Below are 55235 nucleotides of genomic sequence, written 5' to 3'. Positions count from 1 at the left end.
TCTGTGGGCTGGGCTATGCTACCTTGACTATCTATATGACTTAAACGCAGCAAAGGAGCACCGAGAGAGCGAGTATGGCAAAAAACACCGCAAACTATGGTAACGACAGTATCCGCCAGCTCAAGGACGAGGAGCGCGTACGCCTGCGCCCTGCCGTCATCTTCGGCTCGGACGGACTCGATGGCTGCGCGCATGCCGCCTTCGAGATTCTGTCCAACGCCGTTGACGAGGCGCGCCAGGGCTACGGCAAGCTCATCACCCTTACCGCCTTTCGCGATGGCTCCATTCAGGTAGAGGACAACGGCCGTGGCTGCCCGCTCGACTGGAACCCCTCCGAGAAGCGCTTTAACTGGGAACTCGTCTTTTGCGAGCTCTACGCCGGCGGCAAATACAATAACAACCAGGGCGGCGACTACGACTTCTCGCTCGGTACCAACGGCCTGGGCTCGTGCGCGACCCAGTACGCCTCCGAGTACATGGACGTCACGGTTTGGCGCGATGGCAACAAGTACTCCCTGCACTTTAAGAAGGGCAAGGTTGTCGGCGCCAAGAAGAAGGCACTCGAGATTGAGCCCAGCGACGAGAACCGCACCGGCACCACCATCAAGTGGCGCCCCGATCTTGAGGTCTTTACCTCCATCAGCATCCCCCACGATTGGTATCGCGAAACCATGCGCCGCCAGGCCGTGGTCAACGCCAACGTGACCTTCCGCCTGCGCATCGAAGGTGACGATGGCGAGTTTTCCGAAGAGGACTTCTGCTACCCCAAGGGCATCGAGGACTACGTGCTCGAGAAGGTCGGTACCGACTACCTCACCGAGCCCTTCTTTATCGAGGCCGACCGTCGCGGTCGAGATCGCGAGGACCTGCCCGACTACAACGTCAAGATTACCGCGTGCATGTGCTTCTCGCGCACCTTCATGATGCAGGAGTACTACCACAACTCATCGTGGCTCGAGAATGGCGGCTCGCCCGAGAAGGCCGCCCGCAGCGCTCTGACCAGTGCCATCGATGCTTACATTAAGCAACAGGGCAAGTACAACAAAAACGAGAGCGGCATCAAATGGCAGGACGTCCAGGACTGCCTGGTGCTGGTGACCAACTGTTTCTCCACCCAAACGTCCTATGAAAACCAGACTAAGAAGGCCATCAACAACCGCTTTATCCAGCAGGCCATGACGGCCTTCTTTAAGGAACGCCTCTCGACCTACCTGATCGAGAACAAAGACGCCGCCAACAAGATCATGGAGCAGGTGCTCATCAACAAGCGTTCGCGCGAGAACGCCGAGAAGACGCGTCAAAGCATCAAGACCAACCTGCAGCAGAAGACCGACATGGCCAACCGCGTGCAGAAGTTCATCGACTGCCGCTCCAAGGACAAGAACCGTCGCGAGATCTACATCGTAGAGGGCGACTCGGCAGCAGGCGCCATTCGCACCTCGCGCGATGCCGAGTTCCAAGGCGTTATGCCCGTCCGCGGTAAGATCCTCAACTGCCTGAAAGAGGACTACCCGCGCATCTTTAAGTCCGACATCATCATGGACCTCATGCGCGTGCTGGGCTGCGGCGTGGAGATCAAAGACAAGCGCATCAAGAACCTTGGTGCCTTTGACCTGGACAACCTCAACTGGAACAAGGTCATCATCTGTACGGACGCCGACGTCGACGGTTACCACATCCGCACGCTCGTGCTCACCATGCTTTACCGCCTGGTGCCCACACTTATCGACGAGGGTTACGTGTATATCGCCGAGTCGCCGCTCTACGAGATCAACTGCAAAGAGAAGACCTACTTTGCCTACACCGAGCTCGAGAAGAACGGCATCCTCAAGGAGATTGGCGACCAAAAGTGCTCCATCAACCGCTCCAAGGGTCTTGGCGAGAACGACCCGGACATGATGTGGCTCACCACCATGAACCCCGAGACGCGTCGCCTGATCAAGGTGGAGCCCGAGGACGTCACCAAGATGGAGACCATGTTTAACCTGTTGCTGGGCAACGACGAAGCGGGCCGCAAGCGCCATATCTCCGAGCACGGCAAGGAATATCTGGACCAGCTGGACCTGCAATAGCAGCAAATCGATAACGACGGCCCATAAGAAGTTCAAGAGGAAATCGTGGCAAAGAAGAAGACGAAGAACCAGCCAAAGAAAAAGCAGGTCAACGCCGAGAACGTCATCGGCCTGCACTCCGAGGTCACCGACCAGCCGATCACGCAGACGCTCGAGGTCAACTACATGCCCTACGCCATGAGCGTCAACGTCTCGCGTGCATTCCCCGAGATCGACGGCTTTAAGCCCTCGCACCGCAAGCTGCTCTACACCATGTACAAGATGGGTCTGCTCAAGGGCGAGCGCCAGAAGAGCGCCAACATCGTGGGCCAGACCATGAAGCTCAATCCGCACGGCGACGCCGCGATCTACGAGACGATGGTGCGTCTGGCCACCGGCAACGAGGCACTGCTCGCCCCCTTCGTGGAGTCGAAGGGCAACTTTGGCAAGTACTATTCGGGCGACCTGAGCTACGCCGCCTCGCGTTATACCGAGGCCAAGCTCTCCCCCATCAGCGCCGAGATCTTTAAGGACATCGACAAGGACCCGGTCGACTTCGTTGACAGCTACGACGGCGCCATGAAGGAGCCGCGCCTGCTGCCCACCACGTTCCCCAATATTCTGGTTTCGGCCAACAAAGGCATCGGCGTCGCCATGGCGTCCGACATCTGCGGTTTCAACCTCAACGAGGTCTGCACCGCCACCATGCATTACCTGCAGGATCCCGACTGCGACCTGCTCGAGTATATGCCCATGCCCGACTTCTCGACCGGCGGCGAGATCATCTACCGCCGCGAGGAGATGGAGAAGATCATCGAGACCGGTCTTGGCAGCTTCCAGATCCGTTCCCGCTGGCGCTGGATTCCCGAAGAGCGCATCATCGAGGTCTACGAGATCCCCTACACCACCAAGACCGATGTCATCATCGAGCGCATCGTCAAGCTCTCCAAGGAGGGCAAGGTCAAGGAGATTGCCGACATCCGCGACGAGACCGATCTTTCGGGCCTGCGCATCGCCATCGACCTTAAGCGCGGCGTCGACCCCGACAAGCTCATGGCCAAGCTCTATCGCTCGACCACGCTGCAGGATTCGTTCTCGTGCAACTTCAACGTGCTCGTCGACGGCTATCCCCGTGTTATGGGCGTGCGCCAGATTCTGCACGAGTGGGTCAAATGGCGTATTGAGTCCACGCGTCGCCGCATTAACTTTGACCTGGGCAAAAAGTCCGAGCGCCTGCACCTGCTGCACGGCCTCGAGGCAATCTTGCTCGACATCGACAAGGCCATCGCCATCATCCGTGGCACCAAGCTTGAAGCCGAGGTCGTGCCCAACCTTATGAAGGGTTTCGACATCGACGAGACCCAGGCCGAGTTTGTTGCCGAGCTCAAGCTCCGCAACATTAACGAAGAGTACATCCTCAACCGCACCAAGGACATCGCCAAGCTTGAGAGCGAGATTGCCGAGCTTGAGGAGATCCTCTCCAGCGAGGAGAACATCAAGAAGGTCATCAGCGACGAGCTGGCCGCGGTCAACAAGAAATATGTGATGCCGCGTCGCACGGGCAGGATCGAGCCCCATGAGGTTATCGAGGTAAGCTTGGAGCCCGAGGTCGAGGAGTACCCGGTGACCATCATGCTCTCGCGCGATGGCTACCTTAAGAAGATGACGGACCGCGTGCTCAAGAAGGCGACCACGCTCAAGTACAAGGACGGCGACAAACCCTTTATCGAGTTCCCGTCCTCCAACACCCACGAGCTGCTGGTCTTTACCAACAAGAGCCAGGTGTACAAATGCAAGGTTGCGGCGTTTGAGGACACCAAGTCGGCCCAGCTGGGCTCGTACCTGCCGACCGATCTTGAGATGGAACCCGACGAGAGCGTCATCTGGGTCATCGACCCCGAGGACTATAAGGCCGACGTGCTGTTTGTCTTTGAGAACGGCCGCGTGGTGCGTGTCGCACTTTCTGGATACGTCACCAAGACCAACCGCAAGCGCCTCAAGAACGCTATCTACGGCGGCAGCAAGCTGCTGTATGCCCAGGTGCTCAAGGAAGACCGCGACATCGCACTGGTCTCGAGCGACTATCGTTTGATGAACTTCAACACGTCGTTGCTCAAGACCAAGACGACCACCAACACGCAGGGCGTCCAGGCCTTTACGGCCAAGAAGGGCCGCTCGGTCACCACCGTCGGCACGACCGAGGAGATCCTTGGCGCCGGTGTCTCGGCCGAAAAGTTCACCGCACAGAGCCTCCCCTCCGCCGGTGCCCTTATGAAAGAAAACGACATGCCGAGCCTGTTTGACTAGGACGACGGCATACGAGATCGTTAGATACTTCGCAAAGCGACGAGGCCCGGAACGCAACGTCATTGCGCCCGGGACTCGTCGTTTTTCTTCTCAACTATTTTTTAACGCAGATAAATTGATTTCTGCTTATTTTTCTGCGTAAAAAATGTCAGCGCCACTGCTTCGATGCCCTTTGGTCAGTCGTTAGCAAAACTTGCAAAAGTTAGCAAAACTTGCAAAAATTAGCAAAACTTGCAAAGGAGCCACCATGGAGTACAGCAAGAACCCCTTTACCCCGACGTTCGGAAGCGTCCCTCCCTTTCTAGCGGGTCGCGAGCATATTCTGCGTGACATCAACCGTGGCTTTATCAACGGCCCGGGAGATCCCAACCTGTCGACCATTTTTACGGGCGCAAGGGGAACGGGCAAGACGGCGCTTCTCTCGCTCCTTTCAGAAACGGCGCTTGAACACGGTTGGATCGCAGCAAACGTCTCCGCCATGCCAGGCATGCTCGAAGATATTATCGAGCGAACCAAAGAAGCCGCAGATAGCTACCTCTCACAGCCTCATGCGCGCATAAACGGCGTTCAAATTGGTCCAGTGGGCATCGATTGGACATATGCTCAAGAGGTCCAGGGCAACTGGCGCACACGCATGAATGGCATCTTTAAGCAACTCGAAAAACATGACATCGGACTTCTCATTACCATCGATGAAGTCACCGTCGATCTCGAAGAAATGCTTCAATTTGCCTCTGTTTACCAGCACTTTGTACGCGAAGGTAAAAAAGTTGCCCTACTCATGGCAGGACTGCCCTACAAAGTATCGGCGTTGCTGCGTAACGATTCCGTCTCGTTCCTCAGGCGTTCCCAATATCATCAGTTAGGACGAATCACTGACGTTGAAATTGCAAACGCGTTTCGCAAAACCGTTGAGGCCGGAGGACGTTCAATCACACCAGAAGCGCTCGAGAATGCTGTGAAGGCCGTCGACGGATTCCCCTACATGATGCAGCTCGTCGGATATCGCACTTGGGATGTTTCGGAGAACTCGCCCCAAATCAGTGCATCCGATGTCCAGCAGGGTTCCCTACTCGCACGCATGGAGCTGCGTGATCGCATTCTCGAAACGACCTATCGAGAGCTTTCCGATAAAGACATTGAGTTTTTACTCGCGATGCTGCCCGATTCTGGCCCCAGCAGGGTCTCGGAGATAGCCAAACGCATGGGCGTCGCCAGCAACTACGCAAGCCAATACAAACGCCGCCTTCTCGAGGACGGCGTCATCGGGGAACGTGGGCGTGATCTCGTTGGCTTTGACATCCCCGCATTCAGGGAGTTCCTGAGCGAGAAAGTCTCCTAGCACGCGGAGATTGTCCATAAGGACATCAACGCATGGCAATCAGTAATCCTCTTGGTAAGGACAGCAAGCATTTCCGCCAACGCTTATTGCCATGCGTTCTTCTTGTCCTTAGGCGAGCTTGCGAGCGAGCTCTCGCACCTCTTTCAACTTGGGCGACGATGCCATGCTGTCGCGCTCGGTCATACCGCTGATGGCGACAATGCCCTGGTCCTCCCACTTGCAGTACGCACAGGTCGACTTGTACATAGCGATCGCCGCATCATAGACGCCCTCGCTGTGGCTATTGAGTAAAAGGGCCGTCTTGGTGAACGGGAAGCCCGTAGCACCGAAGGCGTATAGGCGATCGATGGCGGCCTTCTCCTGCGCAGTGATATCAAACCAGTAGATAGGCGAAGCGAAGACAACCATGTCGGCGTCTTTCAGCGACTCGATCACGTTGGCCATGTCATCCTTCTGCACGCAAGTGCCCTCGTGGGCGAAGCAATACTGGCACCCCAGACAACCAGCGATCTTCTTGCTGGCAACGCGAATGACCTCGACCGTATTGCCGGCCTCGCGCGCGGTCTCGGCAAAGGCCTCGACCATAGTGTCGGTATTGGCGCCCTTGCGCGGGCTACCGCTCAATACAACGATATTCATAAGAATCTCCCTTCTTCATGCCGCAGGCGCGCGGCACACATTTCGTTGTAACCAAAACAGATGGAGCTATTCAGTCGTCTGTAGATCGCATCTCTCGTTCGCGCTCTCTAGACACAATCTCATTGCCTGATAACTCCTCGACCGTCTTGATTCTCTCTCCGAAAATTGAACAGCAAATCGTTGCTCACAAAGTATCGACTGTGGGAAAATTAGCTTGAGCTTTCTCCCTGCTCGCGTAAGCGTTCGCGTGAAAGAGCCTAGCCGCATCGGCCAGGCGCAATATAGATCCGCGAAACCGGCCTACGAACAAGGAGCGTCTTATGTATGAACAGCATGTTGCACCGCAGACCCATAACAAACGGACTGGCCTGTCTATCCGCGACGTCAAGCGTCATGCAGACGCCAGAATCGCCGCCTTCGGAGTAAGCATTCTTGTGGCAGGACTGCTTTTGCTACCCTGCGCAGCACTGGCGACAGAAATGCCCGAAACCGATGTCGCAGCACCCATTACCTGCAACGAAGCCAACGCAGAAGGCAGCCTCACAGCTACCACCGTTGTCGACCATAACTATGACCTGGAGCTCCCTCCTGCCTTCATGTTGGTCCAGAATGAGGCGTTTGTATACGATTTCCCCGACAAACCCGAGGACTTCATCTACGGGCTTAACGACACCGTCCATCTCTTCAAGATCGACACCGATACCGAAGGCCTTATAAAAACCGAGAACCCCAAAGAGGCCAGCGTCTCTATTGCCCTGACCATGATCGACAATCACGTTAGAGCAACCGCTGTCTTTACAGGCGGCTACGCCGACGACCAAATCCCTTACAGACTGAACCTCACCAGCTCAACCCGCCTCGGCACACACGTTGACCGCGACTTCGACAGCGGGCAGGGGATTACGCACGAGACGCGGCACGATTACTACATCCGCTACGTCTTCGACAGCGACGTGCACTTGATTGCAACCGATACGAGCGGTTCCAAACCCGATCCAAGTGTTAAACCGAGCCCAGAGGTCAAACCCGAACCGGAAACCAAGCCCGAGCCCACACCGCAGCCCAAGGCAGAAAAGCCCGCGGCAAATCCCGTTTCCACTAAGGCAGTAGCGGCGGTTAAACCAGCCAGGACCACCCTACCCGCTACGGGCGACAACGGCGCGATAGCAGTCGCCCTGAGTGTTGCCGGTGGCGTAGTTGCATCAGTTAGCATTTCCGCAACAAGGCGTCGCAACCGCTAGCTAAAACAAATACGCCATTCACACAGGCAAACAACCAAGCTCCAACGAAAACGGTCCAGTCATCCGACTGTGCCGCACTCCAGTAGTTCGCAGAGGATATCAAGGAGGTGACCCAGGCTTCCCTTGTCGCCCTCGAGCTGTGCGACAGGCAGATCAGGTTTGGGAAGTAGAACGGCCCTTGCGCGAGGCGTGAATCGGCAAGTCTGACGTTTATTCCCGGGGCCAAGCAGGGCCGGAGGTTTTATTGGCGGCTCTTACGGGCGGCGCGAGTTTTGGCGAGGACGTAGGCATCGGGGTCGTCTTTGAACCAGGGGCAACGGCGCACGCCGGAGACCATATGGCGGTGGGGGCAGCCGCCCATGCACATGGGCAGAATGTGGTGCACGGATGATTGGGCGTCCACAGGCCGAGTGAAGCCATAACAACACTTCGCGCATCGAGCAGTTTGAGCCGGCGTGCGCATGTCGGCGCCATACCGGGAAGGGAGGGCCTTCTTGTGGGGCGGACGACCCCATTGCAGTCTCCTTCCGCTCTATAACTACGGAATCAACGGCAGCCGCAGGAGAATCGCTATCGTACTCGTAGCGGTTCTCCGCCCCCTAAGCAGCGTGTCCGCTACGAAACGACCGTCTTGTAATAGGCGCCGAAGTCTGCGAGCGAGTCCATGACGGGTATCATCTGGCGGCCGAGTTCTGTGAGACCATACTCGACGCGGGGAGGATTCTCGCCATAGTCATGGCGAAAGACCAGCCCGTCATCCTCCATCTGCCGCAGGCTGTCGGTAAGCACCTTCTGAGAGATTCCCTCAAGGCTGCGGCGCAACTCGTTGAAACGCCAGGGGCGTACGCGCAAGTTACGGATAATGAGCAGCTTCCACTTGCCGCCAATGAGCGCTACCGCCGTTGCGACCGGACACTCCGGAAGCTCCTCTTTCGCCATCACGGGAGACCCAACCTCCTTGACCATACCGGTTTCACAAAAAAGTACGCAGTTACAAATATGTGCGTACTCGTATTTGCATGCGCCTTCGCGTTGAATATAACTCACGCAGGAGATGCCTGCAAGGTAAATCAACCCAAAGAGAGGAACCATTATGGCTAATTTTGCAAAGACCCACATCGGTAATGAGAGCCGTGTCGAGCTACACGAAGTGCTCGGGCTTACCGGGGCAGAGGTGAGTGTCAACAATCTTCCCGCCGGCGCTGGCGTTCCGTTCGTCCATGTGCACAAGGAAAACGAGGAGATTTATGGCGTGCTCGAAGGCACCGGCTCGGTCACGATCGACGGTGAGGATATAGAGCTTGGAGCCGGCGACTGGCTGCGCATTTCCCCCGCCGCACACCGCCAGTTCCGCGCCGCATCCGACTCGGGCATCACATACGTCTGCATTCAGGTCAAGCAGGGGTCCCTTAATGCCTTCACGGCCGACGACGCTATCATGTTCTAATTCGCAATCGATGCGCAAGGGGCCAATGAAGCCCCGTCCGTTGGCCCCTTGCGCAAATCTGCTGACGCAAAACTACCCCACATCCCGGCCGGCTTCACGCAAAAGAGGCGGAGGCACGCTTTGTCGGTTCCGGAAATAAAAGCCAAGACAGTTACAATATAATCACTTCAGACTCAGGACGTTGAGCTTTCGTTTTGTCCCAAATCCTTGCCAGCTCTGTGGCGGATACCGAAAGCTGCAGATCGATTATCTGACGCTCCTATTTGGCAAGGTGTTTTTTAGAATCCATTTTGCGCTCGGCCTCGAAGGTGAACTGCGTCCCGAATCTTGGCCTTCTTTTATTAGAAGCGAACACTAGGACGCTTTCAATAGCCGTTTCCGAAACTCCACCGGGGTGAGGCCGCCGAGCGCCACCTGGCGACGCCTCGTGTTCCAATGCACGACGTAGGCGTCGAGGTCCCTCTTGAAGGACTCGAAGTCGGCCCACTCGACGCCCCTGAAGAACTCGTCCTTGAGATGCCCGAACACCTGCTCCGTCGCCCCGTTGTCTAGGCAGTTGCCCTTTCTCGACATGCTCTGCCTGGCGCCGTGCCTCCTGAGCTCGCCGGTCCACCTAGGGTGCTGGTACTGCCAGCCCATGTCGCTGTGGACGATCGGCGAGGCCCCGGCCGGCATTCTCGCGAACAGGCGCCTGAGCACCTCCTCCTGCTGGGCCATGTCCGGGCTCGTCGACACCGACCAGGAGACGATCTCCTTCGTGCAGAAGTCGTAGACCGGGGCGAAGTACGCCTTGCCCCAGGGCTGCCTGAATTCCGTGACGTCGGTCCCGAGCTTCTCCCACGGGGCGCCCGCGCGAAAGTCACGCGCTATCAGGTTGTCGAATCTCTCGCCGACCGGGCCGCGGTAGGAGTTGTAGCGATGGTAGTCGGTCTCCCGGCGGATGCCGAGCTCCCGCATCATCTTGAGGACCGTCTTGTCCGCTATCCTCGCGCCCAGCTCGGCCCTCAGGCACATCGCTATCTGGCGGTGGCCGCACCCGTTCGCCGTCCTCGAGAAGATCTCGCGCACGGCCTCCCGGAGCTCTGGCCGGGTCGCTCTCGGCGGGTGCGCTACGGCATAGTGGTAGCTCGACGGCGCGAGCCGCGCGGCCGCGAGCAGGTCGCATAGGCGGTGGTGCCCTGAAAGGGAGGCTACGACCTGGGCTTTCTCCCAGTTTGAGAGCTCTTCTCCGCTTTCAGGGCTATCGATTTTTTTAGATACGCCACCTGGGCCTCGAGTTTGCGCACGCGCTCCTCGAGCTCCCGCTCGCGCGTCCGCCCCCCGGGGCCCTCCGGCCTGCCGCGGCGTCCCGGCTCGAGCGCCTCCGGCCCGCCCTCGCGGTACAGCCTGCACCAGCGGTCGAGCGATGTGGCGGCGGCGATGCCGAAGCGGGCCATCGCCTCCGACCGCGGCATCCCCTCGTCCACGACGGCCCTCGCGACGGCGAGCTTGGTCTCCATGTCGTAGGTCCTGCGGCTCTCGCCCATCCCGATCAGCCCCTTCCTCCCGGTTGCCCGGTACGCGTAGAGCCATTTTCTCACCGCCGGGGCGGGAACGTCGAGCTTCTTGGCCGCGAGTTCGAAGCCGAGGCCGGCCTCGAACAGGTCGGCGGCGCGTGTCCTCATCTCGCGACCGTATCTTGCCTTCTTCCTGCGGGGCATTTCCGATGCCTCCCTTTTCTCGAACCTTAATTTCAAAGTCCAAGAAATGGGATGCAGTTCAAGGCTTGCCTGTCCCAATCGAGCGGAAGTCCGGCCTCGACCCATGCCTCGTAGGCCCTCCTTATGGGCTTGAGCTCCCTTTGGCCCCTCTCCAGCATCGAGATGTACTTCTCGCTGGTGCCCAGTATGGACGCCGCCCTCACCTGGCTGACCTTCGCCGCGCGCCTGGCCGCCACGAGCTCCGAGGCGTCCTCGGGCCTCCTGATCTCGTGCGGGCGCATCAGCGCCCGGTACGCCTCCCTGGCCACGTAGCGCTTGAGGCACCTCATGACCTCCCTGTCGCTCTTTCCCCGCCCCCTGGCCCTCTCGGCGTACTCGGCGGTCTCGGGGTCGCGCATGACCCTCTGCCTCGCGATCTCGTGCAGCGCGCTGTTCGCCTGCCGGTCGCCGCCCCTGTTGAGCCTGTGCCTCACGGTCTTGCCGCTCGAGGCGGGGATGGGGCAGGCCCCGCATATCGCCGCGAACGACGCCTCGGAGCGCAGCCTGCCCGGGTTGTCCCCGGCCGCGACCGCGAGCTTGGCCGCGCTCACGGGCCCGCACCCGTACATCGCCAGCAGCGCGGGGCAGTTCTCCTCCAGGGACGCCTCGATCGCGAGCTCCATGTCGAGCGCCGCGTCGCGCGCCGCCGCCCACAGGTCCGCCAGCGCGCCGAGCGCGGCGCCCAGCGCGCCCTCGGCGCGCACGGAGGGGAGCTCCTCCATCAGCCTCGGCCCTCCCATGCCGCGGAACCTCGACCTGAGCCCCTCCGGCGCGGTGGTGAGCAGCGACCTCGCGGTGTTGATCGCCGAGGTCCGCGCCTTCACCGCCCCGGAGCGCGCCGCGAGCATGCAGCGCACCCCGTCGACCCACCCGTCCTGGCTCTTGGGGGTCCCGAGCCTTGAGCCGGACATCGCCGCGCGGGCGGCCCTCTCCGCGTCCGCCTCGTCGCACTTTCCCTGCCCCGGGCGCCTCCTCTGCATCCTCGCCGGGGAGAGCGCCTCGCGCACGGGCATCCCCAGCGACGCGAGGTGCCTGGTGAGGCCCGCCCCGTAGGACGACGTCCCCTCCATCGCGACGCAGGCCGGCTCCCCGGCCGCGGCGATCGCCCCGGCGAGCGCCTCGTAGCCCGCCGCGTCGGCGGGGAACTGGCGGGACAGGACCTTGCGGCCCCTCCAGTCCAGGACGTACAGCCAGTGCGAGTCGGCGTGGGTGTCGACCCCGCAGAAGACCGGCCCGCGGGCGCCGGGTGCCGATTCGTTTTGCATGTCTCGCTCCGTTCTTTCCGTGCTCGCCTGGACCGGGCAGACGGCACACTGACGGGGCGCGATAGAATGCGGTTGTTCGGGTCCGCGGTATCGCTCCATGCTCCTATTAGGTCATGCGGCGGTCTCGGCTCGCCGCGGCCCGCGCGGGACATGTCAGGAAACGAGGGCAGCCCTGTGGGCGCCAGCGGAATGTGGGGTCACCGCGCGGTCCGCATCTGATGGTGTCGACGTCAATGGTATACGGGTGCATCATCGACGTCTTCAATACAGAAAATATCAGTGCGGATTGTATTAATCCATGCCTGAATATCTTTCTCAGAAGTACGGAGCATGGATTCATCGAACTGCACATCGAGGCCCGGCTTCACGATTGCGCCCTTGCAGGCTTCCTCAAAGTCCTTCAGCGCGTGTCCCAGCCAGCCGCCATTGGTGGCAAACGGATACACGATCTTCCCGGTCAGGTCAGCCCGCTCCAGGAAACTGCGCATGGCGGGCGCAAAGGTGTACCACCAGACAGGAGAACCCAGGATGATGGTGTCGTAATCTCTCCAGCCAATGTGCAGCGGCTTCAGTTCCGGGCAATAACCCTCGGCAATCTCACGCTGCCCCTGATTGACGACTTCATCATAATCGCCATCGTAGGGAACAACCGTATCCATACGAGCAATATCCCCGCCGATTTCCCTCTGGATCATCTCGGCGATGCGCTTCGTGTTGCCTCCGTAGGAGTAGTACAGAATCAAGGTTTTCATTTCACGCTTTCTCCTCATGCAAGAGGCTTTCCGCTGAACACGGGAAATGCGCTGAATTCACCATAGTTGGCGATGCGCTCCATGTTCTTGAGAGTTTCCATGTCTTCCTCGGAGATTGCGAAATCCACGCCCGCGTTGCTTTCCATGTGGGCGGGATCTGCCGTCTTGGGAAGCGCGACGGCTCCAAGCTGAAGGACGTAGCGGATGCAGAGCTGGGCGGCAGATACGCCGTACTTCTCTGCCATCTTAACAATCGCCGGATTCTTCAGCGCCTCGCCGTGGGCGATGGGAGAGTATGCCTCCACCTGAATGCCCTGCGCCTTGCAGAAGTCCACCAATGCCGAATCGGTGTTGGTGATGTGCAGGAGGATCTGATTGACCATGGGCATCACGCGGCAAGAACCCAGGAGGTTCTCAAGGTCATCTTGCAGGAAGTTGGACACGCCGATTACCTTGACCTTGCCCGCCGCCCGCGCGTCCTCCAGCGCACGCCAGACCTCCTTGTTCTCCTCGAAATAGCGCTTCTCCACACGGAACTCGCCCCACGGCTGGGGAGAGTGGATGATCATCTGGTCGAGGTAGCCGAGCCCCATCCTCTCCAGCGTCTCATCGATGGACTTCGCCGCATCCTCGTAGGTCTTCAGCTCTGCCGCGATCTTGCTGGCGACGAAAAGCTCTTCCCGGCGAACGCCGCAGGTGTGCACGCCCTCGCCGACGCCGCGTTCGTTTCCGTAGGCCTGCGCGGTGTCGATCAGGCGATAGCCCAGCTTTACCGCCTCGCGAACGGCTTCCGCCGCCTCGGCATCGTCGATGAATCAGGTGCCCAGTCCCAGCTTGGGAACCTGAACTCCGTTTGCCAACGGGTAGGCTTCATTCAAGATCATCGTTCTACTCCTCGCCCCAGATATCCTTTGCCATGCGGAAAACCGCCCACGCCTTGGGCCAGCCGCAGTAGAAGGCTGCATGGGTCACGACCTCCGCGATTTCTTCTTTTGTAATACCGTTCTTCTTTGCCGTCGTCAGGTGATAGCGGAAGCTCTCATCGGTAAGCCCCTGAGCCATCAGCGCGACGACGGTCACGAGGGAGCGGTCACGGAGGCTGAGCTGCCCCTCTCGGCTCCAGACCTCTCCGAAGAGCACGTCATCGTTCAGTTCCGCGAATTTCGGGGCGAATTCGCCCAGGGCATCTCTGCCTGCCGTCTGCTTGACTGCCATGTTTCGTTCCTCCCTACAGCCTTGCGTACTCTTCATGGGATACCGGCCCGCACCACTCGTTCTCGCAATTCTCGCCGGGAACCTCCACGGCGATATGGCTGAACCAGCTGTCCTTCTTCGCTCCGTGCCAGTGCTTGACGTTGGCGGGGATCATCACGACGCTGCCCTCGTGCAGGCTGACGGCGGCCTTGCCTTCTTCCTGGTACCAGCCCTCGCCAGCCGTGCAGAGCAGGAGCTGACCGCCCCCTTTGTCCGCGTGGTGGATATGCCAGTTGTTCCGGCATCCCGGCTCGAAGGTCACGTTGGCGGCGAACAAGCCGCCTTCCGGATCGGTCAGCGGATTCAGGAACGAATCGCCGGTGAAGTACTGGGCGTAGGCGGTGTTCGCCGTTCCCGTGCCGAATGCGTTGACCTTCTCGAACTGCTCTTTTCGTTCATACCTCATAATTGAAACCTCCTGCTAAGGATCATCGATTCACGCCATAGCGCAGCCAGACCGCCCCGCCGTCCATGGCCTTCGCCTCTTTCAGCGTAAAGCCAAGGGCCTTGCTCTCCGAAATGCCTTCTGCGGCTCGGAAAACCGGAGGCGTATCCGGGCTCCCGTCTGCCGCCGCCGCCAACACGATGCTGATCTCATCGCACATCCCCGCTTGCAGGAACGACCAGTTCAGCACGCCGCCACCGCCTAGCATCAGGGTCTCGATATTGAATTCTTCTTTCAGCTTGGAAAGGGCCAGGCCGTGATCAAGCTCCGTTTCTCCCGCGATGATGTACGAGATTCCCAGCTTTCTCAAAAATGCCCTGTAGGCGTTGCCGACCTGTTCGGTCAGCACCTCGACGACATGGGCGGTGGTGTCCACATAGCGCAGGGTGCTGCTTTCCCACCCCAGCTTGCCGTGGGGGTCCACGGAGACATAGAACATTCCGAAGTCCGGTTGCGCGATGAAATCACCTGCCGGAACGGCCGGCGCATCTTCGTCCAGGTCCGGCTTCCTGTAGAAGGTGAAGTTATCGTCCGTCGTCACCCTGCCGGACAGCCAGCCCTGGTGATGGTAAAAGGGCTCTTTCCCGAAGGCGATGTCGTAGAACGCATCGCCCGCCGCTCTGCCCTGCGGCGTTCCCATGTAACCGCCCATGATCTTTCCGTCCAAAGCGCACATCATGTGGCAGAAAACATACGGCCTGTTCACGTTCGATTCCCCTCCTTATGATTGACAAACATTCTGTTTGGAAGCATGCTTCCTTTGAACTTCATGTGCATCCTAGAACTTGAAGTTAACTTTAAGTCAAGGGGATTCTGGAATAATTCGGAGGGGTTTTCAGATGGTCTATACGGTGGGAGAGATGGCGAAGCTGCTGGGGGTTGCGGCGTCCACCTTGCGCTACTACGACAAGGAGGGGCTGCTGCCCTTCGTGGAGCGCTCCTCCGGTGGCATTCGCATGTTCCGGGAATCGGATATCGAATGGCTGCAGGTGATCGGCTGCATGAAGAAAGCTGGGATGTCCATCAAGGACATCCGGCAGTACATCGAGATGGCGCTGCAAGGAGACGACACCATCGATTTGCGCCTTGCCATGTTCCGGCGCCAACAAGAAGTTCTGAAACAGCAGATGGCGGAATTGCAGCACACCATGGAGATGGTGGATTATAAGTGCTGGTATTACGAAACGGCGAAGGAAGCGGGTACGGTCGATGCCCCGCAGAAGATGGAGCTTGCCGAAGTCCCGGAACGCTTTCGGAAGATTCGGCAGGAGCTGCGCACTGCGCCGGGGACTGCGGCAACGATATAACAAGACTGCTTAGGCAACGGCAGTCAACCGCTTGATAATCACGGTAACTTTACCGTTCAAAAAAGTACTACCAACAAACGACCACCCCGGCTATCCGCTGTTCGCGGAAGAGCAGGGGAGCTCTTGTCGCCGGGATGGAACCTTTTCAACTCGCAGGATAGCAGAATCGCCTCGCAAGCCAGAATCAGCACGGGACGACAGCGGGCAGAACCGCCACCGCTAAATTACCCTCACGCTGCCACTGGCAGCCCTGATTAAATATGCTAGGTATCTCGGGATAATGCTTTCGGTCGCATACGCGCAAGAGTGTCCGCTGATTGCAGCCGGTTGTTCCCCTTCCCACGCCAATGGTGTGCAGACATCTTCGATATTCTTGCTCGTTATGGCGAAAATCGCGTCTCCAGGGTTTGCCTTTTTCGATTTAGCGTATTGCTCTTCAGATCATCGTGGTGTGCTCGTAGCCGCGCTCCACGAGGAGCCGCTCGGCAACGTCGAGAATCTTCTCGACCGTCTCCTCCGGGTACTTATTGCGTGCCACGGGCACCTCCGTCCTTGTTATCGCGATAAACATACCATGAGTGGCGTACGGGTCGAAAAGGGCTGGCGCCAAAAGAGCCCAACGGCCGTTACAGCTTCGTTAGAAACGCGCCCCACCATGGATGGTGAACCCGAAAGGTAAGGCGCACGGGCACGGCGACTCGGCCCGCGCACCCGGAAGAGAAAGGACGAACCCATGGGTTACATGCTCGAGACGCGCGGGCTCACCAAGCGCTTCGGCAGTGGCGACCAGGCGCAGGACGCCGTAGCCGACGTGAGCCTTCATATCCGCGAGGGCGAGGTGTACGGGCTGCTCGGCCCCAACGGCGCCGGCAAGTCGACAACGCTCAAGATGATCTGCGGGATGCTGCGGCCGACGGTCGGGGAGATCCTCTTTGCCGGGCACGCCTGGCGCCGCGAGGACCTCTACGCAATCGGCAGCCTCATCGAGGAGGCGCCGCTCTACCCCAACCTCACCGCGCGCGAGAACCTGCGCGTGCGCACCACGCTGCTGGGCCTTCCCGAGAGCCGCGTAGATGAGGTGCTCGCCGCCGTGGACCTCGCGGACACCGGGAAGAAGCGCGCCGGGCGCTTCTCGATGGGCATGCGGCAGCGCCTGGGGCTCGCGCTGGCGCTGATCGCCCGGCCACGTCTGCTCGTGCTCGACGAGTCTACCAACGGCCTCGACCCCATCGGCATCGAGGAGCTGCGCGACCAGATCCGCGGCTTCGCGGCGGCGGGCACGACGGTGATCGTCTCGAGCCACATCCTCTCCGAGGTGCAGCAGATGGCGGACACCATCGGCATCATCTACGGGGGGCGCCTCGCCTACGAGGATGCGCTTCGGCCCGGGCAGGACCTCGAGGAACTCTTCATGAGCGTCTGCCGGGAGGGGCGTCGAGCGCGCGGGGAGGTGGCGGCATGACGGGCGAGAAAGGCGGCCTGCTCGCGGGCCTGCGCGCCGAGGCCCTGAAGTCGCGCCACGCGGCACCGGTTCGCCTGGCCGTGCTCATGGCGCTGCCGATGCCGCTGCTCGGCGCGATGCCCTACCGGGGCGTGCAGATCTTCAGCGCGTGGAACTACTGGTACGCGCTCTTCCTGCCCGTGGCTCTCTCGCTCGTGGTGGCGTGCGTCGCGCGGGCGGACGCGCGGACGCGGATGCGGGGGCTTCTGGGCCTGGGCTTCCCGCTCGGGCGCGCCTGGTGGGCCAAGGCGCTCTGGTGCCTCGCGCTTTGCACGCTCTCGAACCTCGTGGTCTTCGGCATCTACCTCGCGGGCTCGGCGTTCTCCTCGCAGGGCCTCACGGCCGCGGGCACGCTCACGATGCTCCTCTGCGCGCTCGCCAACACGGTGACCGCGGCGTGGATGATCCCCGCAGGGCTCTTCCTCACGGCGCGGCTCGGCATGCTCGCGGGCATCTTCTGCCCGCTCGCCGCGCAGCTCGTGGGTGGGTTCGCCTGGTCGCTGGTGCCGCTGCCGCAGCTCTTTCCGCCGTCGGCGAGCATGGTCATCCCCACGAGCTTCATCCCCGTGCTGCCGAGCGGCGAGCCACTCGCGGCGGACATGGCGCTCGGCGGGGCGCTCGCGGCGGACGGCATGCTCACACTGGCGGGCCTTGCGGTCTGTGTGCTCGCGTTCGCCGCGCTCACGGCGGCGGGCGCGGCCTGGTTCGCGCGCTCCGAGGAGAGGTGATGGCCATGACACGACTCCCCGACCCGACGCCGCGCATGACTCTCCCGCGGGCCCTGCTCTCCGAGGCCCTGCGCCTGGCGCGCTCCCCGCTCGCAGCTGTGCACCTCGTCTGCGGCCTGGCAGCCGGTCTTGCCTGCGGCGAGTACTTCTCCGTAACCCGATGGGACCCGGCGCTGGGCGCGGACGCCTACGCCCAGTTCCTCGGCGCCCTCATGCCGCTCATGTCCGCCATCGTCTGCGGGCTCGCCGTGGACGAGGAGCGCGCTGCCGGGCGCCTCGCCAACCTCACGGCGGTCCCCTCGCGCGGGCGCGCCGTCGCGGCGAAGCTGCTCGCCCTTGCGGTGCTCGGCGCGGGCGCGCTGGCCGTGGCGCTCGGCGTGTTCGGGGCCGTGCTCGCCGTCGCCGGGCGCCTGCCGCTCGGGCCCGCTCCGCTTGCGGCCGCCTGGGCGGGCATCGTGCTGGGCAGCCTGCCCCTCTACGCGCTGGGGCTCGGCGTGGCCCTGCGCCTCGGCCGCAACGCCGCTATCGGCGCCGGCGCGGCGGGGATGCTCCTCGCGTTCTTCTCAGTGGGCGGACTTGCGCACGGCCTCATGACCGGCGAGCTCACCGGTGCCCTGGCGACGCCCCTGAGCTGGGTGCCGCTCGCCTGGCCCGCGCGCCTGGGGTCGCTCGGGGTAGAGGCCTTCATCGACGCCGCACGCGCGGCGGGCCCTCTCCTCACGACTGCGCTCGCTGGCCTCGTGCTCACCCTGGCAGCCGCCGCCGTCCTTCTCGCCTGGTTCTGCCGCTTCGAGGACGGGAGGGCAGATGCGTAGGAAGCCGCTCGCCGCCGTGCTCGCCCTCCTCTCCGCAGCGCTCGTCCTGGGCGGGAATGCCCTGCTCGACGCCGGCTGGGGGTCGGCGCCGCGCTCGATCGCCGACCGCGTGCTGCCCAACCCTGAGATCGCCATGTGGGCGCCCGCGCCCGCGGCTGCGCGCGGGGCTCTGGACCGCTGAGCGCGGCGCAAGTACAATGCCGACGGGAGTTTCAGGAGGTCGAACATGGCGAGGATACTGGCAGTGGATGATGAGCGGGCGATCCTCGACGCGCTCGCGCGCGTCCTCGGCCGCGACGGCCACGAGGTCGTCAAGGCAGCGGACCCGACGGCGGTCCCGGGGACGGACCTCTCGCGCTTCGACCTCGTGCTCTGCGACGTCATGATGCCGGGGCTCGACGGCTTCGAGCTCGTGCGGCAGATCCGCCCGGACTTCGACGGGCCCATCATCTTCCTGACCGCGCGCGTGGCCGAGGAGGACGCCGTGGCCGGCTACGGCCTGGGCGCCGACGACTACGTCCGCAAGCCCTTCGGGGCCGCGGAGCTGCGCGCCAAGGTCGCGGCCCATCTACGCCGTGAGCGCCGGCCGCGCTCGCACGCCCTCTCCTTCGGGGAGGTGCGGATCGACCTCGGGGCGCGCGGCCTCGCCGTGGGCGACGAGGCCGTGCCGCTCACGCCCACCGAGTACGCCATCTGCGAGTACCTCGCCCGCCACCCCGGGCAGGTCATGAGCCGCGCACAGATACGCGAGGCGGTGCTCGGCTGGGAGAGCGACGCCGACGACGCGGCCATATCCATGCAGGTCAGCCGCGCCCGGAGGAAACTCTCCGAGGCCGGCGCCGATCCGATCGCGACCGTCTGGGGGATGGGGTACAAGTGGCAGCTCTGAGGACCGGGGCGCGAGGTCGCGGGGGCATGCCGCTCTCCTTCGTCATCGCGCGCTACTTCGCCTACGCGTTCGCGGCGGTCGCCACGGCGTGGCTCGCCGCGTTCATGGCGCTCTCCGCGGCGATCGACGCGGGCTTCGTCTACGAGGCAAGCTGGGGGCCGGCCAATGCGCGCGAGGTCGCGGAGGGCCTGGCACGCGACGGCGTCTGCGGGCAGCAGGACGTGCCGACGGCGTACCGCTACCTCATCCTGAATAAGGACGGATACGTGCTGATGACAGACCTCGAGGGCACGCGGCTCGAGGACGCGACGGAAATGGCCCGTGCGGCACTCGCCGCGGATCCGGGCACAGTGGAGATCGAGGGCGGGGGCTCGGGCCTCACCTACGCCGCGTTCCCGCTCAAGGGCGGCGGGGCCTGCGCACTCGTCAGCGAGTACCTGCCGCAGTGGGTCTCGCGCGACCTCGCCGGCCTGCTTCCCAACCCGCAGAACCTCATGCTCGTCGGCGCCGCTGCGGGAAGCGCGCTCGCGCTCGCGCTCGTGGCGCGCCGCGCGAGCCGCGTGATCTCGCGCAAGATGGCGCCGCTCGCGGAGGCAGCGGGGCGCGTCGGCGCGGGGGATCTCGACTTCGCGGTCGGCAGCACCAACGTGCGCGAGGTGAACGACGTCCTCGCCGCGATGGACGCCATGCGGGCCTCCCTCGCCGAGTCGCTCGAGGCCCGCTGGGCCGCGGAGCGGGGGCAGCGCGAGCAGGTGGCGTCGCTCGCCCACGACCTCAAGACGCCGCTCACCGTGCTGCGCGCCAACGCCGACTTCGTGGCAGAGGAGCTGGAAGACGAGAAAGACGCCGACCTCGCGGCCGCCGCGCGCGACATAGCCGGCAGTGTCGAAAGGCTCGACGGCTACGTGCGCCTGCTCATCGAGGCCTCGCGCGGGTCCGGCGGGGCGGAGAGGGCCCCCATGCGGCCGGCCGAGCTCTGCGAGCAGGTCCTCGCCGAGGCCGCCCAGATCACCCGGGCGCGAGGCGTGACGCTCGACGCGACCACGGGCCCTGCTGTCGCGGGCGCGCCCGAGGCCCCGCTCGACCGAACCGCCCTGGCGCGAGCCGCCGCGAACCTCGTGGCCAACGCCGCCGAGCACGCGCGCTCGCGCGTGGCGGTCTCCTGCGACGTCGAGGGCGGCCACCTCGTCATCGAGGTGGCCGACGACGGACCGGGCTTCTCTCCCGCCGCCCTCGAACGCGGCTGCGAGCGCCTCTTCACAGACGACTCCTCCCGCTCCTCGCGCGACGGAGGCCGCCACTACGGGCTCGGCCTCCACGCCGCCTCCGAGGCCGCGAGCGCCCACGGGGGCTCCGTCTCGCTCGCCAACAGCCCCTCGGGCGGCGCGGTGGCCACCATCGCGGTCCCCCTGTGCGGGGCCTGACGACTCAGGCCCTCACAGCGGCGTGGCTCGCAACCAAACGCTTCCATCTTGAAACACGGGGAGTAAATGGCGAAATCGCAGGTGAAAGGGAGTAAAACGGCAAAGAAAAAGCCTCCGTTCCAACATGGGGACGGAGGCTCGAGAATCGGATTTACTCACCAATGTCGCTGGTGGCTTTGCCGTGACTCTCGTACGAAACGAAACTCAGCGGCACAGTGCAGAACTCAAAAGTGCAGGTCAAAGCCCTATCGGCTTACTCCCACTCGATGGCTTCGGTTCTAGCGTCCCGTCACTCCAGTTGCACCCAGTTTTCGGTGCCGCCTCGAGCCGAGTACCGCCAGGTGACACCATGTCGCGTTTCGTCGGCTTCGGGGACAAAAGCTGGGACAATTCTAAAAACTTTTTTCAAACTCAGGGCTTTGAGTTTTTGTTTTTGTCCCAAAGGGCACGGCGAGTCGCCTTTGGACGCTCGATATCGCCGAAAACGCCCGTTTTGAAACTCAACCGATCTTTAGCGTGCAAGCCGCCAGCTGCAATCGCAAGTGAATTAACGCGGGCGGCTTTCATGCTGGTTGAAAAACCGCAGGTCGCAGCTCTTCGTCGTCCGCGGGTAAAGTGAGTAGTCTCAGGTGGCTTGCCCATGAGCTGGCGAGCGGGCTTTGAGATTCCGCCGACGTCTGGAAACGCTTCGAGCTCCCTTGAATTTCCGGACAGTACATGATATAAGGTAATTGGTTTTCCGTTAGGAAGGCTTCCAAGTGCCGGGGACGTTTTCCCCGGCTTTTTTCTTATCCAGGAGAACAATGCGAGAACTCAGCATCTTCGTCGACGAGTCGGGAAGCGACGGCCTCTCCGACCGCCACTACCTGCTCACCGTCGTCATGCACGACCAATCCGAAAACATCGCGAATTCGATCGCGGCATATGAGGGCGCCCTTCGCGCCAAGGGGCTCCCGGACATACCCTTTCATGCGTCGCCGCTCATGAACGGCAAGGACCAGTACTCGGGGCTCGACCTGAGGACGCGCAAGATGATGCTCGGCTCGTTCCGCGTCTTCTTCCGCCACATGCCCGTGAAGTACCACACCTTCGCATACGCGACCAAGCAGTTCGCCTCGCTCGACAAGCTCGCGGGGGCGATGCGAAGGGATATCGTGAACTTCCTGTTCGACAACCTCGCGGAGCTGCAATCCTACGATATGGTCAAGGTCTACTACGACAACGGCCAGCGCTCCATCGCCGAGTCGCTGCACCGCGCAATCGAGTACGCGCTGTCGAAGGACGCCGTCGTCTACCGATCGGCGCAGCCCTCCGAGTACCGGCTTTCGCAGGCGGCGGACTACATCTGCACCATGGAACTCACGGCAATCAAATACGCGGAGCACACCGCCACCGCGACGGACGAGAAGTTCTTCGGCAAGTGGTCCGATTTCAAGAAGGGCATACTGAAGGAGACGCGCAAAAAGCTCGTCTAGAGAGGCGATCAGCCCTTGGCGGAGCGTTTACCGACAATGGAGTCTGTTACGCAGGGGTTGATAAGACGCCATTTAGCTGCATAATAGGTTCCAGTTAGAAACCCTCGGGTTTGCGGGGCGGGATCGTGAAAGCGATTCTGCCCTATTTTTTGCCCCTATTTTTTGCATGCCTCAATGGCTTCCGCATTCGCTCCCCATTGGTTCGGAAAAGGTTCGGGGAAATCGTCGAGTCGATTGCGCACTCGCGTTTTACAAAATCGAGCACAAGGCCCCTTAGCTCGAATTATTGCATTTAGAGCCACGCCGCTCGTCCATCCCAGCTTGCCCAGACAACCCTCCCGCAATGTCCATGTCCCAACGGATGGGTACCATTTATCCGGGTGCACCTGGGGCAACGGGCCGGCAGGCCCGCGCAAGGTCGCTCGCAGAACACGCAACAGCAAACACGACAGAAGAGGCGAACGACAGATGCCGGACCCCGGACGACAGCACCGCGGAAGACGAGCACTCCGACCACAACCGAACAAACCTCGCTCCTAGGCAGGCGCCCGCATGGGCGCCTTTTACTTTTCAGGACCTTAGCTGAGAGCTAAGCCCCGCGGCTCATGGCCGTTTCGTGAAGGCCCGACCAGCTCGACCCACCTCGACCCGTCTCCGCTCCCGTCGGGCGCGCCAATCGCCATCAGGCGGTTCAATCGTCGCGCAGACGAAAAGGGACGCTGTGCCGCGCGGCGTGCCCGCACGGTGCCGCACGGGAAGATTGGAGGAACCATGGCACGCACAGCCGAATGCGCCGCGCCCGAGGGCGACCGGGCCCGCGACGAGTGGATGACGGTGATCGAGATGCAGGAGTACATGAGGGCGAGCCGAAACAAGGCATACGACCTCATCTGGTCGGGCGAGGTCGACTCGTACAGGCTCGGAAGGAAGCTCCTGGTTTCGAGGGCGTCCGTGGACGCCTACATCGAGTCGAGGAGCGGCAGGAAATGACGGCGGCGACCGCCCCGGGAGCCGCCCGCGGCCGGGCACGCGAGGGAGCCTCGAGACGAAAGGAGCTCGAGGACGACCATGACCAAGAGCATTAGCAGGAGCCAGGTGAGGCTCATAACATCGACCAACGCGATATTCGGCGCAGACGAGGCGTGCGCGATGCTGCGCATCAGCCGCGACGCCATGTACCGGCTCGCCAAGGACCCCGACGACCCGTTCCCGATCCGCTACATCGGCGGCAAGACGCGCGACGGCATCGTGCTGCACGACGAGCTCGTCGCGTGGGTCGAGCGGAACAGCGTCGTCGGCTCGCCCAGAAGGGGCTAGCGCCGATGGCGGCCGCAGGCCCGAAGGGGCGCGACGGCCCCTCCCCGCGCGAGTTCACGGCGGTACGGCACTTCATGATGGCGGACCTGGGCCTCTCCGGCCTTCCCCTGCTCGTCTACGCGCGCATCTTCGGCTTCTGCGACGCCGGGTGCGGCTACTTCGAGAGCAAGGGCGGCCTGGCCCGCTTCCTCAACGTGCAGGAGCGCAGCGTCCACCGCGCCATCCGCGACCTGCTCGACCGGGGCCTCATCGAGGAGTGCGGCATGCACGCCCCGGCGCGCGGGCACGCCACCAAGCGGTACCGCATCGTGCGCGAGAGGCTGCCGCCCGGAGCGCTGGCAACCCCTGACGGTTCGTCAGGGTTCCCGGCGCGAAGGGGTGACGAAATGACAGGGTTCGCCGCGAACAAGGGTGACGAACCGTCGGGGTTCGCAGCCAGAACCCCTGACGAGATGACAGGGAAACCCCTGACGATATGCCACCCAATAAGCAAAAGGGACAACAAGGACTTCAGAAGATAAGGAAGGGGCGCCCGATGGACCGAGCGGGACTCATCACCCTGGAGCAGGCCCGGGCCGCCGGGCTCTCCTTCGACGAGCCGGAGCCGAGGGCGTGCCCGCACTGCGGCGCCGCCCTCGATCCGCTCGGCGCGGCGCTGGCGGGAAAGGTCGCCTGGGTCTCCGCCGCCCCCTGTCCGTGCGAGGGCGCAGCCAGCGAGCGGGAGGCCGAGGCGCGAAGGCGCGCGGCCCTCGCCGCCAAGGAGGAGGCGGTCCGTCGGGAGAAGGCGCTCTCGCGCGCGGGCATCCCCAGGCGCTACTGGGCCGCCGAGGCCGACCGCCCGGAGCTCGCCGAGTACATCGCCTCGTTCGCAGGCAACGGGGGCGCCGGGCTCTACATACACGGGGGCGTCGGCGCCGGCAAGACGCACGCCGCCTCCGCCGTGGCCAGGCTGTTCGCCGAGGCGGGCTACGAGGTCGCCTTCACGACCGCCAAGGGGATGCTCGAGCGCGTGAAGGCGACGTTCGACGAGGGCGGCACCGAGGCCGCCGTCGCGCGGTACGCCAAGTGCGACGTCCTCGTGCTCGACGACCTCGGCAAGGAGGACGCGACGGAATGGTCCGTCGGCACCGTGTTCAGCGTGCTCGACGCGCGCTACGAGGACATGCGCCCGACCATCGTCACGTCGAACTACGCGCCCGGCGCGCTGGCGGACAGGCTCGCAAGGCGCGGCGAGCGCGTAACGGCAGAGGCGATCGCGAGCAGGATCTCCCAGACCTGCAGGCCCGTCTACCTGGGCGGAAGGGACAGGCGCCGGCTCGGCTAGCTTGTGCGCTTCCCGTGGAGGCGCGGACGGCTCGACCCAGCTCGACCCATCGCGGGCGGCCCCGCCCTCCGACGCAATTGAAATCGCTATACACGTCTTGGGCGGCGCCGACGCGCCAGCACGCACGTCTGCTCCGACTCGCACCGTGCCCCCATCGCGAGGACGCCGCCCGCCAAGCAACAAACGAAAGGCGGAGGGCCCATGGACGGCTTCGAGAGGATAACCGGCCGCGAGCACGACGGGCTCGTGGAGAAGTGCCAGGAGAACGGCTGGCTCAAGGTCGGCGGCTTCGACTGGCAGGACGACCCGTTCCTCGAGGAGTACCCCTACGAGTTCTCCCGCACGGACAGCGTCGACAGGCTCCGCGAGGCGCTGGGCTCGGGCAACTGGGCCATACGCCAGGGGTTCTGCTACCGCGACCTCGCGTTCATCCAGCAGGTGAACGGCGGCGACGAGTGGTGGACGCTCAAGCGCGACGGCGACGCGTGGACCGGCTTCGAGAGCTGGAGCTTCGGCGCCATCGCCCAGGAGCCCGAGCGGTTCGAGCGCGCCATGCGCGACATGTGCGAGGCGACGCCGGAGCAGTGCCGCAGCGGCGAGTGGGCCCATCTGCACGAGAAGTCTCCCGAGCCGCTGGCGCAGCGCGCCGCGTCCGCCCGCGAGGCGAGCCGCGCGCACGCCGGGCAGGAAGCCCGCGCCCCAATGGCGCGCGAGAGGGCCGTCGGGGCCGAATAGGGACGACCGGGGCGCGAAGGCGCCCCTTTTTCATCTCGACTGGAAGGGAGGCGCGGGATGGCGAGCGACTACGGGGACGAGGCGGGCGGCAAGCTGCTCGACTGGATGCTGAGGATCGGCCAGGAGGCCGGCGCCGAGGCAATGGCGCGCAGCGCGAGGGAGCTCTCCGAGCGCCTCGCGGGAATCCGCGGGACCATCGCCGGCGGGCGCGCCGAGGCCATCGCGGCCGACGGCGTGCCGACCTACGCGAAGCTCAGCCTCGAGGAGCTCTCTGGGCTTCCCGAGTACGCGACGATCAAGGAGGTCGTCTCCGACAAGCTGCGCGCCGCGTCGGTCGAGCACCACATCATCCCCGGCGAGGGCCGCGACTGGCTGCTCTTCAAGATGGAGGACGCCCCCGAGGTCGACGAGGCCTTCCGCCAGCTGGAGCAAGAGACGGGCAAGGCCGCCGACCGCGCGAGGGAGCGGCTAGCCGAGATCGCCGAGAGGCGCCAGGAGCCCGAGCGGCTGGCGGAGCGCGCGGAGCGTGCGCGCGAGGCGTCGAGGGCCCACAGCCAGGACATCGGCCGGGACCGCGGCCCGCGCCAGATCGAGGGGCCCGAGAGATGAGGTGGCAGGCGGCGGCCGCGCTGGCCGCAGCCGCGTTCGCCATGGGAGACGCAGCGGCCGCGGCAATAGCGGCGTCGGGCGCGAACCCGATCCTCGACCCGGAGGCCGCCATGGCGGCGATCCCGGCAGCGCTCCGCGCGGGACACGTCTTCTCAACGGAGGCGCTTCCCCTGTGCGCGGGGACCGCCTGCGCGTGCGCGGCGCTCGTCGCCTGGGCGCGCTCCATGGGATCCAAGGGCGCCCGGCGCGACGGCGAGGAGCACGGTAGCTCCAGGTGGGCCACGCGCAAGGACATCGCGCCCTTCGGCGATGCCAAGGATCCCGACAACAACATCATCCTCACCGACAACGCGCGCATCCGCCTCGTGAGCCGCAGGTTCGACCTCTCCACCGACACCAACGACAACGTGCTCGTGGTGGGCGGCCCGGGCACCGGCAAGACGCGCTACTACGTCAAGCCGAACCTCCTGCAGGCCAACGCCAGCTTCTTCGTGACCGACCCGAAGGGCACGCTCATCCGCGAGATGGGCGGCGCGCTGGCGGAGCTCGGCTACGAGATCCGCGCGTTCGACACCATCGACTTCACGCGCTCCATGCGCTTCAACCCCATAGCCTACATAAGCGACGAGGCGGGAGTCATCCGCTTCGCCCGCGGCATCGTCGCCAACACCGAGGGCGAGGCCGACCACAAGGGCGACCCCTACTGGGAGAAGGCCGAGCGCCTGGTCTACACCGCGCTCACGGCCTACCTCGTCATGCACTGCGAGCCCGCCGACCGGAACCTCGACGGGCTGCTCACGCTGCTCTCGCTCGCCGACGCCCGCGACGACCCGGGCTACATGAGCCCGCTCGACATGGTGTTCCGCGAGCTGGAGACCGGCGAGCGCTACGTCAGGCGCGGCGGCGCGGCGGCAGAGGGCGGCGGGTCGCTGCGCGGCTTTTCCGAGGAGGACGGCGCCTGGGAGTGGGTCAAGGTCCGCGAGCCCGCGCCCCCCGACGACTTCGCGCTCGCGAGCTACCGCGAGTTCCGCGTGGCCGCCGGCGACACCATGAAGTCGATGCTCTCGAGCTGCAACGTCCGCCTGAAGCCGCTTTCCATCCGCGCCGTGCGCGACCTCACCTCCAAAGACGAGCTCGACCTCGCCCACATGGGCGACGAGGGCGCGAAGGTCGCGCTCTTCGCGTCTATGAGCGACACCGACTCGACCTTCGACTTCCTGTTCGCCCTGCTCATGGACACAGCCGTGAGCGCGCTTTGCGCCGAGGCGCTCGAGGCGCACGGCGGCTCGCTGCCCACGACGGTGCACTTCGTCTTCGACGAGTTCGCCAACATCGGGCGCATACCAGACTTCGAGCGGACCATCGCCGTCACCCGCAGCAGGAACATCGCCGTCTCGATGATCGCCCAGTCGCTCTCGCAGCTGAAGGAGACCTACGGCGACAACAACGCCGAGACCATCGTGAACGCCTGCGACACGCTGCTCTACCTGGGCGGCAAGGCGAACGAGACCAACGAGGAGATCAGCAAGATGGCCGGCAAGCAGACGGTGGCGAGCGAGACGCAGAGCGACTCGCGGGGCGCCGGCTGGACCCGGACCGTGAACCGCGGCATCTCCGAGCGCGACCTCATACAGCCCGCCGAGGTGGCGCGCATGCCGCGCGAGGACGCGCTCGTGCTCGTGAACGGGTGCATGCCGCTCATGGACCGGAAGTACCGGCTCGAGCGCCACCCGCGCTCGAGCCTGCTCGAGGAGGCCGCGCGCCGCGGCCCGTTCGACTTCGCGGAGTACCGCAGGCGGAAGGACGGCGCCTCGTGACGGGGCCGCGACGGCGCGGGCCTCCCCCGCCGCGGGGGAGGAACAGCAAGGAACATCGTCAACCGAAAGCAAAGGAGAGCAGCATGCTCGCAAACGTCATCAAGCTCGTGTCGGGCTGCGTGACCTTCCTCGGCGGCTTCCTGGTCGTGTGGGGAGCGGTCTCGCTCGGCCTGGCCATCAGGGAGCAGCAGGGCGGCCCGCAGATCGCGACCGCCATTTCCACCATCGCCGGCGGCGCGATCATCATCGCCGCGTCGGTCTACTTCGGGCAGCTGGACACGTCCTGGCTGCCGGCATAGGGGGCGTCGAGGATGGCGCTACGGATACCGGTGCAGAAGGACATCGGCGAGTACGAGGAGAAGATCGTCGGGAAGATGAGCCTGCGCACGCTCGTCTGCGTGTCGCTCGGCTTCGGCAGCGCCGTCGGGGCGGCGGCCTTCGTCCACCTTGGCCTGCACGCCGACGTCGCGGACGCGGCCTTCCCGATCATGCTCTGCAGCATGCCGTTCTGGCTCGCCGGGTTCTGGCGGCCCTTCGGCATGCGCGCCGAGGAGCTGCTGCCGCTCCTGGCGGCCCACGAGCTCTCCCCGCAGCTGCTCGCGTACGAGCCCTGCCTCGCCGGGAGCCTCCCCGAGGGCTCGCCGCGCCCGGGCCGCCCGGGGCGGCGCGCGAGGCGCAGGGCCAGGAAGAAAGGAGCCGAGCTCTATGAGCCGAGCAAGAACCAACAAGGAGAATAGGCCGAAGCGCCCGAGCACCCTCGGGCTGCTCCTCGGCGGCACGGGCGGGCGCAAGGACGCCTCGAAGGGCGCGGAGGCCGAGCGCCAGAGGCGCCGCCGAGAGCGCGACCGCTCGCGCGAGATGGCCGCCTACGTCGGCTACGACGCCATGTACAGGGACGGCATCGCCCAGGTGATGCCAGGGGTGTTCAGCCAGACGCTCGAGTTCTCCGACATCAGCTACCAGTCCGCGCGCAAGGAGGCGCGCGAGACGGCCTTCACCGTGATGAGCTCGCTGTTCAACTACTTCCCGGCGGACTCCCACGTGCAGCTCCAGGTCGTGAACGCGCCCATCCCCGCAGACGAGGTAGGCCGCAAGGTCTTCTTCGAGCCCGGGGAGCGCGCCACCGCCGGGCTCGCCGAAGAGTACAACCGCATCCTCAACGACAAGATGCGCGAGGGCGTCTCGAACCTCGTGCGCCACCGCTACCTGACCTACGCCGTGGGCGCCGACGACGTCGACGCCGCGGTGCCCAAGCTCGCGCGCATCCGGGGCGACGTGGAGCAGACGCTCGCGCGCATACGCTGCTCGTCGCGCGCCCTCGACGGCGCCGAGAGGCTCGAGCTCTTGCAGGGGCAGCTGCGCCCGGGGTCGCGCTTCGAGTTCTCCTGGGACAAATTGTCCCCGACGTCGGGCGCGCGCACGAAGGACTTCGTCATGCCCTCCACGCTCGACTTCAAGCCCGAGGGCAGGTCCGACTGCTTCCGCAGCGACGGGCGCTACGGCGCGGTGCTCGCGGTGCGCAGCTTCGGGTCGGTCATCGAGGAGACCTACCTCGCCTCCATCATCGACCTGCCGCTGCCGCTCAGCGTGACGCTGCACGTGCAGCCCATCGCGCAGAGCGAGGCGCTCGCGCTCGTGAAGCGCCAGATCGACTGGATGGACAAGGAGATCATCGACGAGCAGATGAGCGCCGTGAAGAAGGGCTACGACTACCAGATCCTGCCGCCCGAGCTGCGCTTCTCGAAGGAGGAGGCCGAGGAGCTGCTCGACTTCCTGCGCAACAAGTCCGAGCGCCTGTTCGTCTACACGGGCCTCGTCTACACCTGGGCCGAAAGCCTCGAGGAGCTCGACCGCCGCGTCCAGCAGGTGACGAGCGTCGCGCAGGGCTGCACGATCGGCCTCGAGCCGCTCCACTTCCGGCAGCGCCAGGCTCTCAACTCGGTGCTCCCGCTCGGGGACAACCACGTCACCGTGAGCCGCTACCTCACCACGGGGCAGGTGGCCATGCAGATGCCCTTCGCGAGCCAGAGCCTCGACGAGGCGGGCGGAGGCTACTACGGGCAGTCAAAGGAGAGCGGGAACCTGGTGCTGTGCGACCGCAAGCGCCTGGCGAGCCCCATGGGCTTCGTGTGCGGCAAGCCCGGCTCGGGCAAGAGCTTCTCGGTGAAGCGCGAGATAACCAACACCGTGCTCGCGCACCCCGAGGACGAGGTCGTGATCTTCGACCCGGCCGGCGAGTACGGCAACCTCGTCGGCGCGCTCGGCGGCGCGAACGTCGAGCTCGCCCCGGGATGCTCGGCGGTGCTCAACCCCCTCGACACCGCCGACGTCGCGGACCGCGCCGACGCCGCCAAGCTCGCGTACAAGACCGACGCGGTGCTCGCGCTCTCGAGCGCGCTCATGGCCGAGGGCCGCGAGGGCCTGCCGGAGCGCGACCGCTCGATCATCGCCCGCTGCGTCGGCGAGGCGTACCGGGAATGCGCGAAGCACGGCCGCCTGCCCACGCTCGGCGACTTCCACGCGGCGCTGCTCGCGCAGCCCGAGCCCGAGGCCGCCGACATCGCGCTGCGCTACGAGCGCTACGTGAAGGGCGCGTTCTCCTTCTTCAACGGCCAGAGCAACGTGGCGCTCGACAACCGCATCACCAACATCGACATGCACGGCCTCGGCCAGAACATGCGCGTGTTCGGCATGATCACGGCGCTCGAGATGGTGCGCAACCGCGTGATGGTCACGCCGCCGCGCCCCAACTACACCTGGCTCTACATCGACGAGGTGCAGAGCCTCTTCGCGCACCCGACGGTGGTCGAGTACTTCGCCCGCCTGTGGCGCGAGGGGCGCAAGTTCGGCCTCATCTGCACCGGCATCAGCCAGAACACGAGCCACATGCTGGCCAACGCCGAGGCCCGCGACATGGTGCTCAACTCCGAGTTCTTCCTGCTGCACAAGCAGTCCACCGCCGACCTCGACGCATGGGCGGAGATGCTCCAGCTCTCCGCCACGGAGCGCGGCTACATCGGCGACGCCGTCAAGCCCGGCGAGGGCCTGCTCATCAGCGCCGGGATCCGCGTGCCCATCACCGACGACTTCCCTAAAGGCCCGCTCTACGACCTGTGGAACACCAAGCCCTCCGAGGTCGCCGAGCGCGAGATGCGCCGGGCGGCGCGAGAGGCGGAGGAATAGGAATGGCCGGCCCGAGCGAGGGCGGCGGGATGCTCGAGGTGGTCGGGGCGCAGCGCCGCGACGTGCTCACCGCGGGCGACGTCGCGGAGACCGAGCGCGACGCCCTGGGAAACGTCTCGGAGGGTGCCGGCCCGCTCGACGAGGCGGGAGGCCCCGCCGCAACGGCGAAGGGGCGCCCTTCCAGGCCCGACGCGCCGGAAGGCGGGCTCGGGGACAAATTGTCCCAACCAGCCGGCGACCGGCGCGCGGCGGCCGCGATGCGCTCGCGCGTCGATGCGGCGAAGCTGGCGATCGCCCGGGAGGCCGTCTCCCAGCTCGACGACTCGGAGGAGCTCGAGGGCGCCTCGGGCATGTACGACGCGGGGCGCGCGTCCAAGAAGGCCGCGGGAAGGCTGCGGCAGAGGAAGGCGAAGAAAGCCGCCCGGGGCAGCCGCAAGGCGGCGACCGCCCTCGGCGCCCCAAAGGGAGGCGCGCGCGGCCCCGAGGCAGCCGGCGCGACCGCCCCGGCCAAGCACCAGGCGGCCCAGGCGGCGGCGCAGGCGTCGGGCGAGGCGGCCCGCGCCGCGGGGTCGAAGGGCGCCGCCTCCGCGATCGCGGGCGCGGTCTCGGGCGCGGCGCCCGCCCTGCTCGGGGCGGTGGCCGGCATCGTGGCCTTCGTCGCGTGCGCGCTCGCCGTCGCGCAGCTGCTGAGCGCGCTGTTCGGCTTCTGGGACGACGCAGCCTCCAAGCAGGGCCTCGAGGGGCTGCCGCCCTACATCACCTACGAGATGGTCGAGGCGGCGCTCGAGTGCCAGGAGGAGTACGGGCACCCGGCGGGCTGCACCATCGCGCAGATCATCCAGGAGTCCGGCCAGGGCGACCGCATGAGCCGGCTCGCAGAGCGCGACCACAACCTCTTCGGCATGAAGTGGTGGTCGGGCTACGCGGGCTGCCCCGAGGTGGCCGGCAAGGCGAACTGGGCCACCAGCGAGGAGTACGTGCCCGGCGAGCACACCCAGATCACGGCGAGCTTCATCCGCTTCACCGGCGACGCCGAGTGCATCCGCTTCCGCAGCAGGGTCTTCCTGCAGGCGGAGCGCTACTCGGGCAACGCCCTCATCCGCGAGGCGATCGAGAGGCACGACTCGGACAGGATGGCCGAGGGGCTCAAGGACGCCGGCTGGGCGACCGACTCGTCCTACGTCGAGTCCCTGAAGTCGATCATGGCGCAATGGGGCCTCTACCGGCTCGACTCCATGACGGTCGAGGACCTGAAGGACCCGGCCGCGAACGGGAACGCGATCGTCGAGGCGGCGTACAGCCAGCTCGGCGTGCCCTACGTGTGGGGAGGCTCGACCCCCGGCAAGGCGCTCGACTGCAGCGGGCTCACGCAGTACTGCTACGCGCAGGCGGGCATCCGCATAAGCCACTACACGGGTTCCCAGTACGAGGAGCTCAGGCGCATACCGCTCTCGGAGGCGAAGCCCGGCGACATCCTCTACCGCTCGGGCCACGTGGCCATCTACATCGGCGACGACAGGTACATACACGAGCCGCGAACGGGCGACGTGTGCCGCATAGCGAGCGGCATCGGCAGCTTCAGCTGCGCGCTCACCGCGAGATAGGAGAAACCAATGCAGGGAAAGTCAAGGGTCATGGCCGCCGTCGCGGCAGGCGCGCTCGTCGTGGCGCTCGGCGCGGGCGCGGCGCGCTGCGCCATCGCCCCGCAGGAAGGCGCGCAGGATAGTCCCCAGGAGCAAGAGCAGCCCGCGGCTGCAGGCGCCGACGCGGCAACCGGGAAGGCCGCCTCGGGCGCCGAGGCGCTCTGGAACACCGCGTGGACGGGCGCCGACGACCCGACCGCCACGCTGCGGATCGTCGAGGGCGCCATGGTGGAGAGCTCAGGCGGCACCGAGCGCGCCTGGTTCTTCTCCGCCGAGGAGCCCTCCGAGGCCGGCGGCGTGCTCAGCGTGCCCATCGACGTCAAGGGAACCGGCGACAAGGCGGGAGGCCTGTCGCTCATCCAGGTCTCGGGCGACGGGGACAACCGCACCCTGGCCTGCGACCTCCTGGCGCAGGCCTACGCGCCCCAGAAGGCGCAAGACGGAGCGTTCTCCGTGACCGGCACCGACGACCGCCTCTCCGAGGCGCTGGGCGCAGACGCCGCCTCCATCGAGGAGGCCGTCGCCGGGAAGGCGGCGAAGGTGTCCCCGCAGGCGACGGGAGCCACCTGGGACAAGGAGGTGTGGCTCGACTACGCCGGGAACGTCGCGTCGACGACCTTCACGCTCGACGACCCCGCCTCGACGGTGGTCACCGTGGTCTCGCGCGGCGGCTCGCTGGAGGCGATGTAGCCGTGCGGGCGCTTGAATCGCGACGCCGAAGGGTCTTCGCCATCTCCGCCGCGACCGCCTTCGCCCTCTGCGCGCTCCTGCTCGTCCCAGCGCAGCCGGCATACGCCGACATCGCCGGGGACGTCAACGAGTGGCTGTGCGGCCTTCTGCGCGACTGCTGCAACTGGATGTTCAAGGCGCAGACGGGCGTGCTCGGGTCGATCGGCGCGAACGGGATCCTCTCGGCCGACTTCGCGCACATGCTCACGAGCTCGAGCGACCTGACCATGCACGACGTCGCCCGCGGCGTGTGGCAGGTGGCCATCCTGCCGATCGGGTGCGGGGTGCTCGGCCTGGTCTTCACCCTGAAGCTCATCGAGATCTCCCAGCGCATGGACGGCAGCCAGAGCCTCCCCGGCGTCAAGGAGGTCGTCTTCCTCCTCGTGTTCTTCGCCGTGTTCCTGTTCCTCATACAGAACAGCTTCGACCTGATGGCGTCGATCTACGAGGTCTGCGGGCTCGCCATCGACCGAGTCGAGGCGCTCTTCGGCGCCGGTGGCGCGCTCGACCTGCCCGAGGTGTCAGTCGTCACCACCGACGACGACATCCCGTCGCTCATCGCCATGCTCGTCGTGAGCCTCATCAGCTGGGTCGTGGTGCTGGCAGCCTACGTCATCGCCCTCGTGGTCTGCTGGGCCCGCGCGCTCCAGCTCTACATCATGGCCGCGTTCGCCCCGATCCCGCTGGCGTTCCTCGGCATGGACGCCACGCGCCAGATAGGCCTCGGCTACCTGAAGAGCTTCGGGGCGGTCTGCATCGCCGGCGTCATCATCCTCGTTCTGCTCATATCGTTCCCGCTCGTGCTCGGCGGGCTCACCGGGGCGAACCCCGGGACGGGCACCCCGGCCGACGCGGTCGCAAACGGGCTCACCTACGCGCTGCAGTACCTGGCCATGTGCGTGCTGCTCATCCTGGCCCTCGTGAAGAGCGGCTCCTGGGCGCGCGACATCGTGAGCGGCTTCTAACGGAAAAGCGAGGAAGGAGGCGGTCGCCATGAGATAGGGGCGCCGCGCCGGGGCACGCGTCCCGGCGGAAGAAGACAAGCACAGACGAACGACGAAAAGGAGGAAAGACATGGAAGAGAGGAAGAACGTGTACCTCTCGCTGCACAAGAGCTTCGTGCGCGAGGGAATCGAGTACACCGACCGCGCGACCGGCGAGGCCAGGACCTTCAACTCGGCGACCCTTCCCAAGGGCACCGTCGTCGACGGCGTGGACGTGGGAGGCTACGAGTTCAGCCCCATGTTCGTGAACGAGAGCCGCTTCAAGGGGGCCGACTTCCGAGACATACCGCTGCTCGCGAACCGCGAGGTGTGGCTGAGGAAGACGGTGATGGGCCCGGACGGCCAGCCCGAGCTCGACGAGGACGGCCGCGCGGTCAAGGACACCGTGAAGGTCATGCCGGCGCAGCTCAAGGAGGCCGTTGACGCAGGGCGCTCGCGCTACCTCGCGGAGCGCGCCGAGCACGCCCGCCAGGCGAGCCGCGCCGCCGAGCACGAGGCGCCCCGCGCAGAGCGAAGCGTCGAGAGATAGGGAGGCGGAAAGATGAACGCAGCGAAAGACTGCACCCTGCAGGAAAAGCTCCTCCGATGCGCCATGGCGCTCATCCTGGCGGCGGGGGCGCTGCTCGCCTCCGTGGCGGCCTCGCCCGCCTACGCCGCGCCGAGCACGGTAGACGTGTCCATCGGCGGCAAGATCCCCTACGGCGGCTTCGCCACCACGTGGATGAGCGCCGACGGGAACATCGCCTACTGCGCCGAGCCCTCGTCCCCGACGCCCGCGCCGGGCTCCTACTCGACGAGCCCCGTGCCGAACGCCGACGTGACAGCGGCGATCTGGTACTCGTTCGGCTCTCCCGGCTTCGACGCGTCGATGTTCCCGGGCAGCTGGTACGACGGCGGCGGCTGGGACGACGCGAAGTACGCCGCGGCGAGCCATGTGCTCATCGCCTACGCCTACTCTGGGTCCGAGTCAGCTGCCACGCACGGCACGAGCGCCGAGTTCGCCTCCTGGGCGAAATCCGAGCTGATCGGCGGGACCTTCGCCAAGATGAAGGCGGGCGCCGGCAAGGTCTCCGCCGGGTTCGAGGCGTTCTGCGTCAGGACCGGCGGCGGCTCCCAGACGCTCGTGAGCTTCAGCTGGTCCGCAGGCGGCGTCAAGGTCGCCAAAGAGGACTCCGAGGCGGGCGCGGAGCCCCAGGGCGACGCCTCGCTCGACGGCGCGAGCTTCTCCGTCGTTAACGAGACCGGCCGCTACGTGCTGGTCGGCGGCAAGTACTACGCCGACGGCGAGGCGTGCGCCACGATCAAGACCGCGCCCGAGGACGGGTCGCACGTCGCCGCGACCGGCGCCGACGCACTTCCCGCAGGCAATTACCGCATCGTCGAGTCCGGCGCGCCCGAGGGCTACGACGCCAGCGACGCCTCCGTCACGTTCACCGTGAAGGCCGACGAGGTGCGCGACCTCACGGGCGACCCCGTGACCGACGAGGTCTTCCGCGGCGGCGTGCAGGTGACCAAGTCCGACAAGGAGCTGCAGGCGTCCGAGGCGCTCGCGGGCAGCGGCCACAAGGAGGCGCCTGGCGAGCACCCCGGCCTCGACGGAATCGAGTTCACCGTCACGAACCGCTCGGCGCACAAGGTCCTCGTCGACGGCGAATGGCGCGAGCCGGGCGAAGCCGTGGCCACGCTGACCACCGCATGGAACGACGAGGCCGGCGCCTACACCGCGCAGACCGCGGCCAACGCACTGCCGTACGGAACCTACGACGTGCGGGAGACGGCGACGAACGGGAGCTACCTGCTAACCGACGGCGAGCCCCGCACCTTCGAGGTCCGCACCGGCGGCGAGATCGTGAGCGCCTCCGCGGACGGCGCCGCGCTCGAGTTCCGCGACCAGGTGGTGCGCAACGACCTCGAGCTCTCCAAGAAGAGCGAGTCCGACAACGCCGGCCTCATGGTCCCGTTCGCCATCGAGAACGCGGCCACCGGCGAGACGCACGTGCTGGTGACGGACCGCAACGGCGACGCGTCCACCGCGAGCAGCTGGAACAGGCACTCGAGGGACACCAACGCCAACGACGCCCTGCTCGGCCATGAGGGCCCGATTGCTGCCGCCGACATGGACCCGAAGGCCGGCATCTGGTTCTCGCTCGGCGAGGACGGCTCCTCGGCGCCGGTCGACGACTCGCTGGCGGCACTGCCGTACGGCGCCTACACCATGACCGAGCTGCGCTGCGATGCCAACGAGGGCCTCGAGCTCATCACGAGGAGCTTCTGGATCGATCGCGACTCGACGGTCGCAAAGGCCGTGTGGATGGGCCTCGACGACCAGGAGGGCCCGCGCATCTCCACCACGGCAAAGGACGGGGCGGACGGCGACAAGGACGTCTCGGCCGACGCCGTGGCCAAGGTCGTCGACGCGGTCGCCTACGAGGGCCTGAAGGCCGGCGAGGAGTACGAGCTCTCGGCGACCCTCGTCGACAAGGCGACCGGCGAGCCCGTGGCCGACGCCTCGGGCATGCCCGTGGAGGCCAAGGCAGAGTTCGCGCCCGCGCTCTCGACGGGCAGCCAGGACGTCGAGATCTCCTTCGACGCGAGCCTGCTCGGCGGCCGCGACCTGGTCGTGTTCGAGAGCCTTCGCAAGGACGGAGCCGAGGTGGCGTCGCACGCGGACCTCTCCGACGAGGGCCAGACCGTCCACGTCGCCGTCGAGGTGGGCACGCAGGCGGCTGACGCCGCCGACGGCGACCAGGTCATCGAGGCCGGCAAGGCAAAGGTCGTCGACACGGTGGCCTACAAGGGCCTCGTCCCCGGCGAGACCTACATCGCCGTGGGCACGCTCATGAACAAGGGCACCGGAGATCCGTTCCTCGACAAGGACGGCAACGGGGTGACCGCGCGCACGCCCTTCGAGCCCGAGGCGCCCTCCGGCACCGTCGAGGTGACCTTCGAGTTCGACACCGAGGGCCTGGCCGAGGGAGACGAGCTCGTCGTCTTCGAGAAGGTCCTGGACTCTGCCGGCAACGTCGTTGCGACCCACGAGGACATCGACTCCGCCGAGCAGAGCGTCGTCGTGGACAACCCCGACACGCCCGAGGTGCCCGAGGAGCCCTACGCCAAGACCGGGGCCGACGCCCCCGACGGCACCGGCTACGCCGTGGCCGCAGGCATCGCTCTGGCAGCTGCGGCGGGCGCGGGCGGAGCGCTCGCGTACCGCAAGCGCAAGACGGCCGGCGCAAGCAAGGACGCGGCAGCCGAAGAGCCTGCCGAAGAGCCGGAAGAGTAGCGGCTCTGCATCGACACCGAACCGGAGGCCCTGGGCGCTCGCCCGGGGCCTCCCCTGCGAACGGGGGAGGACATGAACAAAGGGAAAGCCGCCACGGCGCTCGCCGTCGCCGTGGCGTTGCTGGCGATGGGGACACTCGCCGTCCTGCCGCAGCCCGAGAGGAACCCGTACGGGGTGCACGAGGTGCCCGCAACGGAAGAGGGCGCGGCGATGGGGGCGCAAGAGGCGGGCGACGGCATCGACTGGGACGCCCTTCCCGCCTCCGTCGTCGCATGGGTGCGCGTGCCGGGCACGACCGTCGACTACCCGATCGTACAGGGCCGGCCTGAATCGCCCGACTTCTACCTCACGCACGAAGCCGGCGGCGAGCGCTCAGTCTGGGGCGCTCCCTACATAGACGCCGGGTGCGCACAGGGCGCCGAGAGCCCGCTCGTCATCGTCTACGGGCACCACATGTCCGACGGCACCATGTTCGCGCCGCTCGCGCAGTACTCGTCGCGCGGCTTCGCCGAGGGGCACCGCACCATCCGGGTCTTCACCCGCGAGAAGGAGATCGAGCTCGAGGTCTTCGCGGCCGACGTGGTAGACGCGAGCTCGGAGGGCAAGCGGACCGACTTCGCCGACGCGGCGGCTCTCGACGCCTACCTCGGGGACAAATTGTCCCGCTGCGAGGTCGTCCTGGAAGAGCCTTCGGACGTCGCGCAGGCCTGGGCCTTCGTGACGTGCAGCTACCAGACGAGCAACTCGCGCACCGTCGTCTACGCGAAGGAGGTGGAAGGATGGGATTCGCGCCCTTCGGAATAGGGCTCCTCATGGGGCTCCTCACGCTCACGGCCTACGCCTGCTGCGCAGCCGGCGACGACGACCGGGACTAGCCGTGGGAAATCGAAATCGCACAACGGAAAGAGGCGGGCAATTGCCCGCCTCTTCTCACATCACCCACTTGAACACGGCGCGGAACAGCCAGACGAAAAAGCCCAGCGTGACCTTAAGCGCCGCCATGAGGAACCTACCAAGCCTCTTCATCGACGTCACCCCAATCTTCCTTAACCTTGCGGGCGCCCTCGTCGGCGCCCTCTTCCTTCTCTTCCGCGAGCAGCCTCGCCAGCTCGTCGGGCACGCCCGGGACCTCCGCCCTCCCCAGAGCGCGCTGCAGGTCCCTTATCTGCGACTTCAGCGGTTTTGAGGGAGGGCCCACGTGCTCGCGGTAGCAAGCGGAAATCGCAGCGGCATCACATAGATATCCCCGCACACGGGCGAACGCCTCCTCGCCGTCGAGCAGGACGCGCCGGGCGCGCCCGAGCTCGGCCTCCGATGCCAGCATGAAGCGCCAGCCGCGGGACCTGCGCGCGGCCGGTATGCCGTCCGCGGGCGCGTCGACACGCCAGTCGTCGCGCACCTGGTGCCAGTTCGCCGTGAGCCAGAGCCCCTTCTCGGGCTCATCCCTCATCTCGAGCTCGAACTCCGTGAGCATGTTCGCGCCGGTGAACGGCGACCCCTCCGTGAACGAGAGCGTGTCGAACAGCGTCGTCCTGCCGTCCTCGTACTCTATCCTCGCCATCATCTCCGGCCCCTCTCCCTGCGCTGGTCCTGCTGGGTCCGCTGGCGTTCGGCGGCGAGTATGCGCTGCTGCTCGTCCCCGCGGCGCCCGTCGCGCAAGTTTCCCTCGGCCGCACCGCGCCCGCCATCGTTCCCGTATCGGGTCTTGAGGGGCATGAGCCCGTTCTCTGCCATGTAGGCGCGCGCAGCCTCGAGGCGGCGATAGCCCTCGCCGCCCGCCTGGCCGCGCCGCTCGAGCGTCGACATCCTGAGACCGAACTCCTCGATGGACTCGACGTCGAACTTCGCGCAGGTCTCGAGCGCCGAGGAGAGCCTGCTCAGCTCCGAGAGGTCGTTGAGCTCGAGGGCTCGCTCGGCGGCCCCACGGATGCGCGCGGCGCTCGAGTCCGTGGGGCGGTAAGCTCCCTCGCGCTCGAAGCGACGGCGCAGCATCTCCTTGCCGTAGACGAACCCCAGCCGCTCGCCGCTGACCTTCTTGGACGGCTCCTCGGCCAGGCTGAACACCCAGTCGTCCCGCCTCGCCTTGGCCGAGTTGTCGGCGACGTGCACGCCCAGGGCGTCGAGGACGCCGAGGAACTCCGCCTCGTCGTGCGCCGTGGTCTTGGCGAGCGCGACACGGGCGCGGATGTCGCCGACCCACGAGTAGCCGCCCGAGCGCATGATCTCCTTCTCGACACGGCCCAGGTAGACGCTCCTGCGGCTCCTGGGCCCGCCCGCGCCGGCATGCCCGCGCGCCTTCGAGGGGGATACGGCCGCCCGGTCGTTGGAGAGCCCCGACAGCCCGCGCTCGCGCGCCATGTCCTGAAGGTCGCGGTTGAGGTCCTCGGGGTGCTGGGTCTGCATGCGGTAACCGGTGCGGAGGTTCGCGTTGTTCACGACGATGTGCGCGTGCGGTATGCTGCGGGCGTTGTCGTCGTGGTACACGATGGCGATCTCGTGGTCGCCGAAGTGCTTGAGAGCCCACGAGCACGCGAGCTCGCGCAGCGCCGCCAGGTCGATGTCGTCGCCGGGGTCCGGCGAGAGCACGAAGTGCTTGAACATCCGCGCGGGCTTTCCCCTCCAGGGGGCGTCCGTGCCGAACGCGGCGCGCGTGGCGTCCATCTCGGCGTCCCAGGCGCAGGCCTCCTTGGCGTCTTCCCCCAGCGCGCCGGCGTCGCGCTCGTCGTAGCTCAGGTTGAACAGGTCGCGCGCCAGGGCGCGGCCTCCCTTCTCGAGGTAGCGGCGGATGCCGCCCGTTGAGCCGTGGCCGCTTATCGGCTTCAGGATCGGCATGGCGAGCCCTCCACGAGCGAGTCGGCGCCGATGCGCCCGAGCTCCGCCGTCATCTCGCGGGCCGCGGCGTTCACGTCGGCGAGCTCGCGCTCGATCGTCGGGATGCTCTCCGCGACGAGGTCCCGGTCGACGTGCCCGTGGCGGGCGTGGAAGTTGATGAGGTTCATCGCGTGCACGGCCTGGTTGTAGTGGTAGCCCCACTTCGTGAGCTCCCGCGACATCGCCCACAGGGCCCTGCGGTCCACGAGTATGCGGTGCTCGTCTCCCGCGTTGGCCTCCGTCGACAGCGGTATGCGCACGAGGTAGCGCAGGTACTCCGACTTGCTGAGGCCGGCGCGCTCGCACCGCTCGCAGAGCGCGTCGTAGTCGCCTCCCTCCATGCGGAACGTGACGCGGCGCTCCTTGCCTTTGGCGGTGCCGGCTTCCTCTTCCATGGCGGATTCCTTTCCTCGCGCCCGCCGTGCGGCGGGCGCGTCTCTCTAGGGGCGCGGGGGATCCCCCGCAGGCGGCGGCCCGGCTCGGGCACCGCCTCTGGGACCGGGCCTCGCGAAAGCGGGCTCCCGAACGGCCCGCGGCATGACGGATCCGAGGCCGCCCGGTCCCCAAGTGCTATGGACGCCCGACCGAAGTGTCGGACGCCATAGGCTACTTGCTGGATTTCGAGTGTGAGGCCCTTCTTCGAACCTTCTGGGCTCCTGCGCCCGCCTCCGCGTAGGGCGCGGTCATGAGCGCCATCTCCCGCAGCAGCGAGAGGTCGGCCGCACTCGGGCTCTCGGGCGGGCTCTCGAGGAAGTCGGCGACGAGCCTCGCGGCCTTCGCGATGCGCCCGTCGGGGCCAGCCTGCGCCTTCCCCTCGCTCCTCACGTAGTCGGAGAGCTCGCGCTTGGTGCGCCGCCAGGGCTCCATCGCGGCGTGCATCTCCGCCTGGCGCTCCTTCGGCATGCCCGCGAGCGAACGCACCGCCTCGGCGCTGAGGTTGCCGCGGTCGGCCTCTGCGGCCCACTCGGGCGAGAGGTCCTCGGCGATGCGGCGGGCCAGCCTCTCCTCGCGCGCGATGGTCTTGCCGGAGACCTTGCGGCCCGTCTGCCGCTCGATGATGGCGGCCTTCACGTCGTCGACGCGCATGCCGGAAAGCGACGGGTCCTCGGAGCGCAGGCGCACGGCGTCGCCCCTGAGCGCCTCGGTCGCGGCGGCGCGCTCGGTCACGGTGAGCGCGCGGGTGAAGTAGTTCGCGGCGTGGAGCAGCGTCACCGCCCGCTCGTCGTCGATGCCCTCTATCACGCGGCAGGGCATCCTCTCGTAGGCGGGGTCGTCCTTCGCGAGCAGCGCGTAAGCTGCCTTGCGGCGGTGCCCGGAGACCATCTGCCACGAGCCGTCGCCGACCTTTCGCACGAGCGGCAGGTCGGTGAGGCCGTCCTGGCGTATGGACTCGGCGAGCTCCGCTATGCCGGCCGGGTCCATGGAGTACGCGGCGTTCGCCGGGTGGTCGGCGATGTCTGCCACCGCGATCTCGGACACCGGGTAGCGCCCGCGGGTGCGCGACGCGCCGTCGAGAAGCCCCGTGATGGTGAAGCCCGCGGCCACCTGACTAGGCGAGCTCACGGGACACCTCGTCGGCGAGCGCCTCGTAGTCGCGCGCGGGGCGGCTCCCCGGCTCGAATGCCGCCACCGGCTTCCACTGCCAGCTGCCCTCGCAGACCTTGCTGCTCGCGTGGATGACCGTCTCGAACTGCTCTTCTGGGAAGAACCCGTCGAGCACGGCCGCGCCCGTGGCCTCGGCGTTGGTCATGCGGCCGGGCACGCAGGTGCGGAGAATCTTCCAGCGGGGCGTGGGCATGCGCAGGGCGTCCGCGATTGACCGCGTCGCCTCCACGGTGAGCGCCGTGCCGCGCATCACGGTGGAGTCGAGCTTCACGGGGATGACGACCATGCCGCCCTCCGCTGCGGCGAGGTAGGCGTTGAAGGCGAGCCTGCGCATCACGGGGCTGCAGTCGATGAGGCAGACGTCGTAGGAGCCCGAGGCGTCGTCGAGGGCGAACTTGAGGCGCTGCTCGCGCAGGAGCATCTCGTTCTGGTCGACGAGGTCGATGGTCGAGGCCACCACGTCGAGGTTCTCCCCGGCGGCGTAGGCGACCTCCTCCACGGGCGCGCCGCCGTAGAGCAGCTCGACCGATGTGCGCCGCTCGGAGGCGGCGCGGTCGTAGAGGCCAAAGAAGTCGGTGGCCGGCGCCTGCGGGTCGAGGTCGACGAGCAGGGTCCGAAGGCCCTGGGCGGCGAAGATCGCCGCCAGGTTCACGGCGGTCGTCGTCTTGCCGACGCCGCCCTTGTAGTTGGAAATGGCTATCGTGCGCATGGGTCGCGTCCTCTCTAGCGTGGGGCGCGCCTCGCCGCATCCGGTCCGGCGCGCCCCGAGTCTCGGAGCGTCGGGACAAAACCGTACGGATTTGTCCGACAAGCGGAGTGTACCACGAAAACGTACGGATATGTACGCTTTCGTGGTACACGGGCACGGTTTCGGGGGAAAGCCCGGCCCCGGGAGCCCGGGGCCGGGCGCGCCGCCTAGGAGAGCGGCTCCATCTCGCCGAAGCAGTTGATGTGGTGGCGAAGGAGCGCGCGGTTCTCCTTGACGACCATCATCGCCACCTCGTCGAAGCGGACCGGGGTGTCGGCGTAGTCGTCGCCGTTGCCGGCGAGCCACCTCGCCGCCAGCGCCTCGCGCAGCCCGCGCGCCCTGTGGGCCTCGGGGAAGCCGTCCGTCCCGATCCGGACCGTGGCGTCGACGAAGACCAGGGTCCCGTCCTCGTCCACCGCCACGAGGTCGATCCCGCCGATGCCCTCGGGTCCCTGCCAGGCCTCGTCGACGATTTCGTAGCCCTTGCGCTCGAGGAAGGCCCTGACCGCGCCCATCGCCTTTTCCTTCATGTCGTTCATGTCTTGCTCCTTAGGCTCTGAGGCCCGCCCCTGTGGCGTGCCTTGCGTCGCGTGAGTCGCATGCAGCGCGGGCGCGCCGGCAAGGGAGGAAGCGAAGTCGGGCGTGGTTATAGAAATCTCCCGACGTCGGTTTTTCGCGTTGTTCGCGCGCGCAGCGCATGGGGCGAAGAACCCGGAAAAGTGTCGCGGCCCTTGCTGGCCGCCTGCCGGCGTGCGACCCTGCGCGTCCAAGGAGCGCCGGGGCGGGTTTCGGGTCGGAGGGGCGCAGGCGTGTGGCATGGAATCGGGCATGGGCGTCGAGGTCCTCCGGGCATGGGATGCGACCCGTCGGCGGTTGCGGGGGCGCTCGCGGGGGTTGGCGGCGACGTCGCGGCGCGGACAACGGGCCGCTGCCGAGTCGCGGTGACGCGGTCCGCATCGGGACGACATTTCCCGCGCCGCTTGCGGCCGATATGCGCACGGGATCGCTGGCGGCGAGATGGTTCCCCCTGCGGAACGGCTACGGTGGTGCACAGCACGTCAGTTGGTAGAAGAAGGCAAACTGATGTTGAATTGCGAAGAGAAGGCTGAGCGCCTTGAGCTGCTCGATGCGCTGGCGGATGCCGGGAGGTTGGCGAAGGGCCTGGACCAGCTGCTCGAGTCCCTGGCGCACGCCGACCAGCTGGACCCGCTCGACGTCGAGGGAATCCTTGCCCTGAGGTCGATAAGCCAGAGGTGCGCCGGTCGCATCGAGGACGCCACGCGCATTCTGGAGGCACAGAACGAGATTCTTTACGCCGAGGAGCGGGCCAATTTCAGACCCCGCGAAAACCAAGAGATGAGAACCCGAACGAAAGAGACCATCTAAGCCCAGCCAGGGATTCCTTCGCCGTTTGCGCTCGTACGGGGCCTGGACATCGGCTGTCCCTCTATTCCCAGTGCCGCCCCGTGTCGCCGCGTTATAATGCTGCAAACGCATTTGTATTGCATTTCGAGCGATGGGAGCACAGATGCCTGGCAGCTACAAGGAGCTCATCAAGGGCAACCCCGACGAAACCGAGATCAGAAGCTTCCTGGTAGAGGGAGACCAGGTCTCCGTGACCCTGCGCATCCCCGACACCTTGCGTGACGCGGCAAAGGAGGAAGCGGCCCTACGGGGCATGAGCTTCTCCGCCTTCGTGCGCACGTGCATGATCGAAGAGCTCGCGAAGAAGGGGGCATAAGCGTGATTCGGGTCAAGACCTTCACCGTCCAGCTCATAGACGCGCAGCCGGACCGCATACGTATTTGCCGCATCGACGGCGAGTCGCTTGTGACCGTCGTCGTTCCGAGGGAGGACCTTGCCGAGGCGAAGTCGCTGCCGAACATCCCGCAGCGCGGCATCTACTACCTGCTCGACGAGGACCACGGCAACGTGAGCCGCGTCTACGCTGGGCAGACGACCCAGGGTATCGCCCGGCTCGACGCACACAAGGCAAAGAAGGAGTTCTGGAACAAGGCCGTCATGTTCCTCGATGACGATCAGAACATCAGCAGGGACGCGCTGGACGTCCTCGAGGCGAAGGCCATCGACTACGTGCGCACCCACGGCTCGTACGAGACTGACAACTCGGCGACGCCCAAGCCCTACGTCGACCCGTACAAGGAAGAGGCCGTCGAGCGCCTGCACGAGAGGATCCTCTTCAGGATGTCAGCTTTGGGGTACGACCTCGACAGGGTCGACCAGGGTCCCGCCGGCGCCTCGGTCGTCTTCCATACGAAGAAGAACGGGATACGCGGATCAGGGCGCTACGATAAAGCCACTGGGCACTTCACGGTTCTCGCCGGCTCGAAGGTGAACCTCTCCAAACCCGCGCTGAAGAACGCGGCCGTCGCGGCCTCGCGCAGGGAGATCTTCGGCGATTCGGGCGGTATCGCAGAACTCGCCGAAGATCTCGAGTTCCCGACGCCCAGTGCCGCCGCGGTATTCGTGCTCGGCGGCAGCCAGAATGGCTGGACCGAATGGGTGGACAACGACGGTGAAACGCTCAACCAAGTTTACAGAAGCGAGGATAAGTAGATGAACAAGCAGCAATTGGCATCAAAGATATGGGAATCCGCCAACAAGATGCGCTCGAAAATCGAGGCAAACGAATACAAGGACTACATCCTGGGCTTCATCTTCTACAAGTTCCTTTCCGAGACCGAAGTTGCCCGCCTGAAGGCGCGTGATTTCGCCGAAGAGGATTTGCCGAGCCTCGTGGAGGACGACGAGGAGACGGTCGAGTTCGTCAAGGGCGAGTGCGGCTACTTCATCGCCTACGAAAACCTCTTCTCCACCTGGGTCTCCAAGGGCGGCGACTTCGAGATTTCGAACGTTCGCGACGCCCTCAATGCCTTTAGCCGCAACATCGACCCTGCTCGCAAGCGCGTCTTCGACGGCATCTTCGACACGCTGCGGACCGGTCTCTCCAAGCTCGGCACCGACGCACGGAGCCAGTCCAAGGCCGCTCGCGACCTCATCTACCTCATCAAAGACATCCCGATGGACGGTCGCCAGGACTACGACGTGCTCGGCTTCATCTACGAGTACCTCATCAGCAACTTCGCCGCCAACGCCGGCAAGAAGGCAGGCGAGTTCTACACGCCGCACGAAGTGTCCATGCTCATGAGCGAGATAGTCTCATGGCACCTGGCCGGACGCGAGAACATCACTATCTACGACCCCACGAGCGGGTCCGGCTCGCTGCTCATCAATATCGGCAAGGCCGTGGCGCGACGCAACGGCGACCCGGACTCCATCAAATACTATGCGCAGGAGCTTAAGGAGAACACGTACAACCTCACACGTATGAATCTGGTCATGCGCGGAATACTCCCCGACAACATCGTAGCGCGCAACGGCGACACGCTCGAAGACGATTGGCCCTGGTTCGACACGGTCGAGAACAAGGACGAGACCTACGATCCGCTGTTCGTCGATGCCGTTGTGTCGAACCCCCCTTACTCCCAGAATTGGGACCCGGAAGACAAGGAGCTCGATCCGCGCTTCAAGTTCGGCGTCGCTCCCAAATCCAAAGCCGATTACGCCTTCCTTTTGCATGATTTGTACCATTTGCGCCCTGACGGGATCATGTGCATCGTCCTGCCCCACGGCGTGCTGTTCCGCGGCGGCGAGGAGGGCACCATCCGCAAGAACCTGGTGGAGAACCGCCATATCCAGGCAATCATCGGGCTTCCTGCCAACATCTTCTTCGGCACCGGCATCCCGACCATCGTTATGGTGCTCCGCAAGCAGCGCGAGAGCAGTGACGTGTTGATTGTGGATGCCTCAAAGCACTTTGTGAAAGAAGGCAAAAACAACAAACTGCGTGCGAGCGATATACGCCGCATCGTGGACGCGGTCACGACTGGGGCGACCGTTGACAAGTTCAGCCGTCTGGTGACCATCGACGAGATACGCGCCAACGATTACAACCTCAACATTCCGCGCTATGTTGATTCATCCGAAGCTGCTGAGAGCTGGGACGTGTATGCCACCATGTTCGGTGGGGTTCCGAAAGCCGAGGTCGATGCTCTCGACCGCTACTGGAAAGTGTGGCCAAGCCTGAAGGGCCAGCTGTTCGGTGAGGGCGGCGGGTCGTGCCTTGCTTCCATGACGGACGACGTGGCGGCAACGGTGAAGGCCAACGCCGACGTCGTTTCTTTCCTGGCGGGGTATCGAGATGCGTTGGCTCACCTGCCCGCAGAGCTGCGGAAGAGGTTGGTAGACGACTCATCGCAGGTTGATGCCGTGGCCGAGGAGGATTATATCGCAGAGCGGCTCCGCGACGCCCTCTCTGGTGTCGCGCTCGTCGACGGGTACGATGCCTACCAAGCTCTCGACGATGCGTGGACGGGCATCTCCGGCGACCTCGAGGTTATCCAAACCGAGGGCAAAGGGGCTGTGCGCAAAGTCGATCCGAATATGGTGATAAAAAAGAAGAACGGCAAAGACGTCGAGGTGCAGGATGGCTGGACGGGCCGCATCTTGCCGTTTGCGCTCGTCCAAGAACAGCTGCTCGCCGACGATGTCAAGGAAATCTCCGCGCGCGACTCCCGTTTAAGTGAGATCTCCCAAGAACTCGACGAGATTCTCGATAACCTCGATGAGGAGGAGAAGAGCTCGAGCGACGTTTTCAGCGATGACGGCGCGTTCGTGGCGGCGTCCCTCAAGAAGGCCGTGAAAAGCATCGGCAAGCATCCGGACGGCGACTTCGAGCGGGGCCTCGTGCGCGCTCAGTCCCTTCTCGACGAGGAGAAAAATCTCAAAAAGGCAAGGAAGGAGGCGCTTGTCGCGCTCGAGGAGAAGACCAAGGAGGTTATCGAGGGCCTGACCGACGCCCAGTGCGACGAATTGCTTGCTGCGAAGTGGATTGAGCCGCTGCAATCTGATTTGCTCGAGCTGCCCAATGCTGTCGTAAGCGACTTCATCGCAAAGGTCGTCGCACTGAACGCAAAGTACGCGACAACCTATTCGGACGTATGCAACCAGATTGCAGAGGCGGAAAGCGAGTTGGCAGCGATGCTGGGCCAGCTCACGGGCAACGAGCACGATATGGCGGGCATTGCTGAGCTGCGGAAACTGTTGGGAGGTGAATAGTATGGCGGAAAAGACCAATGTACCTGAGATACGCTTCGCCGGTTTTACTGACCCTTGGGAACAGCGTAAGCTGGGAGAGCTTGGTTCTGTCGCCATGTGCAAACGCATTTTCAAAGAACAGACCACAGAGCAAGGAGATGTACCTTTCTATAAAATCGGCACCTTCGGAGGTACTCCAGATGCCTTCATTTCGAGGGAACTTTTCGACGAGTATCAGCGGCTTTATCAGTTTCCAAAAGTCGGCGATATTCTGATTTCTGCTGCCGGAACGATTGGCAGAACCATCGTTTACCAAGGTGATCCTGCGTATTATCAAGACTCCAATATCGTGTGGCTACAACATGATGAGCGACTCGACAACGGCTTTCTGCTCCAATTCCTTAACGGAAAAAGCTGGAGCAGCCTAGAAGGGAGTACTCTAAAAAGGCTTTACAACAAAGACCTTCTTAATGCCGAGATAGCGATCCCATCTCCTGATGAGCAACATCAAATCGGGTCGACCTTTGCGAGGCTCGACGACATTATCACCCTTCATCAGCGTGAGTCGCGGTTTGCTGATACAGGTTAAATTAGAGTCGAAAGAGCTCTCATGACGATGTCAATGTCCTTGTTCTCGAGCTCCTGAATGACGTGCAGATAGGTTTCCTGAGTGGTGGTCATGCTCGCATGCCCGAGCCTTCGGGATACGCTGGCGATGGAGACGCCGGCAAACAGCAAAAGTGATGCATGCGTATGCCGCAGCCCGTGGACGGATATGACAGGCACGCCAACATTTTTGCAGTGGCGCGCTAAAACGCTGTTAGCCGTCGAGTTATAGACCTTTCCCTTCGCGAATATGGGCTCAGTCGGTGGAAGGTCTTTGAGTAGCCCGGAAAGTTGCATGATGAGTTGCCAGTCGAGTTGAACCTTCCGCACTGATGAGGCGTTTTTCGTGGGGACGAATCCGCCGCCGTTCTTGTAATCCCAGGTCTTATTCACCGAGAGCGTTTGATGTGCGAAGTCGAAGTCTTCGGGGGTAAGCCCAAGGGCCTCGGAGAAGCGCAAGCCCGTTTTAGCGACTATGAGAATAAGCCAATCCCAACTCGGCCCGCCTGATAAATCAAGGTCGCCGAGCATGGCATGAAGCTCAAACTGGTTGAGATACTTGATCTTTTTCGCTCGCGGCTGTTTCCCTTTGATGATGGCCTTGCGCGTGGGGTCGCGGGGGATGAGTCCTTCGTCAACCGCGTCAAGGATCGCTCCCTTAAGCTGATGGTGAAAGTCCATGGTTGTCTGGCGCTCGTGGTGCTCTGCGTAACCATTGATGAGCTGCTGGTACGAAGTGCGGTCGAGATCTTTTATCTTGAGGTCTGGAATCAGCTTGGCAAGCCAAGACTGCGTGAGCCGGTACTTTCCCATGGTGACCTCACGGATGGCCCCTTCTTTGTAAACGCTAATCCATTCCGAGTAGTAATCGCAGAAAAGCGATTCTTCATTGATGCTGATCGACATTTTTACCCTCCTTCATCGTGTGAGGCGGCTCACGCTGATGAAGGGTGATGAGGGTGTCGATCTCACTCAACGCCGCGCCTATGGCAGTTTGCTCCGACAACCCAGGGAATCTTACTTGTGTATCTTGCAGTGCGGCCTTTGAAACGGAAATTACCTTGATCCCCTGCATTAAGGGAAGAAGCTGTCTGTGGTATGCATCGGAATTAAGGTAGTGCCCCAGGTACCCCGTCCCAAAGGGAAACCGAGGTCGCGCCGGTATCGTATGCAGCCCCGAGATAGTTGGCTCTTTGGGTAGTTTCCGCAGTTCAACACACTTACCAGCCGCTTCGTCTTCCGCTGTGTCGGCGAAAATGACATCACCTTCGCGAAGTATCGACCCAGCAAATTTGGGAAGCACTGTATCGTCGGTAATGAACGGCAAATCGCTTCGTTCGCCATCGAGGCAATCATCGAACTTAATAAGAATATCTCCGTAATGAACATTGCGAGCAGTGCCATTCTCGCCATTCAAACCAGCGCGTGAAAGAGTGTTGTTCTTCAAGAACTCGAAGCAGTCTCCCAACTTACGCTGTTCCCAAGATGAAGCGAGGGGACGCACGCTCACATACGCCCCCTCGGATTGACAAACTCTCGATTTCGCCTGTTCAAAATCGCCGCTCATTCGTCGATGTCGAAGCCGCCTTCCAGGATGAACTTCTTCAACAGCGCCGCCGCACGGGTGTTCACCTTGAACAGGGGAAGCGTCTTGCCCTCCTTCTGCTCAAAGAAGGCCTTGGCGCGCGCTTTGTCCACCGAGTCCTTCAAATCGTCGAAGCGCCCGAACTCGTTAATGTTCGATTCCGCCAGGTCGAGCGCAGCCATGGTGGCAAGAAGATCGCCATCTATGCCGAGCGCCTCAACGACTCGCTCGACCTGAGCGTTTTTCGCCCTGCGTGCATAGGTCGTGATGTAATCCCTCAGCGTCATGCCGTCTTCCAGGGCGGCGTCCCCTCGTTCGACGTCGTGAAGGAACAGCTCGGCGAAGCGCTGGTCATCCTGGCTCAGGGACGCGAACGATCGGTGGAGCTCCTCGCGCGCGGCGGCGAGCCCCTCGTCGTCCTGCTCAAGGCACTTCAGCCACTTCTCGAAGTTCGCGTTCATGTAGTCGCTGTCTATGAGCCCCGTGTCGATCTCAGTTATATGACCATCAAGCTCGTAGGGTGCTTCAGGCGCGTCGCCAGGGCCGCCCCCTCCTGCGAACAGCTCCTTGTAGCGCTGCACGAGGATGAGGTAGGTCCGCTCGTCGATGACCGGCTGCACGAAGAAGGACTTGCCGCTCAGCTCGCCTTCTTCCGGCTCCTCCTCGAATTCATAGGTGTCCTGCTCCCATGTGAAGCCCTGCACCTTCGCGGCCTCGAGGAACTCGTTGAGCTCGACGAACTCCTTGGCGAACTTACGCCTGGCTTCCTGCGATGCGGGGAGCTTGGAGAGGTCTCCTACGCCAGCTGCCTCGAAGACCATGAGTATCTCCTGAAGGCGCGCGTCCATCAGCGCGATATTGTCCGGGAGCTTCTGCACGAACATGTCGAGCGGGCGGTCGCCCGAGTACAGCTTCACCGCGGCCTCGATGTAGCCCTTCATAGTATGGGGACGGCGGTAATAGCGGATGGTGCCGAAGGGTTTGTCAGGGCCGAACAGGCGGTTGGTGCGGCTGAAGGCCTGGATGATGCTCTCGTAGTCGATGACCTTGTCGAGATAGAGCGTGTTGAGCCACTTGGAGTCGAAGCCCGTGAGCATCTGGTCCACCACGATGAGCAGGTCGATGCGGCTCTCGCGGTTGGCGTCGACGTTGACGTAGGGCTTCTTATGGGAAAGGCGCGCTGAGATGTCCTTCTTCATGGCGGGCCAGGTGGGAATGTTAAACTCCTGGCCATATGCTTTGTTGTAGTCCTCGATAAGTTCGACCAGAGCGTCCTCCTTCACAGTGGAGCCGGCATCGTTGTCGATGCTTGGGTCGAAGAGCGCCGTCACCTTCATCTGCGGTGCCTCCCTCTTGAAGGCGCGGTAGTAATCAATAGCCTCGGGGATGGAACTCGTCGCCAGAATTGCGTGGAACTTGTTGCCGTGGGAAAGCACAGGGAAGCGCCGCAGCACGTCCTCGACGACCTTGCCGTGGTGCGGCGTATCGGGCCAGTACTGAGCGCGGGTCAGGAAGTCCTCAATGCCCTTGATGTGGTTGCCAGCGCCGTCAACCATGGGACCCATGGGGACCTTCGCCTGGTCCATGTAGTGATAGAAGACCTTGCTCTTGCGCTCGTCGGAGATGGCCTCGCCGACGCTCGAGGCCTTAGCCTGCTCGAGGGCCACGGCCTCGCGTACGTCGTGGTCGTCGAAGGTCGTCACCATGTACGGGTCGAAGCCCAGCACATTGCCGTCACGGATGCCGTCGGCGATGCTGTAGCGGTGCAGGCACTCGCCGAACACCATGGCGGTGGTGGAGCCTTTCTTCTGGTTCTCGTCGAGGATCGGCGTGCCCGTGAAACCGAAGAACAGCGCGTTTGGGAAAGCCCGGCGTATGTCCTGGAGCATGTCGCCGAAGGTTGAGCGGTGGCACTCGTCTATAACGAACACAATCCGCTTGGCAGCCAGGCGGTCGAGTTCCGCCTGGGTGATCCTGCCCTCGCCGGCCTTCACGTTGCTCATCTTCTGGATAGAGGTCACGATGAGGCGGTTCTTGGGGTCGTCGCTCGCGAGCTTCGACTTCAGCACCTGCGTGTTCTCGGTCCCCTGCACGTCATCGGCGTCATCGGCGAATGCGCGGTACTCGGAGAGCGACTGCGTGCCCAGCTCGATGCGGTCCATGAGGAAGACAACCTTGTCGGCGTCGTGTGAGTCAGCTATGAGCTGGGCCGACTTGAAGCTCGTCATGGTCTTGCCGGAGCCGGTGGTATGCCATATATAGCCGCCAGGACGCCCCGGGGCGCTGCTCTTGGGCCTCTCGTCCCACTTGCATCTGCGCACCTTGTCGGATATGGCAGCAGCCGCGTAGTACTGGTAGCTGCGCATGACCTTCAAACAGCCGTCTGAGCTATCCGCCACGGTATAGAAGCCGATGAGCTGGTGTGCCATAGGGATGGAGAGCAGCGTGGAGGTGAAGCGCTTCCATTCGTCTGTTCCGGGTTTGTCGCCCGCGCAGACGGGCTCGTTGTTGAAGTCCTCCCAGTGGAAGAAGAAGTTCGGGTTGAACGCGCCCGTGCCGGGGTTGGCGAAATAGCGCGCCTCGTCGGGGGTCATCCCCACGAAGATCTGCGTCAGGCGGAAGAGCCCGGTGAACACGCCCTCGTGGGCATACTTCTCGATCTGACCGGTGGCCTGGCTGACGGGGATGCCGCTGCGCTTGAGTTCGATATGGATGACCGGCATGCCGTTGATGAGCAGGCACAAGTCTCCGCGACGGTCGTTCAAGATCTTGCTCTTCGCAGGATAGACAGGCTGCTGAGCGATCTGGTAGCGGCTCTGGCCGGCTGCAATCTCCTGACGATCATAGATTTTCAGGCTCACCTCCTTGCCCAGATGAAGCGCATCGTCGGGGTTGTCGCGCGTGATGGCGACAGTCTTTCCGTTGATGAACCCGTTGAGCGCGAGCGGGGTCTTGAGCGTTTCGATTTGTTCGATGACCTGCGCCATCTCGCCCTGGGTGAGAGGGCAGCCGTTCAGGCGGTCTATGTCGGCGTTGTTCTGGAATAGAATCTTCGCCCAGTTGTTGATGAGGTCCTGCTCGGTGGGATAGCGAAGCACGCCCCCCGCGTCGTCCCAGCCGTGCTGCTTCAGCACGGTGATGACCGCTTCCTCGAACGCGGCCTCTTTATCGAAAACCATGGCGAAACCTATCTACGAACTGCAAAAAGTTATGCACTTAACTATTGGCAATCATTATAAGACATAGATACATCTACCTGGGAACAGCGTAAGTTGGGCAACTGTGGGACAACCTATGGCGGTCTGAGCGGTAAAACCAAGGAAGATTTCGGTCATGGCAACGCTAGGTTCGTTCCGTATACCAATGTCTTCGACAATCCCCTGACGGACACAAAGCGGCTCGAGACAGTCGAAATAGATTCAAGCCAAAACAAAGTTGCGTACGGTGACACGTTCTTCACTGTGTCTTCCGAAACGCCAGATGAAGTTGGCATGTCCTCAGTTTGGCTCTCTGACCAGGATGATGTTTACCTCAACAGCTTCTGTTTTGGATACAGACAAGATTCAACGTTTGACCCGCATTACCTAGCCTACATGCTCAGGTCAAGTTCGATTCGTTCCGATCTCACTCTGCTGGCTCAGGGAATCTCTAGATTCAACATCTCCAAGAACAAGGTGATGGAGTTGAGTGTTCCCGTTCCGTCTGCGGCAGAGCAGAAGCAAATTGGTCAATACTTCGCCCGCCTCGACAGCCTCATCACCCTTCATCAGCGTATGGGTCCCATCTTCTGCTTTTGCGCACATGGATCAAGAACCAATTTCGCGTCCACTCTTCAAGGATAGCTTCGGATATTACGCTACCCGCGCCCCATCCCGAAGATGCTCATGTCGCCATCGGCGCCAGCTTCAGGCGTCTTCGGCACAGCCGAGGGCGCCTTCGTTTGCGGTTCCTCTTCCGCTGGTGCGTCTATCGGCTCGCTGAGCGCCAGGAAGAGCCTCATCACAAGTTCGAGCCTCTGCTGCAGAGAATCGCTCAACTCGCCGTAGGAGGCCGCCAGTTTCACCTCTTTGGCCAACTCCACCATCGAGTCTTTCAGCGCCTTCTGCATGCTCACGGAGGGCCTCACTTCAACCTCTGTATCGGTTAGCTTAGCGATGATGTAGTCCTGCCTGAGCATGCCGCTCCAGGCAGCCATCTCGCATATGAGCTTGTGCTCTTCGGGCGTGCAGCGAAACGCCATCGTCTTGCTGCGCTTGCGGGCGCTGTTCTCGCACGGCATCCTTCTTACCCCCTCGCTCCGTCGAGCGCGGCGGCCATCTCGTCCTGCTTCGTGGGGAACAGGTGCGCGTAGCGGTAGGTGATGTCCACCGCCTCGTGGCCCATGCGCTCGGCGATGGCCAGCGCGGAGAAGCCCATCTCGATCAGCAGGCTCACATG

At 64.3% G+C, this 55235-nt stretch carries 59 protein-coding genes (1 of these 59 cut by a window edge); 36 read left to right on the top strand and 23 right to left on the bottom strand.

What is annotated here, in order from left to right:
- Window positions 1–74 precede the first annotated feature (74 nt).
- The 3 genes from GXM19_RS10255 to GXM19_RS10245 all read left to right on the top strand — a co-directional run bounded on the left by GXM19_RS10255 (window position 75) and on the right by GXM19_RS10245 (window position 5700).
- Window positions 75–2072: a DNA gyrase/topoisomerase IV subunit B gene (locus GXM19_RS10255; protein ID WP_006234601.1), complete on the top strand. Its 1998-nt coding sequence runs from the start codon at window positions 75–77 to the stop codon at window positions 2070–2072.
- A gap of 45 nt (window positions 2073–2117) precedes the next feature.
- Entirely contained in the window at window positions 2118–4358 is a 2241-nt protein-coding gene (locus tag GXM19_RS10250) for a DNA gyrase subunit A (RefSeq protein WP_040358715.1), read from the top strand.
- A gap of 247 nt (window positions 4359–4605) precedes the next feature.
- Window positions 4606–5700: a P-loop NTPase family protein gene (locus tag GXM19_RS10245; protein ID WP_006234604.1), complete on the top strand. Its 1095-nt coding sequence runs from the start codon at window positions 4606–4608 to the stop codon at window positions 5698–5700.
- A gap of 108 nt (window positions 5701–5808) precedes the next feature.
- Here GXM19_RS10245 and GXM19_RS10240 read toward each other — a convergent pair whose 3' ends face one another.
- The gene (locus GXM19_RS10240; RefSeq protein WP_006234605.1) at window positions 5809–6339 is read right to left on the bottom strand and encodes a flavodoxin family protein; all 531 of its coding nucleotides are present in this window, start codon (window positions 6337–6339) and stop codon (window positions 5809–5811) included.
- A 320-nt stretch (window positions 6340–6659) separates the two neighbouring features.
- Here GXM19_RS10240 and GXM19_RS10235 point away from each other — a divergent pair, with 320 nt between their 5' ends.
- Window positions 6660–7580 (top strand): hypothetical protein, encoded by a 921-nt coding sequence (locus GXM19_RS10235; RefSeq protein WP_006234606.1) that lies wholly within the window; start codon window positions 6660–6662, stop codon window positions 7578–7580.
- Between the two features lie 241 nt (window positions 7581–7821).
- Here the strand turns inward: GXM19_RS10235 and GXM19_RS10230 are convergent, their stop codons facing one another.
- Together GXM19_RS10230 and GXM19_RS10225 are read right to left on the bottom strand one after the other, a co-directional pair.
- Complete coding sequence (locus tag GXM19_RS10230; RefSeq protein WP_155813822.1) at window positions 7822–7983, bottom strand: hypothetical protein; 162 nt, start codon at window positions 7981–7983, stop codon at window positions 7822–7824.
- A 212-nt stretch (window positions 7984–8195) separates the two neighbouring features.
- On the bottom strand, window positions 8196–8519 hold the full coding sequence (locus GXM19_RS10225; RefSeq protein WP_203572386.1) for a winged helix-turn-helix transcriptional regulator: 324 nt from the start codon (window positions 8517–8519) through the stop codon (window positions 8196–8198).
- A 154-nt stretch (window positions 8520–8673) separates the two neighbouring features.
- Between GXM19_RS10225 and GXM19_RS10220 the strand changes: the two genes are divergently transcribed.
- A complete protein-coding gene (locus tag GXM19_RS10220; protein WP_006234609.1) occupies window positions 8674–9027 on the top strand; it encodes a cupin domain-containing protein in 354 nt (117 codons plus the stop codon).
- A 354-nt stretch (window positions 9028–9381) separates the two neighbouring features.
- On the opposite strand, the gene GXM19_RS10215 is transcribed toward GXM19_RS10220, so the two are convergent.
- From GXM19_RS10215 to GXM19_RS10180, 8 genes are all read right to left on the bottom strand, one after another.
- Window positions 9382–10275, bottom strand: a complete 894-nt coding sequence (locus GXM19_RS10215) for an IS3 family transposase (protein ID WP_082222916.1) — start codon at window positions 10273–10275, stop codon at window positions 9382–9384.
- Window positions 10218–10727 carry a helix-turn-helix domain-containing protein gene (locus GXM19_RS11185; RefSeq protein ID WP_006234611.1) on the bottom strand — a complete coding sequence of 170 codons (510 nt, stop codon included), beginning with the start codon at window positions 10725–10727 and terminating at the stop codon, window positions 10218–10220. The genes GXM19_RS10215 and GXM19_RS11185 overlap by 58 nt, the downstream gene beginning before the upstream one ends.
- A 32-nt stretch (window positions 10728–10759) precedes the next feature.
- Window positions 10760–12031, bottom strand: coding sequence for an IS110 family RNA-guided transposase (locus tag GXM19_RS10205; protein ID WP_006234612.1), 1272 nt, complete (start codon window positions 12029–12031; stop codon window positions 10760–10762).
- Between the two features lie 230 nt (window positions 12032–12261).
- Complete coding sequence (locus GXM19_RS10200; RefSeq protein WP_050766094.1) at window positions 12262–12783, bottom strand: flavodoxin; 522 nt, start codon at window positions 12781–12783, stop codon at window positions 12262–12264.
- Between the two features lie 14 nt (window positions 12784–12797).
- On the bottom strand, window positions 12798–13595 hold the full coding sequence (locus GXM19_RS10195) for an aldo/keto reductase (protein ID WP_203572385.1): 798 nt from the start codon (window positions 13593–13595) through the stop codon (window positions 12798–12800).
- 76 nt (window positions 13596–13671) lie between these two features.
- Window positions 13672–13998 (bottom strand): carboxymuconolactone decarboxylase family protein, encoded by a 327-nt coding sequence (locus GXM19_RS10190; RefSeq protein ID WP_006234615.1) that lies wholly within the window; start codon window positions 13996–13998, stop codon window positions 13672–13674.
- Between the two features lie 13 nt (window positions 13999–14011).
- On the bottom strand, window positions 14012–14443 hold the full coding sequence (locus tag GXM19_RS10185) for a cupin domain-containing protein (protein WP_006234616.1): 432 nt from the start codon (window positions 14441–14443) through the stop codon (window positions 14012–14014).
- Between the two features lie 22 nt (window positions 14444–14465).
- Complete coding sequence (locus GXM19_RS10180; protein ID WP_040358722.1) at window positions 14466–15188, bottom strand: dihydrofolate reductase family protein; 723 nt, start codon at window positions 15186–15188, stop codon at window positions 14466–14468.
- Window positions 15189–15321: 133 nt separating this feature from the next.
- Between GXM19_RS10180 and GXM19_RS10175 the strand changes: the two genes are divergently transcribed.
- A complete protein-coding gene (locus tag GXM19_RS10175; RefSeq protein WP_006234618.1) occupies window positions 15322–15789 on the top strand; it encodes a MerR family transcriptional regulator in 468 nt (155 codons plus the stop codon).
- 436 nt (window positions 15790–16225) lie between these two features.
- Here GXM19_RS10175 and GXM19_RS11180 read toward each other — a convergent pair whose 3' ends face one another.
- Entirely contained in the window at window positions 16226–16327 is a 102-nt protein-coding gene (locus GXM19_RS11180; protein WP_218565035.1) for a TetR/AcrR family transcriptional regulator, read from the bottom strand.
- A gap of 195 nt (window positions 16328–16522) precedes the next feature.
- On the opposite strand from GXM19_RS11180, the gene GXM19_RS10165 reads away from it, so the two are divergent.
- From GXM19_RS10165 to GXM19_RS10050, 24 genes are all read left to right on the top strand, one after another.
- Complete coding sequence (locus tag GXM19_RS10165; protein WP_006234620.1) at window positions 16523–17251, top strand: lantibiotic protection ABC transporter ATP-binding protein; 729 nt, start codon at window positions 16523–16525, stop codon at window positions 17249–17251.
- Complete coding sequence (locus GXM19_RS10160) at window positions 17248–18018, top strand: ABC-2 family transporter permease (protein ID WP_006234621.1); 771 nt, start codon at window positions 17248–17250, stop codon at window positions 18016–18018. Before GXM19_RS10165 ends, GXM19_RS10160 begins: the two co-directional genes overlap by 4 nt.
- Window positions 18018–18833: an ABC-2 family transporter permease gene (locus GXM19_RS10155; protein ID WP_050766095.1), complete on the top strand. Its 816-nt coding sequence runs from the start codon at window positions 18018–18020 to the stop codon at window positions 18831–18833. Before GXM19_RS10160 ends, GXM19_RS10155 begins: the two co-directional genes overlap by 1 nt.
- Window positions 18826–19014: a hypothetical protein gene (locus GXM19_RS10150; protein ID WP_040358725.1), complete on the top strand. Its 189-nt coding sequence runs from the start codon at window positions 18826–18828 to the stop codon at window positions 19012–19014. Before GXM19_RS10155 ends, GXM19_RS10150 begins: the two co-directional genes overlap by 8 nt.
- A 45-nt stretch (window positions 19015–19059) precedes the next feature.
- Window positions 19060–19722 carry a response regulator transcription factor gene (locus GXM19_RS10145; protein WP_006234624.1) on the top strand — a complete coding sequence of 221 codons (663 nt, stop codon included), beginning with the start codon at window positions 19060–19062 and terminating at the stop codon, window positions 19720–19722.
- A gap of 26 nt (window positions 19723–19748) precedes the next feature.
- Window positions 19749–21146: a sensor histidine kinase gene (locus tag GXM19_RS10140; RefSeq protein ID WP_006234625.1), complete on the top strand. Its 1398-nt coding sequence runs from the start codon at window positions 19749–19751 to the stop codon at window positions 21144–21146.
- A gap of 349 nt (window positions 21147–21495) precedes the next feature.
- Window positions 21496–21765, top strand: a complete 270-nt coding sequence (locus GXM19_RS10135) for a hypothetical protein (RefSeq protein ID WP_147293030.1) — start codon at window positions 21496–21498, stop codon at window positions 21763–21765.
- Window positions 21766–21949: 184 nt separating this feature from the next.
- The gene (locus tag GXM19_RS10130; RefSeq protein WP_006234626.1) at window positions 21950–22621 is read left to right on the top strand and encodes a DUF3800 domain-containing protein; all 672 of its coding nucleotides are present in this window, start codon (window positions 21950–21952) and stop codon (window positions 22619–22621) included.
- A 771-nt stretch (window positions 22622–23392) separates the two neighbouring features.
- On the top strand, window positions 23393–23611 hold the full coding sequence (locus GXM19_RS10125; protein ID WP_006234628.1) for a helix-turn-helix domain-containing protein: 219 nt from the start codon (window positions 23393–23395) through the stop codon (window positions 23609–23611).
- A gap of 78 nt (window positions 23612–23689) precedes the next feature.
- The gene (locus tag GXM19_RS10120; RefSeq protein ID WP_006234629.1) at window positions 23690–23938 is read left to right on the top strand and encodes a helix-turn-helix transcriptional regulator; all 249 of its coding nucleotides are present in this window, start codon (window positions 23690–23692) and stop codon (window positions 23936–23938) included.
- Window positions 23939–23943: 5 nt separating this feature from the next.
- A complete protein-coding gene (locus GXM19_RS10115) occupies window positions 23944–24459 on the top strand; it encodes a helix-turn-helix domain-containing protein (protein ID WP_006234630.1) in 516 nt (171 codons plus the stop codon).
- 14 nt (window positions 24460–24473) lie between these two features.
- Window positions 24474–25262, top strand: coding sequence for an ATP-binding protein (locus GXM19_RS10110; protein ID WP_006234632.1), 789 nt, complete (start codon window positions 24474–24476; stop codon window positions 25260–25262).
- 201 nt (window positions 25263–25463) lie between these two features.
- A complete protein-coding gene (locus GXM19_RS10105) occupies window positions 25464–25997 on the top strand; it encodes a hypothetical protein (protein WP_006234633.1) in 534 nt (177 codons plus the stop codon).
- A 57-nt stretch (window positions 25998–26054) separates the two neighbouring features.
- Entirely contained in the window at window positions 26055–26606 is a 552-nt protein-coding gene (locus GXM19_RS10100; RefSeq protein WP_006234634.1) for a hypothetical protein, read from the top strand.
- Window positions 26603–28423: a VirD4-like conjugal transfer protein, CD1115 family gene (locus tag GXM19_RS10095; protein WP_006234635.1), complete on the top strand. Its 1821-nt coding sequence runs from the start codon at window positions 26603–26605 to the stop codon at window positions 28421–28423. The genes GXM19_RS10100 and GXM19_RS10095 overlap by 4 nt, the downstream gene beginning before the upstream one ends.
- An 83-nt stretch (window positions 28424–28506) precedes the next feature.
- Entirely contained in the window at window positions 28507–28722 is a 216-nt protein-coding gene (locus tag GXM19_RS10090) for a hypothetical protein (RefSeq protein ID WP_006234636.1), read from the top strand.
- A gap of 12 nt (window positions 28723–28734) precedes the next feature.
- A complete protein-coding gene (locus GXM19_RS10085) occupies window positions 28735–29160 on the top strand; it encodes a PrgI family protein (protein WP_006234637.1) in 426 nt (141 codons plus the stop codon).
- The gene (locus GXM19_RS10080) at window positions 29129–31606 is read left to right on the top strand and encodes a VirB4-like conjugal transfer ATPase, CD1110 family (protein WP_006234639.1); all 2478 of its coding nucleotides are present in this window, start codon (window positions 29129–29131) and stop codon (window positions 31604–31606) included. Before GXM19_RS10085 ends, GXM19_RS10080 begins: the two co-directional genes overlap by 32 nt.
- Before the next feature lie 2 nt (window positions 31607–31608).
- Entirely contained in the window at window positions 31609–33210 is a 1602-nt protein-coding gene (locus tag GXM19_RS10075) for a glucosaminidase domain-containing protein (RefSeq protein ID WP_203572366.1), read from the top strand.
- Between the two features lie 30 nt (window positions 33211–33240).
- Window positions 33241–33939, top strand: coding sequence for a hypothetical protein (locus tag GXM19_RS11020; protein ID WP_006234641.1), 699 nt, complete (start codon window positions 33241–33243; stop codon window positions 33937–33939).
- A gap of 2 nt (window positions 33940–33941) precedes the next feature.
- Window positions 33942–34943 (top strand): VirB6/TrbL-like conjugal transfer protein, CD1112 family, encoded by a 1002-nt coding sequence (locus GXM19_RS10065; RefSeq protein WP_040358735.1) that lies wholly within the window; start codon window positions 33942–33944, stop codon window positions 34941–34943.
- Window positions 34944–35052: 109 nt separating this feature from the next.
- A complete protein-coding gene (locus GXM19_RS10060; protein WP_006234643.1) occupies window positions 35053–35511 on the top strand; it encodes a hypothetical protein in 459 nt (152 codons plus the stop codon).
- A 12-nt stretch (window positions 35512–35523) separates the two neighbouring features.
- Window positions 35524–38265 (top strand): VaFE repeat-containing surface-anchored protein, encoded by a 2742-nt coding sequence (locus GXM19_RS10055; protein ID WP_006234644.1) that lies wholly within the window; start codon window positions 35524–35526, stop codon window positions 38263–38265.
- Between the two features lie 72 nt (window positions 38266–38337).
- Complete coding sequence (locus GXM19_RS10050) at window positions 38338–39069, top strand: class B sortase (RefSeq protein ID WP_006234645.1); 732 nt, start codon at window positions 38338–38340, stop codon at window positions 39067–39069.
- Window positions 39070–39274: 205 nt separating this feature from the next.
- On the opposite strand, the gene GXM19_RS10045 is transcribed toward GXM19_RS10050, so the two are convergent.
- The 6 genes from GXM19_RS10045 to GXM19_RS10020 all read right to left on the bottom strand — a co-directional run bounded on the left by GXM19_RS10045 (window position 39275) and on the right by GXM19_RS10020 (window position 44028).
- Window positions 39275–39829, bottom strand: coding sequence for a hypothetical protein (locus GXM19_RS10045; RefSeq protein WP_006234647.1), 555 nt, complete (start codon window positions 39827–39829; stop codon window positions 39275–39277).
- Window positions 39826–41097 carry a relaxase/mobilization nuclease domain-containing protein gene (locus GXM19_RS10040; RefSeq protein WP_006234648.1) on the bottom strand — a complete coding sequence of 424 codons (1272 nt, stop codon included), beginning with the start codon at window positions 41095–41097 and terminating at the stop codon, window positions 39826–39828. Before GXM19_RS10040 ends, GXM19_RS10045 begins: the two co-directional genes overlap by 4 nt.
- Window positions 41085–41531 carry a hypothetical protein gene (locus GXM19_RS10035; protein WP_006234649.1) on the bottom strand — a complete coding sequence of 149 codons (447 nt, stop codon included), beginning with the start codon at window positions 41529–41531 and terminating at the stop codon, window positions 41085–41087. The genes GXM19_RS10040 and GXM19_RS10035 overlap by 13 nt, the downstream gene beginning before the upstream one ends.
- 211 nt (window positions 41532–41742) lie before the next feature.
- Window positions 41743–42699 (bottom strand): ParB/RepB/Spo0J family partition protein, encoded by a 957-nt coding sequence (locus GXM19_RS10030; protein WP_040358737.1) that lies wholly within the window; start codon window positions 42697–42699, stop codon window positions 41743–41745.
- Window positions 42686–43450 carry a ParA family protein gene (locus GXM19_RS10025; protein ID WP_115596168.1) on the bottom strand — a complete coding sequence of 255 codons (765 nt, stop codon included), beginning with the start codon at window positions 43448–43450 and terminating at the stop codon, window positions 42686–42688. The genes GXM19_RS10030 and GXM19_RS10025 overlap by 14 nt, the downstream gene beginning before the upstream one ends.
- A 206-nt stretch (window positions 43451–43656) precedes the next feature.
- On the bottom strand, window positions 43657–44028 hold the full coding sequence (locus GXM19_RS10020; RefSeq protein ID WP_040358739.1) for a YraN family protein: 372 nt from the start codon (window positions 44026–44028) through the stop codon (window positions 43657–43659).
- Window positions 44029–44572: 544 nt separating this feature from the next.
- Here GXM19_RS10020 and GXM19_RS10015 point away from each other — a divergent pair.
- The 5 genes from GXM19_RS10015 (at window position 44573) to GXM19_RS09995 (ending at window position 49196) form a co-directional block, all read left to right on the top strand.
- Window positions 44573–44875 (top strand): hypothetical protein, encoded by a 303-nt coding sequence (locus GXM19_RS10015; protein WP_006234653.1) that lies wholly within the window; start codon window positions 44573–44575, stop codon window positions 44873–44875.
- 142 nt (window positions 44876–45017) lie between these two features.
- Window positions 45018–45230, top strand: a complete 213-nt coding sequence (locus tag GXM19_RS10010) for a YlcI/YnfO family protein (protein ID WP_229028331.1) — start codon at window positions 45018–45020, stop codon at window positions 45228–45230.
- Window positions 45231–45232: 2 nt separating this feature from the next.
- Complete coding sequence (locus GXM19_RS10005; RefSeq protein ID WP_040358742.1) at window positions 45233–46066, top strand: GIY-YIG nuclease family protein; 834 nt, start codon at window positions 45233–45235, stop codon at window positions 46064–46066.
- Complete coding sequence (locus tag GXM19_RS10000; RefSeq protein ID WP_006234656.1) at window positions 46067–48628, top strand: type I restriction-modification system subunit M; 2562 nt, start codon at window positions 46067–46069, stop codon at window positions 48626–48628. It begins immediately after the preceding gene.
- A gap of 1 nt (window position 48629) precedes the next feature.
- Window positions 48630–49196, top strand: coding sequence for a restriction endonuclease subunit S (locus tag GXM19_RS09995; protein WP_006234657.1), 567 nt, complete (start codon window positions 48630–48632; stop codon window positions 49194–49196).
- Here the strand turns inward: GXM19_RS09995 and GXM19_RS09990 are convergent.
- From GXM19_RS09990 to GXM19_RS09980, 3 genes are read right to left on the bottom strand one after another with little or no spacing between them, the layout of a single operon-like run.
- Window positions 49193–50119, bottom strand: a complete 927-nt coding sequence (locus GXM19_RS09990) for a site-specific integrase (protein WP_006234658.1) — start codon at window positions 50117–50119, stop codon at window positions 49193–49195. The genes GXM19_RS09995 and GXM19_RS09990 overlap by 4 nt on opposite strands.
- Complete coding sequence (locus GXM19_RS09985) at window positions 50100–50723, bottom strand: restriction endonuclease subunit S domain-containing protein (protein ID WP_239057621.1); 624 nt, start codon at window positions 50721–50723, stop codon at window positions 50100–50102. Before GXM19_RS09985 ends, GXM19_RS09990 begins: the two co-directional genes overlap by 20 nt.
- Before the next feature lie 53 nt (window positions 50724–50776).
- Window positions 50777–53977, bottom strand: coding sequence for a type I restriction endonuclease subunit R, EcoR124 family (locus tag GXM19_RS09980; RefSeq protein ID WP_006234661.1), 3201 nt, complete (start codon window positions 53975–53977; stop codon window positions 50777–50779).
- A 63-nt stretch (window positions 53978–54040) separates the two neighbouring features.
- On the opposite strand from GXM19_RS09980, the gene GXM19_RS09975 reads away from it, so the two are divergent.
- Window positions 54041–54640 (top strand): restriction endonuclease subunit S, encoded by a 600-nt coding sequence (locus tag GXM19_RS09975; RefSeq protein WP_082222907.1) that lies wholly within the window; start codon window positions 54041–54043, stop codon window positions 54638–54640.
- A gap of 14 nt (window positions 54641–54654) precedes the next feature.
- On the opposite strand, the gene GXM19_RS09970 is transcribed toward GXM19_RS09975, so the two are convergent.
- The gene (locus GXM19_RS09970; protein ID WP_006234663.1) at window positions 54655–55077 is read right to left on the bottom strand and encodes a plasmid mobilization protein; all 423 of its coding nucleotides are present in this window, start codon (window positions 55075–55077) and stop codon (window positions 54655–54657) included.
- 5 nt (window positions 55078–55082) lie between these two features.
- Window positions 55083–55235, bottom strand: partial view of a site-specific integrase gene (locus tag GXM19_RS09965; RefSeq protein WP_006234664.1) — the 3' end only. It continues 918 nt past the right edge of the window; 153 of the gene's 1071 nt are visible here — the last part of the coding sequence; its start codon lies beyond the right edge, outside the window — the gene reads right to left on this strand; the stop codon is at window positions 55083–55085.

Origin of the sequence: Collinsella aerofaciens ATCC 25986 (assembly GCF_010509075.1) — a bacterium.
Classification (GTDB): domain Bacteria; phylum Actinomycetota; class Coriobacteriia; order Coriobacteriales; family Coriobacteriaceae; genus Collinsella; species Collinsella aerofaciens.
Note: the sequence above shows the minus strand (reverse complement) of the source record. Positions and strands in the feature narration are given on the sequence as shown.

Excerpts from the sequence above, each read along its gene's own strand:
- GXM19_RS10200 (WP_050766094.1), bottom strand. The coding sequence starts at position 12,783 with ATGAAAACCTTGATTCTGTACTACTCCTACGGAGGCAACACGAAGCGC.
- GXM19_RS10020 (WP_040358739.1), bottom strand. The coding sequence starts at position 44,028 with ATGAACGACATGAAGGAAAAGGCGATGGGCGCGGTCAGGGCCTTCCTC.
- GXM19_RS09990 (WP_006234658.1), bottom strand. The coding sequence starts at position 50,119 with ATGTCGATCAGCATCAATGAAGAATCGCTTTTCTGCGATTACTACTCG.
- GXM19_RS11185 (WP_006234611.1), bottom strand. The coding sequence starts at position 10,727 with ATGCCCCGCAGGAAGAAGGCAAGATACGGTCGCGAGATGAGGACACGC.
- GXM19_RS10245 (WP_006234604.1), top strand. The coding sequence starts at position 4,606 with ATGGAGTACAGCAAGAACCCCTTTACCCCGACGTTCGGAAGCGTCCCT.
- GXM19_RS09995 (WP_006234657.1), top strand. The coding sequence starts at position 48,630 with ATGGCGGAAAAGACCAATGTACCTGAGATACGCTTCGCCGGTTTTACT.
- GXM19_RS10160 (WP_006234621.1), top strand. The coding sequence starts at position 17,248 with ATGACGGGCGAGAAAGGCGGCCTGCTCGCGGGCCTGCGCGCCGAGGCC.
- GXM19_RS10080 (WP_006234639.1), top strand. The coding sequence starts at position 29,129 with ATGAGCCGAGCAAGAACCAACAAGGAGAATAGGCCGAAGCGCCCGAGC.
- GXM19_RS10105 (WP_006234633.1), top strand. The coding sequence starts at position 25,464 with ATGGACGGCTTCGAGAGGATAACCGGCCGCGAGCACGACGGGCTCGTG.
- GXM19_RS10150 (WP_040358725.1), top strand. The coding sequence starts at position 18,826 with ATGCGTAGGAAGCCGCTCGCCGCCGTGCTCGCCCTCCTCTCCGCAGCG.
- GXM19_RS10240 (WP_006234605.1), bottom strand. The coding sequence starts at position 6,339 with ATGAATATCGTTGTATTGAGCGGTAGCCCGCGCAAGGGCGCCAATACC.
- GXM19_RS10220 (WP_006234609.1), top strand. The coding sequence starts at position 8,674 with ATGGCTAATTTTGCAAAGACCCACATCGGTAATGAGAGCCGTGTCGAG.
- GXM19_RS10190 (WP_006234615.1), bottom strand. The coding sequence starts at position 13,998 with ATGGCAGTCAAGCAGACGGCAGGCAGAGATGCCCTGGGCGAATTCGCC.
- GXM19_RS10090 (WP_006234636.1), top strand. The coding sequence starts at position 28,507 with ATGCTCGCAAACGTCATCAAGCTCGTGTCGGGCTGCGTGACCTTCCTC.
- GXM19_RS10095 (WP_006234635.1), top strand. The coding sequence starts at position 26,603 with ATGAGGTGGCAGGCGGCGGCCGCGCTGGCCGCAGCCGCGTTCGCCATG.
- GXM19_RS10120 (WP_006234629.1), top strand. The coding sequence starts at position 23,690 with ATGACCAAGAGCATTAGCAGGAGCCAGGTGAGGCTCATAACATCGACC.
- GXM19_RS10050 (WP_006234645.1), top strand. The coding sequence starts at position 38,338 with ATGAACAAAGGGAAAGCCGCCACGGCGCTCGCCGTCGCCGTGGCGTTG.
- GXM19_RS10135 (WP_147293030.1), top strand. The coding sequence starts at position 21,496 with ATGTCGCGTTTCGTCGGCTTCGGGGACAAAAGCTGGGACAATTCTAAA.
- GXM19_RS10205 (WP_006234612.1), bottom strand. The coding sequence starts at position 12,031 with ATGCAAAACGAATCGGCACCCGGCGCCCGCGGGCCGGTCTTCTGCGGG.
- GXM19_RS10010 (WP_229028331.1), top strand. The coding sequence starts at position 45,018 with ATGCCTGGCAGCTACAAGGAGCTCATCAAGGGCAACCCCGACGAAACC.
- GXM19_RS10035 (WP_006234649.1), bottom strand. The coding sequence starts at position 41,531 with ATGGAAGAGGAAGCCGGCACCGCCAAAGGCAAGGAGCGCCGCGTCACG.
- GXM19_RS10115 (WP_006234630.1), top strand. The coding sequence starts at position 23,944 with ATGGCGGCCGCAGGCCCGAAGGGGCGCGACGGCCCCTCCCCGCGCGAG.
- GXM19_RS10125 (WP_006234628.1), top strand. The coding sequence starts at position 23,393 with ATGGCACGCACAGCCGAATGCGCCGCGCCCGAGGGCGACCGGGCCCGC.
- GXM19_RS11020 (WP_006234641.1), top strand. The coding sequence starts at position 33,241 with ATGGCCGCCGTCGCGGCAGGCGCGCTCGTCGTGGCGCTCGGCGCGGGC.
- GXM19_RS10060 (WP_006234643.1), top strand. The coding sequence starts at position 35,053 with ATGGAAGAGAGGAAGAACGTGTACCTCTCGCTGCACAAGAGCTTCGTG.
- GXM19_RS10225 (WP_203572386.1), bottom strand. The coding sequence starts at position 8,519 with ATGGCGAAAGAGGAGCTTCCGGAGTGTCCGGTCGCAACGGCGGTAGCG.
- GXM19_RS10055 (WP_006234644.1), top strand. The coding sequence starts at position 35,524 with ATGAACGCAGCGAAAGACTGCACCCTGCAGGAAAAGCTCCTCCGATGC.
- GXM19_RS10255 (WP_006234601.1), top strand. The coding sequence starts at position 75 with ATGGCAAAAAACACCGCAAACTATGGTAACGACAGTATCCGCCAGCTC.
- GXM19_RS10075 (WP_203572366.1), top strand. The coding sequence starts at position 31,609 with ATGGCCGGCCCGAGCGAGGGCGGCGGGATGCTCGAGGTGGTCGGGGCG.
- GXM19_RS10085 (WP_006234637.1), top strand. The coding sequence starts at position 28,735 with ATGGCGCTACGGATACCGGTGCAGAAGGACATCGGCGAGTACGAGGAG.
- GXM19_RS10175 (WP_006234618.1), top strand. The coding sequence starts at position 15,322 with ATGGTCTATACGGTGGGAGAGATGGCGAAGCTGCTGGGGGTTGCGGCG.
- GXM19_RS10130 (WP_006234626.1), top strand. The coding sequence starts at position 21,950 with ATGCGAGAACTCAGCATCTTCGTCGACGAGTCGGGAAGCGACGGCCTC.
- GXM19_RS10110 (WP_006234632.1), top strand. The coding sequence starts at position 24,474 with ATGGACCGAGCGGGACTCATCACCCTGGAGCAGGCCCGGGCCGCCGGG.
- GXM19_RS10100 (WP_006234634.1), top strand. The coding sequence starts at position 26,055 with ATGGCGAGCGACTACGGGGACGAGGCGGGCGGCAAGCTGCTCGACTGG.
- GXM19_RS10015 (WP_006234653.1), top strand. The coding sequence starts at position 44,573 with ATGTTGAATTGCGAAGAGAAGGCTGAGCGCCTTGAGCTGCTCGATGCG.
- GXM19_RS10000 (WP_006234656.1), top strand. The coding sequence starts at position 46,067 with ATGAACAAGCAGCAATTGGCATCAAAGATATGGGAATCCGCCAACAAG.
- GXM19_RS10165 (WP_006234620.1), top strand. The coding sequence starts at position 16,523 with ATGGGTTACATGCTCGAGACGCGCGGGCTCACCAAGCGCTTCGGCAGT.
- GXM19_RS10025 (WP_115596168.1), bottom strand. The coding sequence starts at position 43,450 with ATGCGCACGATAGCCATTTCCAACTACAAGGGCGGCGTCGGCAAGACG.
- GXM19_RS10235 (WP_006234606.1), top strand. The coding sequence starts at position 6,660 with ATGTATGAACAGCATGTTGCACCGCAGACCCATAACAAACGGACTGGC.
- GXM19_RS10145 (WP_006234624.1), top strand. The coding sequence starts at position 19,060 with ATGGCGAGGATACTGGCAGTGGATGATGAGCGGGCGATCCTCGACGCG.
- GXM19_RS10155 (WP_050766095.1), top strand. The coding sequence starts at position 18,018 with ATGGCCATGACACGACTCCCCGACCCGACGCCGCGCATGACTCTCCCG.
- GXM19_RS10140 (WP_006234625.1), top strand. The coding sequence starts at position 19,749 with ATGCCGCTCTCCTTCGTCATCGCGCGCTACTTCGCCTACGCGTTCGCG.
- GXM19_RS10045 (WP_006234647.1), bottom strand. The coding sequence starts at position 39,829 with ATGATGGCGAGGATAGAGTACGAGGACGGCAGGACGACGCTGTTCGAC.
- GXM19_RS09980 (WP_006234661.1), bottom strand. The coding sequence starts at position 53,977 with ATGGTTTTCGATAAAGAGGCCGCGTTCGAGGAAGCGGTCATCACCGTG.
- GXM19_RS10185 (WP_006234616.1), bottom strand. The coding sequence starts at position 14,443 with ATGAGGTATGAACGAAAAGAGCAGTTCGAGAAGGTCAACGCATTCGGC.
- GXM19_RS10040 (WP_006234648.1), bottom strand. The coding sequence starts at position 41,097 with ATGCCGATCCTGAAGCCGATAAGCGGCCACGGCTCAACGGGCGGCATC.
- GXM19_RS09970 (WP_006234663.1), bottom strand. The coding sequence starts at position 55,077 with ATGCCGTGCGAGAACAGCGCCCGCAAGCGCAGCAAGACGATGGCGTTT.